The organism is Pseudomonas sp. SWI7 (assembly GCF_006351945.1).
Classification (GTDB): Bacteria; Pseudomonadota; Gammaproteobacteria; order Pseudomonadales; family Pseudomonadaceae; genus Aquipseudomonas; species Aquipseudomonas fulva.
The window spans coordinates 4774439-4830712 of sequence record NZ_CP040930.1 but is presented as its reverse complement, the minus strand read 5'-3'; the positions used below and the strand labels follow the sequence as shown (position 1 = coordinate 4830712).

Annotated in this window: 58 protein-coding genes (2 of these 58 only partly in view); 27 read left to right on the top strand and 31 right to left on the bottom strand. The window is 62.1% G+C overall.

What is annotated here, in order from left to right; translation table 11 throughout:
- A protein-coding gene (gltS, locus tag FH041_RS22160; RefSeq protein ID WP_140175067.1) for a sodium/glutamate symporter crosses the window boundary here: on the top strand, window positions 1–468 show its 3' portion. 732 nt of this gene lie to the left of the window's left edge; the window shows 468 of its 1200 coding nt (coding positions 733–1200); its start codon lies off the left edge, out of view; the stop codon is at window positions 466–468.
- A 78-nt stretch (window positions 469–546) separates the two neighbouring features.
- Here the strand turns inward: gltS and FH041_RS22155 are convergent, their stop codons facing one another.
- On the bottom strand, window positions 547–813 hold the full coding sequence (locus FH041_RS22155) for a bacteriocin immunity protein (protein WP_081783940.1): 267 nt from the start codon (window positions 811–813) through the stop codon (window positions 547–549).
- Between the two features lie 779 nt (window positions 814–1592).
- Between FH041_RS22155 and gcvH the strand changes: the two genes are divergently transcribed.
- The 5 genes from gcvH (at window position 1593) to FH041_RS22130 (ending at window position 7195) form a co-directional block, all read left to right on the top strand.
- Complete coding sequence (gene gcvH, locus FH041_RS22150; protein ID WP_027913767.1) at window positions 1593–1976, top strand: glycine cleavage system protein GcvH; 384 nt, start codon at window positions 1593–1595, stop codon at window positions 1974–1976.
- An 11-nt stretch (window positions 1977–1987) separates the two neighbouring features.
- A complete protein-coding gene (gene gcvP, locus FH041_RS22145; RefSeq protein ID WP_027913766.1) occupies window positions 1988–4843 on the top strand; it encodes an aminomethyl-transferring glycine dehydrogenase in 2856 nt (951 codons plus the stop codon).
- Window positions 4844–4925: 82 nt separating this feature from the next.
- Entirely contained in the window at window positions 4926–6047 is a 1122-nt protein-coding gene (gene gcvT, locus FH041_RS22140) for a glycine cleavage system aminomethyltransferase GcvT (protein WP_088523081.1), read from the top strand.
- 357 nt (window positions 6048–6404) lie between these two features.
- The gene (locus FH041_RS22135) at window positions 6405–6617 is read left to right on the top strand and encodes a cold-shock protein (protein ID WP_027913764.1); all 213 of its coding nucleotides are present in this window, start codon (window positions 6405–6407) and stop codon (window positions 6615–6617) included.
- An 89-nt stretch (window positions 6618–6706) separates the two neighbouring features.
- Window positions 6707–7195 (top strand): RDD family protein, encoded by a 489-nt coding sequence (locus FH041_RS22130; protein WP_027913763.1) that lies wholly within the window; start codon window positions 6707–6709, stop codon window positions 7193–7195.
- A 94-nt stretch (window positions 7196–7289) separates the two neighbouring features.
- Here the strand turns inward: FH041_RS22130 and lptG are convergent, their stop codons facing one another.
- Window positions 7290–8351 (bottom strand): LPS export ABC transporter permease LptG, encoded by a 1062-nt coding sequence (lptG, locus tag FH041_RS22125; protein WP_023533306.1) that lies wholly within the window; start codon window positions 8349–8351, stop codon window positions 7290–7292.
- A complete protein-coding gene (lptF, locus tag FH041_RS22120) occupies window positions 8344–9459 on the bottom strand; it encodes an LPS export ABC transporter permease LptF (protein WP_023533424.1) in 1116 nt (371 codons plus the stop codon). The genes lptG and lptF overlap by 8 nt, the downstream gene beginning before the upstream one ends.
- Before the next feature lie 301 nt (window positions 9460–9760).
- Here lptF and FH041_RS22110 point away from each other — a divergent pair, with 301 nt between their 5' ends.
- From FH041_RS22110 to rlmF, 5 genes are all read left to right on the top strand, one after another.
- Window positions 9761–11254, top strand: coding sequence for a leucyl aminopeptidase (locus FH041_RS22110; protein ID WP_028687060.1), 1494 nt, complete (start codon window positions 9761–9763; stop codon window positions 11252–11254).
- Between the two features lie 48 nt (window positions 11255–11302).
- Entirely contained in the window at window positions 11303–11731 is a 429-nt protein-coding gene (locus tag FH041_RS22105) for a DNA polymerase III subunit chi (protein WP_088523082.1), read from the top strand.
- Between the two features lie 5 nt (window positions 11732–11736).
- Entirely contained in the window at window positions 11737–12084 is a 348-nt protein-coding gene (locus FH041_RS22100) for a hypothetical protein (protein ID WP_027913760.1), read from the top strand.
- A gap of 214 nt (window positions 12085–12298) precedes the next feature.
- The gene (locus tag FH041_RS22095) at window positions 12299–15145 is read left to right on the top strand and encodes a valine--tRNA ligase (RefSeq protein ID WP_023533311.1); all 2847 of its coding nucleotides are present in this window, start codon (window positions 12299–12301) and stop codon (window positions 15143–15145) included.
- Window positions 15146–15273: 128 nt separating this feature from the next.
- On the top strand, window positions 15274–16227 hold the full coding sequence (rlmF, locus tag FH041_RS22090; RefSeq protein ID WP_088523083.1) for a 23S rRNA (adenine(1618)-N(6))-methyltransferase RlmF: 954 nt from the start codon (window positions 15274–15276) through the stop codon (window positions 16225–16227).
- Between the two features lie 50 nt (window positions 16228–16277).
- On the opposite strand, the gene FH041_RS22085 is transcribed toward rlmF, so the two are convergent.
- Window positions 16278–16559, bottom strand: a complete 282-nt coding sequence (locus FH041_RS22085) for an HU family DNA-binding protein (protein WP_003255106.1) — start codon at window positions 16557–16559, stop codon at window positions 16278–16280.
- 372 nt (window positions 16560–16931) lie between these two features.
- Here FH041_RS22085 and yejK point away from each other — a divergent pair, with 372 nt between their 5' ends.
- The gene (gene yejK / locus FH041_RS22080) at window positions 16932–17939 is read left to right on the top strand and encodes a nucleoid-associated protein YejK (protein ID WP_027913758.1); all 1008 of its coding nucleotides are present in this window, start codon (window positions 16932–16934) and stop codon (window positions 17937–17939) included.
- On the opposite strand, the gene FH041_RS22075 is transcribed toward yejK, so the two are convergent.
- Window positions 17920–18237 (bottom strand): GIY-YIG nuclease family protein, encoded by a 318-nt coding sequence (locus FH041_RS22075; protein WP_027913757.1) that lies wholly within the window; start codon window positions 18235–18237, stop codon window positions 17920–17922. The genes yejK and FH041_RS22075 overlap by 20 nt on opposite strands.
- 54 nt (window positions 18238–18291) lie before the next feature.
- Between FH041_RS22075 and FH041_RS22070 the strand changes: the two genes are divergently transcribed.
- Window positions 18292–19164: a hypothetical protein gene (locus FH041_RS22070; RefSeq protein WP_088523084.1), complete on the top strand. Its 873-nt coding sequence runs from the start codon at window positions 18292–18294 to the stop codon at window positions 19162–19164.
- On the opposite strand, the gene FH041_RS22065 is transcribed toward FH041_RS22070, so the two are convergent.
- The 12 genes from FH041_RS22065 to FH041_RS22010 form a co-directional block, all read right to left on the bottom strand.
- Window positions 19143–19628 (bottom strand): nuclear transport factor 2 family protein, encoded by a 486-nt coding sequence (locus FH041_RS22065; RefSeq protein WP_027913755.1) that lies wholly within the window; start codon window positions 19626–19628, stop codon window positions 19143–19145. The two genes, FH041_RS22070 and FH041_RS22065, sit on opposite strands and share 22 nt — an antisense overlap.
- A 75-nt stretch (window positions 19629–19703) precedes the next feature.
- Window positions 19704–20984: an MFS transporter gene (locus tag FH041_RS22060; RefSeq protein ID WP_027913754.1), complete on the bottom strand. Its 1281-nt coding sequence runs from the start codon at window positions 20982–20984 to the stop codon at window positions 19704–19706.
- A 123-nt stretch (window positions 20985–21107) separates the two neighbouring features.
- Window positions 21108–22154: a histidinol-phosphate transaminase gene (gene hisC, locus FH041_RS22055; protein ID WP_088523085.1), complete on the bottom strand. Its 1047-nt coding sequence runs from the start codon at window positions 22152–22154 to the stop codon at window positions 21108–21110.
- Between the two features lie 2 nt (window positions 22155–22156).
- Window positions 22157–23482 (bottom strand): histidinol dehydrogenase, encoded by a 1326-nt coding sequence (hisD, locus tag FH041_RS22050; protein WP_088523086.1) that lies wholly within the window; start codon window positions 23480–23482, stop codon window positions 22157–22159.
- A gap of 126 nt (window positions 23483–23608) precedes the next feature.
- Entirely contained in the window at window positions 23609–24244 is a 636-nt protein-coding gene (hisG, locus tag FH041_RS22045) for an ATP phosphoribosyltransferase (RefSeq protein ID WP_023533364.1), read from the bottom strand.
- A gap of 121 nt (window positions 24245–24365) precedes the next feature.
- Entirely contained in the window at window positions 24366–25631 is a 1266-nt protein-coding gene (murA, locus tag FH041_RS22040) for a UDP-N-acetylglucosamine 1-carboxyvinyltransferase (RefSeq protein WP_027913751.1), read from the bottom strand.
- Between the two features lie 23 nt (window positions 25632–25654).
- Window positions 25655–25894, bottom strand: coding sequence for a BolA family protein (locus FH041_RS22035; RefSeq protein WP_019471361.1), 240 nt, complete (start codon window positions 25892–25894; stop codon window positions 25655–25657).
- A gap of 117 nt (window positions 25895–26011) precedes the next feature.
- Window positions 26012–26317: a lipid asymmetry maintenance protein MlaB gene (locus FH041_RS22030; RefSeq protein WP_027913750.1), complete on the bottom strand. Its 306-nt coding sequence runs from the start codon at window positions 26315–26317 to the stop codon at window positions 26012–26014.
- Window positions 26314–26961, bottom strand: a complete 648-nt coding sequence (locus tag FH041_RS22025) for a phospholipid-binding protein MlaC (protein WP_027913749.1) — start codon at window positions 26959–26961, stop codon at window positions 26314–26316. Before FH041_RS22025 ends, FH041_RS22030 begins: the two co-directional genes overlap by 4 nt.
- A 9-nt stretch (window positions 26962–26970) precedes the next feature.
- On the bottom strand, window positions 26971–27456 hold the full coding sequence (gene mlaD, locus FH041_RS22020) for an outer membrane lipid asymmetry maintenance protein MlaD (protein ID WP_027913748.1): 486 nt from the start codon (window positions 27454–27456) through the stop codon (window positions 26971–26973).
- A complete protein-coding gene (gene mlaE / locus FH041_RS22015; protein WP_023533432.1) occupies window positions 27456–28253 on the bottom strand; it encodes a lipid asymmetry maintenance ABC transporter permease subunit MlaE in 798 nt (265 codons plus the stop codon). The genes mlaD and mlaE overlap by 1 nt, the downstream gene beginning before the upstream one ends.
- The gene (locus tag FH041_RS22010) at window positions 28253–29062 is read right to left on the bottom strand and encodes an ATP-binding cassette domain-containing protein (protein WP_023533446.1); all 810 of its coding nucleotides are present in this window, start codon (window positions 29060–29062) and stop codon (window positions 28253–28255) included. The genes mlaE and FH041_RS22010 overlap by 1 nt, the downstream gene beginning before the upstream one ends.
- A 247-nt stretch (window positions 29063–29309) precedes the next feature.
- Between FH041_RS22010 and FH041_RS22005 the strand changes: the two genes are divergently transcribed.
- The 10 genes from FH041_RS22005 (at window position 29310) to FH041_RS21960 (ending at window position 36323) form a co-directional block, all read left to right on the top strand.
- Complete coding sequence (locus FH041_RS22005; RefSeq protein ID WP_027913746.1) at window positions 29310–30284, top strand: KpsF/GutQ family sugar-phosphate isomerase; 975 nt, start codon at window positions 29310–29312, stop codon at window positions 30282–30284.
- Between the two features lie 11 nt (window positions 30285–30295).
- Window positions 30296–30820: an HAD family hydrolase gene (locus FH041_RS22000; protein WP_027913745.1), complete on the top strand. Its 525-nt coding sequence runs from the start codon at window positions 30296–30298 to the stop codon at window positions 30818–30820.
- Window positions 30821–30828: 8 nt separating this feature from the next.
- Window positions 30829–31401 carry an LPS export ABC transporter periplasmic protein LptC gene (gene lptC / locus FH041_RS21995; RefSeq protein WP_027913744.1) on the top strand — a complete coding sequence of 191 codons (573 nt, stop codon included), beginning with the start codon at window positions 30829–30831 and terminating at the stop codon, window positions 31399–31401.
- Window positions 31388–31912, top strand: a complete 525-nt coding sequence (gene lptA, locus FH041_RS21990) for a lipopolysaccharide transport periplasmic protein LptA (RefSeq protein ID WP_023533341.1) — start codon at window positions 31388–31390, stop codon at window positions 31910–31912. The genes lptC and lptA overlap by 14 nt, the downstream gene beginning before the upstream one ends.
- Window positions 31913–32638: an LPS export ABC transporter ATP-binding protein gene (gene lptB / locus FH041_RS21985; protein ID WP_027913743.1), complete on the top strand. Its 726-nt coding sequence runs from the start codon at window positions 31913–31915 to the stop codon at window positions 32636–32638.
- A gap of 175 nt (window positions 32639–32813) precedes the next feature.
- Window positions 32814–34307: an RNA polymerase factor sigma-54 gene (locus FH041_RS21980; protein ID WP_023533448.1), complete on the top strand. Its 1494-nt coding sequence runs from the start codon at window positions 32814–32816 to the stop codon at window positions 34305–34307.
- Window positions 34308–34388: 81 nt separating this feature from the next.
- Window positions 34389–34697 (top strand): ribosome hibernation-promoting factor, HPF/YfiA family, encoded by a 309-nt coding sequence (hpf, locus tag FH041_RS21975; protein ID WP_003255135.1) that lies wholly within the window; start codon window positions 34389–34391, stop codon window positions 34695–34697.
- Window positions 34698–34709: 12 nt separating this feature from the next.
- Window positions 34710–35174, top strand: a complete 465-nt coding sequence (gene ptsN, locus FH041_RS21970) for a PTS IIA-like nitrogen regulatory protein PtsN (protein ID WP_027913742.1) — start codon at window positions 34710–34712, stop codon at window positions 35172–35174.
- A 2-nt stretch (window positions 35175–35176) separates the two neighbouring features.
- A complete protein-coding gene (gene rapZ / locus FH041_RS21965) occupies window positions 35177–36031 on the top strand; it encodes an RNase adapter RapZ (RefSeq protein ID WP_023533444.1) in 855 nt (284 codons plus the stop codon).
- Window positions 36032–36050: 19 nt separating this feature from the next.
- Window positions 36051–36323: an HPr family phosphocarrier protein gene (locus tag FH041_RS21960; protein ID WP_028687055.1), complete on the top strand. Its 273-nt coding sequence runs from the start codon at window positions 36051–36053 to the stop codon at window positions 36321–36323.
- An 86-nt stretch (window positions 36324–36409) separates the two neighbouring features.
- Here FH041_RS21960 and FH041_RS21955 read toward each other — a convergent pair whose 3' ends face one another.
- The 6 genes from FH041_RS21955 to pmbA form a co-directional block, all read right to left on the bottom strand.
- Window positions 36410–37297, bottom strand: coding sequence for a ZIP family metal transporter (locus FH041_RS21955; protein ID WP_088523087.1), 888 nt, complete (start codon window positions 37295–37297; stop codon window positions 36410–36412).
- 11 nt (window positions 37298–37308) lie between these two features.
- Window positions 37309–37920, bottom strand: coding sequence for a superoxide dismutase (locus FH041_RS21950; RefSeq protein ID WP_088523088.1), 612 nt, complete (start codon window positions 37918–37920; stop codon window positions 37309–37311).
- A 1-nt stretch (window position 37921) separates the two neighbouring features.
- Window positions 37922–38350, bottom strand: a complete 429-nt coding sequence (locus FH041_RS21945; RefSeq protein ID WP_088523089.1) for a hypothetical protein — start codon at window positions 38348–38350, stop codon at window positions 37922–37924.
- A gap of 27 nt (window positions 38351–38377) precedes the next feature.
- Window positions 38378–39754 carry a lyase family protein gene (locus tag FH041_RS21940; RefSeq protein WP_088523090.1) on the bottom strand — a complete coding sequence of 459 codons (1377 nt, stop codon included), beginning with the start codon at window positions 39752–39754 and terminating at the stop codon, window positions 38378–38380.
- Window positions 39729–40148, bottom strand: coding sequence for a hypothetical protein (locus FH041_RS21935; protein ID WP_027913736.1), 420 nt, complete (start codon window positions 40146–40148; stop codon window positions 39729–39731). Before FH041_RS21935 ends, FH041_RS21940 begins: the two co-directional genes overlap by 26 nt.
- 148 nt (window positions 40149–40296) lie before the next feature.
- The gene (gene pmbA, locus FH041_RS21930) at window positions 40297–41643 is read right to left on the bottom strand and encodes a metalloprotease PmbA (RefSeq protein WP_049695486.1); all 1347 of its coding nucleotides are present in this window, start codon (window positions 41641–41643) and stop codon (window positions 40297–40299) included.
- Between the two features lie 109 nt (window positions 41644–41752).
- Between pmbA and yjgA the strand changes: the two genes are divergently transcribed.
- Window positions 41753–42274, top strand: coding sequence for a ribosome biogenesis factor YjgA (gene yjgA, locus FH041_RS21925; RefSeq protein ID WP_023533376.1), 522 nt, complete (start codon window positions 41753–41755; stop codon window positions 42272–42274).
- Between the two features lie 35 nt (window positions 42275–42309).
- Here yjgA and tldD read toward each other — a convergent pair whose 3' ends face one another.
- The 8 genes from tldD to mreB all read right to left on the bottom strand — a co-directional run bounded on the left by tldD (window position 42310) and on the right by mreB (window position 53464).
- The gene (gene tldD / locus FH041_RS21920; RefSeq protein ID WP_088523091.1) at window positions 42310–43749 is read right to left on the bottom strand and encodes a metalloprotease TldD; all 1440 of its coding nucleotides are present in this window, start codon (window positions 43747–43749) and stop codon (window positions 42310–42312) included.
- A gap of 2 nt (window positions 43750–43751) precedes the next feature.
- Window positions 43752–44603 (bottom strand): carbon-nitrogen hydrolase family protein, encoded by an 852-nt coding sequence (locus tag FH041_RS21915; RefSeq protein ID WP_088523092.1) that lies wholly within the window; start codon window positions 44601–44603, stop codon window positions 43752–43754.
- Window positions 44604–44617: 14 nt separating this feature from the next.
- Window positions 44618–48427 (bottom strand): YhdP family protein, encoded by a 3810-nt coding sequence (locus FH041_RS21910; RefSeq protein WP_088523093.1) that lies wholly within the window; start codon window positions 48425–48427, stop codon window positions 44618–44620.
- 82 nt (window positions 48428–48509) lie between these two features.
- Complete coding sequence (gene rng / locus FH041_RS21905) at window positions 48510–49967, bottom strand: ribonuclease G (RefSeq protein WP_027913731.1); 1458 nt, start codon at window positions 49965–49967, stop codon at window positions 48510–48512.
- Window positions 49968–50022: 55 nt separating this feature from the next.
- Window positions 50023–50652 (bottom strand): nucleoside triphosphate pyrophosphatase, encoded by a 630-nt coding sequence (locus tag FH041_RS21900; RefSeq protein WP_027913730.1) that lies wholly within the window; start codon window positions 50650–50652, stop codon window positions 50023–50025.
- A 33-nt stretch (window positions 50653–50685) separates the two neighbouring features.
- Window positions 50686–51174 (bottom strand): rod shape-determining protein MreD, encoded by a 489-nt coding sequence (mreD, locus tag FH041_RS21895; RefSeq protein ID WP_027913729.1) that lies wholly within the window; start codon window positions 51172–51174, stop codon window positions 50686–50688.
- Window positions 51174–52202 (bottom strand): rod shape-determining protein MreC, encoded by a 1029-nt coding sequence (gene mreC, locus FH041_RS21890; protein ID WP_028687046.1) that lies wholly within the window; start codon window positions 52200–52202, stop codon window positions 51174–51176. Before mreC ends, mreD begins: the two co-directional genes overlap by 1 nt.
- Window positions 52203–52426: 224 nt before the next feature.
- Complete coding sequence (mreB, locus tag FH041_RS21885) at window positions 52427–53464, bottom strand: rod shape-determining protein MreB (RefSeq protein ID WP_003255163.1); 1038 nt, start codon at window positions 53462–53464, stop codon at window positions 52427–52429.
- Between the two features lie 206 nt (window positions 53465–53670).
- On the opposite strand from mreB, the gene gatC reads away from it, so the two are divergent.
- The 3 genes in view from gatC to gatB are tightly spaced (at most 15 nt apart) and all read left to right on the top strand, a layout consistent with a single transcriptional unit that may run on beyond the window.
- Window positions 53671–53958, top strand: coding sequence for an Asp-tRNA(Asn)/Glu-tRNA(Gln) amidotransferase subunit GatC (gene gatC, locus FH041_RS21880; RefSeq protein ID WP_027913727.1), 288 nt, complete (start codon window positions 53671–53673; stop codon window positions 53956–53958).
- 15 nt (window positions 53959–53973) lie between these two features.
- The gene (gatA, locus tag FH041_RS21875; RefSeq protein ID WP_027913726.1) at window positions 53974–55425 is read left to right on the top strand and encodes an Asp-tRNA(Asn)/Glu-tRNA(Gln) amidotransferase subunit GatA; all 1452 of its coding nucleotides are present in this window, start codon (window positions 53974–53976) and stop codon (window positions 55423–55425) included.
- An 11-nt stretch (window positions 55426–55436) separates the two neighbouring features.
- Window positions 55437–56274, top strand: partial view of an Asp-tRNA(Asn)/Glu-tRNA(Gln) amidotransferase subunit GatB gene (gatB, locus tag FH041_RS21870; protein ID WP_140175065.1) — the 5' portion only. The gene runs 608 nt beyond the window's last position; only the first 838 of its 1446 coding nucleotides appear in the window; its start codon is at window positions 55437–55439; its stop codon lies off the right edge, out of view.

Below are 56274 nucleotides of genomic sequence, written 5' to 3'. Positions count from 1 at the left end.
CCAAACTTCGTCTGCGTATTGTTCGTGGGCGTGCTGCTGCGCAATGGCCTGTCAGCCTTCGGCTTTTACCAGGTGTTCGAGCGGGAAGTGTCGGTACTGGGCAATGTGAGCCTGTCGTTGTTTTTGGCCATTGCGTTGATGTCGTTGAAACTGTGGGACCTGGCTGCACTGGCACTGCCGTTCTTCGTGCTGCTGGCGGCGCAGACGCTGCTGATGGCACTGTTCGCCATCTTCATCACCTTCCGAGTGATGGGCCGCACCTACGACGCGGCTGTCCTGTCCGCCGGCCATTGCGGCTTCGGGTTGGGGGCAACGCCGACGGCAATCGCCAACATGCAAGCGGTAACCCAGCGGTTCGGGCCTTCGCACGTGGCATTTCTGGTGGTGCCGATGGTGGGGGCGTTCTTCATTGACTTGATCAATGTGGTGGTGATCAAGGTGTATTTGGCATTGCCGTTTTTTCAGTAAGCAGGCCATGATGGCGTTGCTGAACCGCTAAGGTTAAGACTCCCGCATGATGAGCTGCGGGAGTCGTCTGTTCTGGATTCAAGATGGCTTGAACCCTGGAAGTCCGTGCTCAGCCCGCCACCGTTTCACTTCATCAACCACCGCTTGAGGGGAAAATTGAATCCCGACCCTGTGGGGGCGATAAATTAAGTTCCACTTTGCCGGATGCTGTGCCAAGCGATCAAACTCAAGAACGCCGCGCGTGTGCTCTTTGTCATTAGGAAAGTACTGCGGGTCGCCATGATACAGGGCATACACTAATTGAAAAAACTCTTGTTCAGTGTAATCAGTTATTTCTTTAGGCATGTGTCTATTTTCCGTTTGAGCAAGACTTGCCTGTGACCCGCTGTAGCTTGCCTTTCATTCCAGGCATGCTCTGAGGGCCTGTGGATATCATACCGCCTTTAAAGCCACGGTTAATCAGACATCTTTGAAACCCTTTGCGCCACCTTTTTCACAGCATCGACTACGGATTGTGTTCAATCGTTTATCCTTACTGCACTTGAGTGAACTATTAAATTAGATCCTTGTGAATGTTCTCAAATTACCTCAAACTTCATGCCCCCTGTGGGTGCGAAGGACCCCAAGAATAAAGGACCGGATCTGCATGATAGAAACCGCAGACAAATTCTAGATTTTTTGTCAGGCCAGATAGTTTATTTCGCATGACCTACTGCCCCTGATAAATAAAATTCATATTTCAATAAACTTCAGCAGTAGATTATTAATATCTTTGCTTTAGAAACACTGGCTTTATGATGTATTTCCCATCCCTTGTTTGATTCCCCCAATGCAGGGTGGCTTATTCAAAACAGTGGAACACATGTAGCCGTATCGAATTCAATACACCGTATCTGAATCGCTACACCTCCAACTCCAAGGTGGGCCGAGAGATTAACGGCGTCGTGTAGCAAAACCAACGTTTTATCGTATCGATTTCGTTACGCCGCCTTACTCGATCTTCAGCGAGCTGGCACTCCCTCCCTGCATCCACAGGGCCCAGAGCTAGTTGGCCACGTTATTGCTTACTGAAAACCCACCAGAGCGCGAACCTAATCGCGCCACCCGGTCCACGAGGATTTTTCATGAGCGAGTTGCGTTTCACCGACGACCACGAATGGCTGCGTGTAGAAGCTGATGGCAGCGTCACCGTAGGTATCACTGCCTACGCCCAGCATGCACTGGGGGATGTGGTGTTCGTGCAGCTGCCGGAGCTGCAGCACTATGACAAAGGCAGCGAAGCGTCCACCGTAGAGTCGGTCAAGGCTGCTAGCGGGGTGTACATGCCGCTGTCCGGCGAGGTGATCGAGGTCAACGCCCAACTCGAAGAGCGCCCCGAGCTGGTCAACGAGGACCCGCTGGGCGAAGGCTGGTTCTTCCGCATCAAGCCTGCCGACGCCAGCGCTGTGAGCGCCCTGCTCGACCAGGAGGCCTATGACCGCCTGCTCAACGCCAACGACGACGCCTGAGGAATCACGCCATGACCATCAACCTCGGCACTGCCAATGAGTTCATTGCCCGCCACATCGGGCCACGCAGCGAAGACGAGCAGGCCATGCTCGCCACCCTGGGCTTCGACTCGCTGGAGGCCATGACCGACGCCGTCATCCCCGCCAGCATCAAGGGCACCAGCGTGCTGGGCACGGACGATGGGCACAGCGAAGCGGATGCGCTCGCCGCCCTGAAGGCCATCGCCGGCAAGAACCAACTGTTCAAAAGTTACATAGGCCAGGGTTACTACAACACCCACACGCCCGCGCCCATCCTGCGCAATCTGCTGGAGAACCCGGCGTGGTACACCGCGTACACGCCCTACCAGCCAGAAATTTCCCAGGGCCGGCTGGAAGCTCTGCTCAATTTCCAGACCCTAATCAGCGACCTCACAGGGTTACCGATCGCCAATGCGTCGCTGCTCGATGAGGCAACGGCCGCTGCCGAGGCCATGACGTTCTGCAAGCGCCTGTCGAAGAACAAGGCCAGCAACCGCTTCTTTGCCTCAATGCATTGCCACCCCCAGACCCTCGATGTACTGCGTACCCGCGCTGAACCTCTGGGCATCGAAGTCGTGATAGGCGACGAGCAGACGCTCGACGATGCCAGCCCGTTCTTCGGCGCCTTGCTGCAATACCCCGCCAGCACCGGTGGTATCTTCGATTACCGGGAGGTGGTGCAACGGTTCCACCACGCCAATGCGCTGGTGGCCGTGGCGGCGGACCTGTTGGCCTTGACCCTGTTGACCCCGCCTGGCGAGTTCGAGGCCGATGTGGCCATTGGCAGCGCCCAGCGCTTTGGCGTGCCCCTGGGCTTCGGCGGGCCTCATGCGGCCTACTTCGCTACCCGCGATGCCTTCAAGCGCGACATGCCAGGGCGCCTGGTGGGCGTGTCGATAGACCGCTTCGGCAAGACGGCACTGCGCTTGGCCATGCAGACACGTGAGCAGCACATTCGCCGCGAAAAGGCCACCAGCAACATCTGCACCGCCCAGGTGCTGCTTGCCAACATTGCCAGCATGTTCGCCGTCTATCACGGCCCTGAAGGTCTCACGCGCATTGCCCAACGTACCCATAGCCTGACCGCCATCCTGGCCCAGGGCTTGCGTGCAATGGCTGTGACGGTGGTGGGCGACACGGCATTCGACACCCTGACCCTGGCCACTGGCGATGCCACCCTCGGCCTGCACGAAAAAGCCCGTGCACAAGGCATCAACCTGCGTCAGGTCGATGCCGGCCATGTGGGCGTATCGCTGGACGAAACCACCACTCCGGCGGATGTGCAGGCGCTGTGGCAGCTGCTTGGCGATGGTCAAACGCAACCTGACTTCCAGGCGCTGGCCGCCAGCAGCGGTACGCTGCTGCCCGAGGCCTTGCTGCGCCGCTCGACGTTCCTGGAACACCCCGTGTTCAACCGCTATCACAGCGAAACGGAGTTGATGCGTTACCTGCGCAAGCTGGCCGACAAGGACTTGGCCCTGGACCGCAGCATGATCCCGCTGGGCTCGTGCACCATGAAACTCAACGCTGCCAGTGAAATGATCCCGGTCACCTGGGCAGAATTCGGCAACCTGCACCCCTTCGCCCCGGCGCAGCAGAGCCAGGGCTACCTGCAATTGACGTCGGAGTTGGAGGCCATGCTCTGCGCAGCCACGGGCTACGATGCCGTATCGCTGCAACCTAACGCCGGTTCTCAGGGCGAGTACGCGGGCCTGCTGGCGATCCGCGCCTATCACCGCAGCCGCAACGAGGGGCATCGCGACATCTGCCTGATCCCTTCTTCAGCCCACGGCACTAACCCGGCAACGGCCAACATGGCCGGCATGCAGGTGGTGGTCACGGCCTGCGACGCGCGCGGCAACGTCGACGTTGCCGACCTGCGTGCCAAGGCCATCGAGCACCGTGAACGCCTGGCAGCGCTGATGATCACCTACCCGTCCACCCACGGGGTGTTCGAGGAGGCGATCGGCGAGATTTGCGCCATCATCCACGACAACGGCGGCCAGGTTTACATCGACGGTGCCAACATGAACGCCATGGTCGGTCTGTGCGCACCGGGCAAATTCGGGGGCGATGTGTCGCACCTGAACCTGCACAAGACCTTCTGCATTCCCCATGGCGGCGGTGGTCCGGGCGTTGGGCCGATCGGTGTGAAATCGCACCTGGCGCCCTTCCTCCCGGGCCATGCTGCCCTGGGCACTGCCGAAGGCGTGGTATGCGCCGCACCCTTCGGCAGCGCCAGCATCCTGCCGATCACCTGGATGTACATTCGCATGATGGGCGGCGCAGGGCTCAAACGGGCTTCGCAGATGGCCATCCTCAATGCCAACTACATCGCCCGCCGCCTGGAGGAGCACTACCCGGTGCTGTACACCGGCGGCAATGGCCTGGTCGCCCACGAATGCATTCTGGACCTGCGCCCGCTCAAGGACAGCAGTGGCATCAGCGTCGACGACGTGGCCAAGCGGTTGATCGACTACGGCTTCCATGCCCCGACCATGTCGTTCCCGGTGGCAGGCACGCTGATGATTGAGCCGACCGAAAGCGAATCCCGGGAAGAACTGGACAGGTTCTGCGCGGCCATGATCCAGATCCGCGAGGAAATCCGCGCGGTAGAGGACGGCACGCTGGACAAGGATGACAACCCGCTCAAGAACGCGCCGCACACCGCAGCGGAACTGGTGGGCGAATGGGCTCATGGTTACTCCCGCGAGCAAGCGGTCTACCCGCTGCCTGGCCTGGTGGAAAGCAAGTACTGGCCGCCTGTGAGCCGGGTCGACAACGTCTTCGGCGACCGCAACCTGGTCTGTGCCTGCCCCTCGATCGAAAGCTACCAGGACGCCTGACAGCGCCGGATCGTGAGTGTGTCATTCGCCTGGCGGTCAATGTCCCCGGACATTGACCGAAAACCCATGCAAGGAGTCATCGATGTCCGAAACACTGCTCAAAACCCCACTGCATGCCCTGCACCTGGAACTGGGCGCGCGCATGGTGCCCTTCGCGGGCTACGACATGCCGGTGCAGTACCCCCTGGGTGTGCTTAAAGAGCACCTGCACACCCGAGAACAGGCCGGGTTGTTCGACGTCTCGCACATGGGGCAGATACTGCTCAAGGGTAGCGACGCTGCCAGGGCGCTGGAAACGCTGGTGCCGGTCGATATCATCGACCTGCCCGTTGGCATGCAGCGCTACGCCATGTTCACCAACGAACACGGCGGCATCCTCGACGACCTGATGGTCGCCAACCTGGGTGACGACACGCTGCTGCTGGTGGTGAACGCCGCCTGCAAGGATCACGACCTGGCGCACTTGCAGCGGCATATCAGCCAACGTTGCGAGGTCCAGCCACTGTTCGATCAACGTGCTCTGCTCGCCTTGCAAGGGCCGGCAGCGGCCAAGGTCCTGCAGCGTCTGGCGCATGAAGTGGCGGACATGACGTTCATGCAGGTGCGACCTGTCACGTTGCTGGGCCACCTGTGCTGGGTCAGTCGGTCGGGCTACACCGGGGAGGATGGTTATGAAATCTCCGTGCCGGTGGCAGGTGCCGAGACGCTCGCCAGAGCGCTGCTCAAGCAGCCAGAGGTTCAGCCGATCGGGCTGGGGGCCCGTGACTCGTTGCGTCTGGAAGCCGGCCTGTGCCTGTATGGCCATGACATGAACGCCGACACTTCACCCGTGCAGGCGAACTTGTTGTGGGCAATGTCCAAGTCGCGCCGGGCCGATGGTGCGCGTGCTGGGGGCTTTCCGGGCGCACAGGCCATCTTCGATCAGCAACGTGAGGGTGTGAAACGCAAGCGGGTCGGTTTGCTGCCCCAGGAACGCACGCCTGTACGCGAAGGCGCCGAGATTGTCGATGCAGAAGGCACCTCGGTTGGCACCATCTGCAGTGGCGGCTTTGGACCCACACTCAGTGCCCCTGTGGCGATGGGTTATGTGGACACCGAACAGTCCGCACTGGACACGCTTCTATATGCACTCGTGCGTGGAAAGAAGGTGGCCTTGAAAGTCAGTAAAACCCCATTCGTTGCGCCCCGTTACTATCGCGGTTGAGGCAGACTCATCAGCGGCGTGGCAACGTTCGGCATCTTCGTTTGCGAACGTTGCCCGCGCCACTGCGAACATGGCGCCAGGCCAGGCACCATGCACTGTTCGGCGGTTTGGCCGCTGGTTGTAAAACAGTCACTTTCCACCCGCTGGAAGGCTTGTTTTTCGCTCGGCAGTTGGCGTAGAGTCAACGCACTGTGTTTGCATGGGTCGCAACAGTTCGTGACCTGGGCCAGTAGCCGCAATCTGCTACAACCCGTTCGACGTCTCTTACTTTCCTGCAACCCAGCCCAGTACTCTTTTGCTTGTTTGAAAGCGAAAGAAAACTGTCATCCAAACCTAAGTTTCATAGGAAATAAGATTATGTCTACCCGTCAGAACGGTATCGTCAAGTGGTTCAATGACGAAAAAGGCTACGGCTTCATCACCCCAGAAAGCGGTGCTGATCTGTTCGTGCACTTCCGCGCCATCGAAGGCAACGGCTTCAAAAGCCTGAAAGAAGGCCAGAAGGTCACTTTCGAAGCCGTTCAAGGCCAAAAAGGTATGCAAGCTGACAAGGTACAGGTTGCTGAATAAGCCTTGTCACCTTCCAAAAAGCCCCTGCTCAGTGCAGGGGCTTTTTTTTGCCCGTAGAATGGCGCCTTTGCATGATGGAGCTGTTCTGCATGTCCAAGCCTGTGCTGCTTCCCCAAGGTGATTTCCCTCCGGTCGGCCTGGGCAGGCGCCTGGCCGCGGTGTTCTATGACTTTTTACTGTGTACGGCCCTGCTGATCGTCACTGCGGGCCTCTACAAGATGGTCCAGATGGCGATCATCGGCCAACAGCGTATGCGCGAACTTACCGAAGCAGGCGCGCTCGACGGCGACCCTTTGCTGTCCACGGTGCTGCTGTTCGTGCTGTTCGGTTTCTTCGCCAAGTTCTGGACCCATGGCGGGCAGACGCTGGGCATGCAGGTCTGGGGCGTGCGTGTGCAGAACGCCGATGGCTCGCCCATCACTCTCTGGCAGGCGCTGTTGCGGTTTATCGTTTCCATTGCCTCGTGGCTGTGCCTGGGACTGGGTTTTTTCTGGGCCCTGATCGACAAGCGCAAACGCAGCTGGCATGACATCTACTCCGAGAGCCAACTGGTTCGAGTCCCCAAGCCGAAGAAATGAGCGCTCTACTCAAGCGGCAGCGGCCATGAAACACAAGGGGCCGCAATAGCGGCCCCCAGGGTCAAGCACGCAGCCATGGGGCTGCGCAGCAGGCTTATCCAGCGCGGCGCAACAACCACAAGCCTGCCACGGCACAGATGCCGGCTGGCAGCACCACCGCAAGCAACGGCGGGAAGCCGAACACCTGGCTGGATGGGCCCAGCAGGTCCTGAGCGATACGGAACACGAAGCCCACCAGCACGCCGGTGAAGACACGCTGACCAAGCGTCACCGAGCGCAGCGGGCCGAAGATGAACGAAATGGCCATGAGCACCAGGGCTGCCGTGATGGCCGGTTGCAGGACCTTGGTCCAGAACGCCAGCCAGTAGCGGGCATTGTTCAACCCTTGGTCGGACAGGTAGTGGATGTAGTCCCACAGGCCGGTGATCGACAGCGATTCAGGCGCCAGCACCACCGTGTTGAGCAACTGCGGCGTGACCGACACATCCCACTGTTCTTCAGGGTTTTGCACGACTTCGGTACGGTCACCATGGAACAGCGTGGTGCGCACATCGGTCAGCAGCCAGTGATCGTTTTCGTAACGCGCCCGGCGCGCGAAGCTGGAGCTGATGATCTTGCGCTGGTCGTCGAACCGGTAGCGGGTCACACCCAGCAGAAGGCCGTTGGGCTGCACGGAGTTGATGTGCACGAACTCCTCGCCCTGCCGGTGCCACATGCCGCGCTTGGAGCTTTGCGCTTCACCGCCACCCTGGGCGAGGGAGCGATCGGCCTGGGCTTTGTTTTCGGTAACCGGTGCCACGTACTCGCCGATCAGCAGGCCAACCAGCATCAGCACCAGCATTGGTTTCATCACCGCCCAGACGATGCGACCGATCGACACCCCAGCAGCGCGCATGATGGTCAGCTCGCTGCTGCTGGCCAGCGTACCCAGGCCGATCAGGCAGCCGATGAGCGCGGCCATCGGCAGCATGTCGTACAGGCGCCGCGGTGCGGTGAGCAGCACGTACTTGCCTGCTTCGAGCACCGTGTAGGTATCGCTCAGGTCGCCCATTTCGTCGATGAAGGCGAACAGCGAGGCCAGCCCCAGGATGATGCCCAGGACAGCCAGAATAGCCACCAGCACGCTTTGGCCGATATAACGATCGAGCTTAGCCACGGGCCACCTCCGCACGACGGGCTGCGCGCTTGAGGCGAAGAGGTTCCCAGTACATCAGGCCCAGGCCGATGAGCAGGAACAGCCCATGCACCCACCACATGCCAAGGGCGATGGGCAGCTTGCCCTTCTCGAGTGCACCGCGCACGGAAATCAGCATTGTCAGGTACGCCATGTACAGGAGGATGGCTGGCAGCAGCTTGAGGAAACGCCCCTGCCGAGGATTGGCCCGTGACAGCGGCACGGCGAGCAGGGTCACGATGAACACCAGGATCGGCAGTGACAGACGCCATTGCAACTCGGCGCGTTCACGCAGGTCCGTAGCGCCGAATAGTTGGGTAGTGGGAATGGCCTCCCGCTCGGTGACCTCCTCGCTGACTTCAGGCTTGGGCAACAACACGCCATAGGTGTCGTACTTGATGGCGCGGTAGTCGGCCTGGCCTGGGTTGCCGTCGTAGCGGTAGCCGTTTTCGAGCACCAGATAACGGTTGCCATCGGCCTGGATTTCCTGGTGCCCGCGCTCGGCCACCAGCACCGACGGGGCGCGGTCCTTGGTCTTGTCCTGGTTGAAGCGTTTTTCGGAGATGAACACGCCGCCCAGGTTTACCCGGTCATCTGAAAGCTGCTCGGTGTAGGTCACCCGCGAACCATCGCGCAGGGTCTGGAAGCGGCCCGGCACCAGGGTGTCGAATTCGGTCAGGGCATCCTGCTGGCTGATGATCTTCTGCACCTGGGCCACGCCCAGGGGTGCAAGGCTCAGGCTCAGCCAGGCCACCAGCAGGGCCACCAGCGCTGCAGGCGCCATGGTCATGGCCAGCAAGCGCTGCTGGCTCATGCCGGTGGCCGACAGCACGGTCATTTCGCTTTCCAGGTACAGCCGGCCATAGGCCAGCAGAATACCCAGGAACAACCCCAGCGGCAGGATCAGTTGCAGGAAGCCCGGCAGGCGGAACCCCATGATCAGGAACAGTACGCCAGGGTCGAGCACCCCCTGTGCAGCCTGGGCCAGGTATTTGATGAAGCGCCCGCTCATGATGATCACCAGCAGCACGGCGCTGACGGCGCTCAAGGTCACCAGGACCTCGCGGGAAAGATAACGAAAGACGATCAAACCAGACACTCCTGGGTTGTCAGCACGGACTGCCAATCGATGGCACCAGACGATGACTTAGTACATCCAAGGCCAATGCTGGTTCGCCCAAGGCGAACCTCCATATAAAGTGCGCGCATTATCCTGTGATTGACCGCGCCTGTCACTTGGCCGCGCATCGCACAGCACGCCGGGGTTGTCAGCACGCCGGCCGCAGGCTCAAACTGGCAGCTTTTCCACTGGCCTGCCACTGCGCAGCCAGTCGCGTTCCAAGCGCCGGCCAGCACGGCGCCACACGTATCGATCATTCGGGGACCCTGAGATGGAACTGGTTGTAAAAAGCGTAGCCGCTGCATCGCTCAAGACCGCAACGCTGGTCATCCCAGTCGGTGAAAAACGTGCCTTGGGCACCGTGGCCCAGGCCGTGGACCTGGCAAGCGAGGGCGCCATCAGTGCGGCGCTCAAGCGTGGCGACCTGGTGGGCAAGCCTGGCCAGACGCTGCTGCTGCACGCCGTTGCAGGCCTGAAGGCCGAGCGTGTGCTGCTGGTGGGTAGCGGCAAGGACGAGGCACTGGGTGATCGCACCTGGCGCAAGCTGGTGGCCAGCGTTGCCGGCGTGCTCAAGGGCCTCAACGGTGCCGACGCCGTTCTGGCACTCGATGACATTGCGCTGAGCAACCGCGATGCAGGCTATGGCAAATATCGCCTGCTGGCCGAAACCCTGCTCGACGGCGAGTACGTGTTCGATCGTTTCAAAAGCCAGAAAGCCGAGCCTCGTGCGCTGAAAAAAGTCACCCTGCTCACCACCAAGCTCGGCCAGGCCGACGTGGAGCGCGCCGTGCGCCACGCCAATGCCATCGCCACTGGCATGGCCTATACCCGTGACCTGGGCAACCTGCCGCCCAACCTGTGCCATCCAAGCTACCTGGCCGAGCAGGCCAAGGAGCTGGGCAAGGCGCACAAAGGCCTGAAAGTCGACGTGCTGGACGAGAAGAAGATCAAGGACCTGGGCATGGGCGCGTTCTACGCCGTCGGCCAGGGCAGCGATCAACCTCCGCGCCTGATCGTGCTCAACTACCAAGGCGCCAAGAAAGGCGACAAGCCTTTCGTGCTGGTGGGCAAGGGCATCACCTTCGACACTGGCGGCATCAGCCTAAAGCCCGGTGCCGGCATGGACGAGATGAAATACGACATGTGCGGCGCAGCCAGCGTGTTCGGCACCCTGCGTGCGGTGCTGGAACTGCAGCTGCCCATCAATCTGGTGTGCTTGCTCGCCTGTGCCGAGAACATGCCCAGCGGCGGCGCCACTCGCCCCGGTGACATCGTGACCACCATGAGCGGCCAGACCGTTGAGATTCTCAACACCGACGCCGAAGGTCGCCTGGTACTGTGCGATACCCTCACCTACGCCGAGCGCTTCAAACCCCAGGCGGTGATCGATATCGCCACGCTTACCGGCGCCTGCATCGTCGCCCTGGGCAGCCACACCAGCGGTCTGATGGGCAACAACGACGCGCTGGTCAGCCAACTGCTCGAGGCGGGCAAGCGTGCCGATGACCGCGCCTGGCAATTGCCGCTGTTCGACGAATACCAGGAACAACTGGACAGCCCGTTCGCCGACATGGGCAACATCGGCGGCCCGAAAGCCGGCACCATCACCGCCGGTTGCTTCCTGTCGCGATTCGCCAAGGCCTATGACTGGGCGCACCTGGATATCGCCGGTACCGCCTGGATCAGCGGCGGCAAGGACAAGGGTGCCTCCGGTCGCCCGGTGCCCTTGCTGACCCAGTACCTGCTGGACCGCGCTGGCGCCTGACGGCAACCGCCGGCAGTGCCTCGGGCATTGCCGGCTGACGGAACCCACATGAGCAAAGTCGACTTCTACATACTGCCTACCGATTCGCTGGAGGCGCGCCTGGATTTCGCCTGCAAGCTGTGCGACAAAGCCTGGCGGCTCGGCCATCGCGTCTACCTGCACTGCCAGGATGAGGATCAGCGTGCCGCTTTGGACACGCGTTTATGGGCATTCAGGGGCGAAGCCTTCGTGCCCCATGACATGGCCGAAGATCACGCCGATGCGAGCGTGGCGCTTGGCGTCGGTGATCACGCCCAGGGGCACCAGGACTTGTTGATCAACCTGGGCGCCGATGTTCCCGGCTTTGTCAGCCAGTTCGAGCGGGTTGCCGAGATCGTGGTTGAAGAGGCAGCGATCCGCCAATCGGCGCGTGAGCGATTTCGTTTCTACCGTGAACAAGGCTATGCTCTGCAAGACCACCGCTTACAGCGATTTTGATGACGATGGACAAGCACGCTCCCCTGCCCGGCTCTACCCACCTGCTCGACGATCTTGAGTCGATTCGCCAATTGCTTGGCGATGCCGACCTGCAACCGCCTTTGCTCACCGACACGGTGGAGCAGGTGCCTGCACGCGTTGACGCCGCTGCCGATCCGGCTGCCAGCGACACCGCCCAGGACGACCCGCAGGCACGTCGCCAGGACACCCTGCTGCACCTTGAAAGCGAACTGCGCGCTGCAGCGCAGATGATCATGCAGGATGTGATCAACGACTTTACCCCGCACATCGAAAACGAGATCAAGCGTCGCCTCGATGCGCGCATCGAGCGGTTGATCAAGCGTTCGGAGTGAAGGGGCTACCGGGCACCTGCTCTTCACCCGCCTGCAAGCTACTGCTCCTACTGGCGAAGCTGTAACGTTCTGCTGCGGCGCAGGACGCTTGCCGTCACGCGGCTGTCTTTCCCCGCACCGGGCAAACCCGCCCAGCAGCCGCTTGTCGCCTGCGCCCTCCGGCTTGGTTATACTTCCCGGCTTTCCCGAATAAATGCACAGGGTCCCGCCGCGCATGGATAAGACCTACCAGCCGCACGCCATCGAAACTTCCTGGTACAACACCTGGGAAGCCGAAAACTATTTCGCTCCACAAGGTGCAGGCGAGTCCTACACCATCATGATTCCGCCGCCGAACGTGACCGGCAGCCTGCACATGGGCCATGGTTTCAACAACGCGATCATGGATGCCCTGATCCGCTTCCGCCGCATGCAGGGTCGCGACACCCTCTGGCAGCCTGGTACCGACCACGCGGGCATCGCCACGCAGATGCTGGTCGAGCGCCAGCTTGAAGCCAAGGGCCTGAACCGTCATGACCTGGGCCGCGAACAGTTCCTGGAAAAAATCTGGGAGTGGAAAGACCAGTCGGGCGGCAACATCAGCCGGCAGATTCGTCGGCTCGGCTCCTCCGTGGACTGGAGCCGCGAGCGCTTCACCATGGACGATGGCCTGTCCGAAGCGGTCAAGGAAGCGTTCGTGCGCCTGCATGAAGACGGCCTGATCTACCGGGGCAAGCGCCTGGTCAACTGGGATACCAAGCTGCACACCGCCATTTCCGATCTGGAAGTCGAGAGCCACGACGAGAAAGGCCACCTGTGGAACCTGCGCTACCCGCTGGCCGACGGTGCCACCACCGCCGAGGGGCTGGATTACCTTGTGGTCGCCACCACGCGTCCGGAAACCCTGCTGGGTGACGCTGCCGTCGCGGTCAACCCCACCGACGAACGCTACCAGGCCCTGATCGGCAAGTTCGTCGAGTTGCCGCTGGTTGGCCGTCGCATCCCTATCGTTGCCGATGACTACTGCGACCCTGAGTTCGGCACCGGTTGCGTCAAGATCACCCCGGCCCACGACTTCAACGACTATGAAGTCGGCAAGCGTCATAACCTGCCGCTGCTGAACATTTTCGACAAGAATGCCGTGGTGCTGCCAGCAGCCCAGGCATTCAACCTCGATGGTTCGCTCAATGACCAGGTAGACACCGCCCTGCCGTCCCAGTACGCCGGCCTCGATCGCTTCGTTGCACGTAAGCAGATCGTTGCCGACCTGGAGGCTCAGGGCCTGCTGGTCGGCATCGACGACCATGCCTTGAAAGTGCCCAAGGGCGACCGCTCGGGCACCATCATCGAACCGTGGCTGACCGACCAGTGGTACGTTTCCACCAAGCCGCTGGCCGAGCCTGCCATCGCTGCGGTCGAGGATGGCCGTATCCAGTTCGTGCCCAAGCAGTACGAGAACATGTACTTCTCCTGGATGCGCGACATTCAGGATTGGTGCATCAGCCGGCAGCTGTGGTGGGGCCATCGCATCCCGGCCTGGTACGACGAGGCGGGCCGGGTCTATGTCGGGCGCAACGAGGAGGAAGTGCGCAGCAAGCACGGCCTCGGCGCGGACGTGAACCTGCGCCAGGATGACGACGTGCTCGACACCTGGTTCAGCTCGGGCCTGTGGACCTTCTCAACCCTGGGCTGGCCGGAGCAAACCGAGTTCCTCAAGAAATTCCACTCCACCGATGTGCTGGTCACCGGCTTCGACATCATCTTCTTCTGGGTTGCGCGCATGATCATGTTGACCATGCACCTGATCAAGAACGAGGACGGCACGCCCCAGGTTCCGTTCAAGACCGTGTACGTGCACGGCCTGGTGCGTGACGGCCAGGGCCAGAAGATGTCCAAGTCCAAGGGCAACGTGCTGGACCCGCTGGACATCGTCGATGGCATCACCCTCGATGCCCTGCTGGAGAAACGCACCAGCGGCATGATGCAGCCCAAGCTGGCCGAGAAGATCGCCAAGCAGACCAAGGCCGAGTTCCCCGAGGGTATCGCCAGCTACGGTACCGACGCCCTGCGTTTCACGTTCTGCTCCTTGGCCTCGACCGGTCGCGACATCAAGTTCGACATGGGCCGCGTCGAAGGCTATCGCAACTTCTGCAACAAGATCTGGAACGCCGCCCGCTACGTGCTGGACAAGGGTGAGGACTGTGGGCAGAACGGCGAGGCCTACGAGCTGTCGCTGGCCGACCGCTGGATCATCTCGCAGTTGCAGCGCACCGAAGCTGAAGTGACCCGTCAGCTCGAACAGTTCCGCTTCGACCTGGCCAGCCAGGCGTTGTACGAATTCATCTGGAACCAGTACTGCGACTGGTACCTTGAGCTTTCCAAGCCAGTGTTGTGGGATGAGCAGGCCCCTGTGGAACGCGCCCGTGGCACGCGCCGCACCCTGGTTCGCGTGCTGGAGGTGGCACTGCGCCTGGCCCACCCGTTCATGCCGTTCATCACCGAGGAAATCTGGCAGCGCATTGCACCGTTGGCCGGCGTCGAAGGCAAGACCATCATGCTGCAGCCCTGGCCTCAGGCCAATGACGCCCGCATCGACGTGGCCGCCGAAGGCGACATCGAGTGGCTCAAGGAGCTGATGGTCGGCTTGCGCAACATTCGCGCTGAAATGAACATCGGCCCTGGCAAACCCCTGCCGCTGTTCCTGAAGAACGCCAGCGCCGACGACCAGCGCCGCCTGCAGGAAAACGAAGCCTTGCTCAAGAAATTGGCCAAGGTCGAATCGTTCACCGTGCTGGGCGACAACGACGAGGCGCCATTGTCCGCCACGGCGCTGGTGGGTGACCTTCAGGTGCTGGTACCGATGGCCGGGCTGATCGACAAAAATGCCGAACTGGCTCGCCTGAACAAGGAAATCCAGCGCCTGCAAGGCGAAGTGGCGCGCGTGGGCGGCAAGCTGTCCAACGCAGCGTTCGTCGACAAGGCACCGCCTGCCGTCATCGAGAAGGAGCGCGCCAAGCTGGCCGAGTCCGAGCAGGCGTTGGCGAACTTCACCGAGCAGCATGCGCGGATTGCAGCGCTGTAACCTGACCGTGCAGTGCTGACTGACGAGGGCTCAGCCCTCGTTCGCGGCCAGCCCCGGGGCAACCGGGCCGGCCGCGACCGGGCCGTCCAACGGTCTGGGGGCCAGCACCTGCAACACCGGACCCGAGCATGACCCAGAGCAAACCCACCCTGCACCCGCGTAACCGCCATCAAGGGCGCTACGATTTTCCCAGCCTGATCAAGGCACACCCTGATCTGGCGCGCTTCACCCTCACCAACCCCCATGGCAAACCCAGCATCGATTTCGCCAACCCCGAAGCGGTGCGAGTGTTCAACCGTGCCCTGCTCAAGGCCCAGTACGGGATCCAGCATTGGGACATCCCCGCCAACTACCTGTGCCCGCCGATTCCAGGTCGCGCCGACTACCTTCATGTGGCCGCCGACCTGTTGGCTACCGATAACGCAGGCCAGCTCCTCAAAGGCGCTCAGGTGCGCGTGCTCGACATCGGCGTGGGTGCCAACTGCATCTACCCGCTGCTGGGCCATAGCGATTACCGCTGGCGCTTTCTGGGCTCGGACATCGATCCGGTAGCATTGGCGTCGGCCAAGGCGATCATTCAGGCCAATGGCTTGGACAAGGTCATCAACCTGCGCCAGCAGAGCAACCCTGCGCATATCCTCAGCGGCCTGCTCAAGGACGACGAGCGCTTCGACCTGACCCTGTGCAACCCGCCCTTCCATGCCTCACGCGAGGAAGCCACCCGTGGCAGCCAGCGCAAATGGAAGAACCTGGGCAAGCAGGACCCCAAGCGCAAGCTGCCCGTGCTGAACTTCGGTGGCCAGAACAACGAACTGTGGTGCGAAGGCGGTGAAATCCGCTTCGTCACCCAACTGATCAACGAGAGCGCGCAATACGCCAGCCAGACACTGTGGTTCACCAGCCTGGTGTCGAAGGCCAGTAACCTGCCGGCACTGGAGGCAGCCTTGAAAAAGACGGGGGCCGCGGCTGTGCGCGTTGTCGAAATGGGCCAAGGACAGAAACAAAGCCGCATGCTCGCCTGGAGCTTCCATGACGATGCTGCGCGCCAGGCATGGCGCGCCAAGCCCATTTCACAGGCATGAAAAAACCGCGCTCGGGTAACCCGGGCGCGGTCAGGTCACTGCATCGACAATTACTTGTTGATGGCGTCGGTCAGCACTTTGGCCGGTACGAACTTGACGACTTTCTTGGCAGCGATTTCGATGGCAGCGCCAGTCGAAGGGTTGCGGCCGGTACGGGCAGGACGCTCGGAGACTTTCAGCTTGCCGATGCCTGGCAGGGTGATTTCAGCGCCGTTTTCCAGTTGGTCGGCAACGATCTGGCCCAGTTGCTCCAGAGCGTTCTTGGCGGTGGCTTTAGGCGCTGCGATCGATTCGGCGATGTCGGCAATCAGTTGGTCTTTGGTCAATGCCATGGTGGTGTTCCTTCCCTATCAAATTCGATGGTTATGCAGCGAACGACGACGTTATCGGGCCAGCCCCGACGAGATTGGAGGGCCGCGCCAATTGGGTATGTAGATACGCAAATCAGCGTTTGGTTCGACACGCCGAGCGCGTACTGCAGCAATGCGCCACAACAGGGGCGCAAGACGGCGCAAAACTACCACAGCAGCGGATAAATATCCGCTGCCACCCCTGATTTAATGCAGGTTTTCAGGCCTTGATGATGAAAAGACCGCAGATTTGAGTAAAAAACCGCCAACCTGCGATTCTGCTTCGATCCGCCCACTGAATCACCCAGCGTCTGAGGTAAACTTCAGTGCTTTTGTACCTGTCCGAGACTCCCCATGCCAATCCGACATTGCATCGTTCACCTGATCGACAAAAAGCCCGATGGCAGCCCTGCCGTATTGCACGCACGTGACGCCGAGCTGGCGGCCTCGGACGCCATCGAGAACCTGCTAGCCGACCTCAATGACAGCTACAACGCCAAACAAGGCAAGGCTTGGGGGTTCTTCCACAGCGAGTCCGGCGCTTATCCGCTCAGTGGCTGGCTGAAACAGTACCTAGAGCAGGAGCAGGATTTCACCGCCTTCAGCCGGCAGGCTGTGGAGCATCTGCAAAAGCTGATGGAAGAGTCCAATCTGTCCACCGGCGGGCACGTTCTGTTCGCGCATTACCAGCAAGGCATGACCGAATACCTGGCCATCGCATTGCTGCACCACAGCGAAGGCGTTGCCGTGAACGCCGAGCTCGATGTCATGCCTTCGCGGCACCTGGACCTGGGTCAGTTGCACCTGGCAGCACGCATCAATCTTTCGGAATGGAAGAACAACCAGAACTCCAAGCAGTACATCTCGTTCATCAAAGGCAAGAACGGCAAGAAAGTCTCGGATTACTTCCGTGACTTCATCGGTTGCCAGGAAGGTGTGGACGGGCCGGGCGAGACGCGCACGCTGCTCAAGGCGTTCAGTGACTTCGTGGAAAGCGAGGACCTGCCTGAGGCCTCTGCCCGCGAAAAGACCCAGACGCTGGTGGACTACGCCACCACGCAGACCAAGTTGGGCGAACCGGTGACGCTTGAAGAACTGTCCAGCCTGATCGATGAGGATCGGCCCAAGGCGTTTTACGACCATATCCGCAACAAGGACTACGGGTTGTCACCGGAGATTCCTGCCGATAAGCGCACCCTCAACCAGTTCCGTCGCTTCACCGGCCGTGCCGAAGGGCTGTCGATCAGTTTCGAGGCGCACCTGCTGGGCGACAAGGTGGAGTACGACGAAGCTGCTGGCACCTTGATCATCAAAGGTTTGCCCACGACGCTCGTGGATCAGCTCAAGCGTCGCAAAGACTGACCGCACGGCATGCAGGTTCGGCGTTGTAGGAGGACACCAGTGCCTCTTTCGCCGACTTGCGCAGGCGCTTGACCAGCCTTTCCTGGCGCAAGGCTTCGCTTTTGTCTGGCCACCGCTCCATGTAGACCAGGGCCTGGGCTGGGCTGCTTTTGAAAAAGCGTGCCCCCTGGCCTTTGCGGTGCGCCTCGAAGCGCCGCCGCGGGTCATCGCTAATGCCACAGTAGAGCGCGCCATTGGCCGCCCTGACCAGGTACACATACCATGGTTTGATTACCTGATCCGGTACTCTTTCACTCACCACAACGGTTGTATCCATCATTAACTTCATGAGCCCACTCGACGAGGGCTCATCATGCTCCATTTGCAGATTCGTTCACTGCTGGCCACTGCGGTACTCGCTGCAACTGCCAGCGCACAGGCTTCGATTGGCGCCCAGACCGCCGCCCGCATGCAGGAAAACTATAACGCCACCCCCACCCAGTGCGAGGGCAATGCCGTGCCGGCCCATGCCTGCTCCGGCGTCTTGCTGAGGTCCACGGTTCCATCTCCGTACTATCACACCTGGCATCATAGCCAGAACAGCAAGGACAAAGGTGGTGTTTCGTTTTCCTACCTGCGCAGTGACTTGCCGACCACTGGCCTGGCCGCCGATGGTCGCAGTGGCTTCACCTTGTATCCGCTGATACAGCGACCCGCTGGATCCCTGCGCTATGAAATGCTCTGCGCATGGCCCACCGACGGCGACACCTGGGAACGTGACAACCGCGGGTGCGGCGACAATCGACAGACACCCGAACGTGAAACGGCTTGCCATGAGCAAGGCGTGCACACGGCCGAAGACTGGATCGCACGCTTCAGGCTGACCGGCGACTACAAGCGTCAATGCGCCTTCGACATACGCCGGGCGCGCATACCGGAACGCGCGGAGGCCTTCCACCAGACCCTGCGCACGCAACGGTTGTTTGCTGACGAACTGCCCTTTGTCTGGAACGAGATAGTCATCGGCGCTTGGGATGAAGCCCGCGCGGGCGAGCTGCCCATCCAGTCATTCTTTTACATCGACGGGGAGTCCGGTGCCCTCGAGCAGGCCCAGGCAGATCAGAAGGACTGGCACCGCACCCATGGCGGCTTCATACCCGTCATCAAGGTACGGCTACCCTGGCAGGCCGGCGAGCGTGCCACGTTCACCTATCACGACCGTGATCAGGCCGTTGCCGCCCCTTGAGCGTGCTGGTACGCCCGCAAGCCCTTGAATGCCTGGTGGCGTACTTTGGCCTGTAGCCAAGGTGTCCAGCCCAGCAGCAGCCCTGGCGCACCCAGGGCCTGGCGGGACCAGGCCCACAGGTCGAAGTCGTCTTGATGCCGGTGTATCAGCCCATCGCGGATCTCGAAGCGTGCCTGGATGGTGTTGACCACGTCTCGTCCGGTCTGGGCGAAGACGTAAGTGGCAGTCCATTGCGCCGAACCACCGCGCTCATCGGCACACACGTTGTCGTAGCGCAGGGAGAAATCCTTGGCGCGCCGGGTCAGCATTCGCCACATGTCGCCGGCGTCCCTGCCACGCAGCGTGCCGAAGACCGGATCACTGAACACCACGTCATCGCTGTAACAGGCGACCATGGCCTGGGCATCAAGCCGCTGGAAGGCCTGGTAGAAACGGGTTATCAACTCGCGGTTGGCATCGCTCATCAAAGGGCCTTCCCTTGGGTTAAAACCGCACGATAATCCGCGTCGCGGGGTTACGCCAGTACCACCGTGAAACCATCAGACCTTCTCGCTGGTGACCTGCACATGCAACGCGCGCCCTGCCCCCAGGCCAAACACGATGGCCCCTGCACCGAGCACGGCAAACACCCAACCCAAAGCACTCCAGCCTCCGGTCAGGTCATGCACCAGGCCCACGGCGAACGGCCCCATCGACGCCAGCGTATAGCCAACGCCCTGAGCCATGCTGGAGAGGTTTGCCGCCACATGCGCATCCCTTGAGCGCAGCACGATCAAGGTCAGTGCCAGGGCAAACGTGCCACCCTGGCCCAGGCCCAACAGCACTGCCCAGCCCCACAGCCCCGACAAGGGTGCGTAAAGGCAGCCGAACAGTCCGCAAAGGGTCACCAGCATGACCACCACGATCGCCAGGCGCTGATCACGTCCACGGGTGGCCAACCAGGGTGCCGCAAGCGAGCTGAACAGTTGCATGATCACCGACCCCGACAGCACCAGGCCCGCCTGGGTTGGGCTAAGGCCGCGGCCTATCAGGATAGAGGGCAGCCAGCCGAAGACAATGTAGGCGAGCGAGGACTGCAGGCCCATGTACAGTGTGACCTGCCATGCCAGCGGATCACGCCAAAGGCCACGCACGCGATAGGCGACCTTGTGCACGCCATGACCGTTGCGCGCCTGTGGCAGCCATACCAGCATGGCCAGCACGGCTGGTAGCATCCAGAACCCCAGTGCCGGGGCCCAGTTGTCGCCCAAGGCGTGCGCCAGCGGCACGGTCGCCCCCGCCGCCATCGCCGCCCCCAGGCACAGCGCCATGGTATAGACGCCGGTCAGCGTGCCGGCATGCTGTGGAAAGTCGCGCTTGACGATACCCGGTAGCAGTACACCGATGATGCCGATACTGGCACCGGCCAGCAGGCTGCCCAGAAACAGACCCGTCGTGCCCAGGACACTGCGCAGGACGATGCCCACCGCCAAGGTCCCCAGAATGCCCAGCACCACCCGTTCGCTGCCCAGGCGGCGCGCCAGCATGGGCGCGAGCGGCGCGAACAGGCCCAGGCACAGCACCGGCAATGTCGTCAGCAGGCCTGCCTGCGCTGCGCTGAGCCCCAGCCCGTCAGAGACCTGCCCCAGCACCGGCGCCATGCTCGACAACGCAGGGCGCAGGTTCAAGGCCACCAGTATCAGGCCGAGCAACAGCAGCCAGGGTTTGTGTCTGACCGGCGGCTGGCTCTGCACCTGCTCGTCGTCCGCCTCGGCGTCGATGAGCAACGGATCGCTGTCATGATCCACTGCTGGGGTTTTGGGCATTCTGGATTCAGGCATTGGTAACTCGTGTCAGAGGGCGAGCAAGATCAGGTGCGTCGCCTGGGCCGCACCCGTGGTTGGATAACCTCGAAACAAAGACGCACGCCATGAGCCTTGCGGGACATGGCGAACGCAGCGACGTCACGCCAGGGCGTCGAGCAACGCCTGATTCATTTCAGGGGTGCCAATGGTGATGCGCAGGAACTGATCGATACGCGCCTGCTTGAAGTGACGCACGATGACCCCTTGCTCGCGCAACTGCGCCGCGAGGGCGGCGGCATCGTGTCGAGGATGGCGGGCAAAGACGAAGTTGGCTGCCGATGGCAGCACCTCGAAGCCACGCACTTGCAACTCGGCCACCAACGCTTCGCGGCTGTCGATCACTTTCTGGCAGGTCTGCTGGAAATACGCTCGATCGGCGAATGCCGCTGCTGCACCGACGATGGCGGCGCGGTCCAGTGGGTAGGAGTTGAAGCTGTTCTTGATCCGCTCCAGTGCCTCGATCAGGTCCGGATGACCTACGGCCAAGCCCACCCGCAGGCCGGCCAGGGAGCGCGATTTCGACAGGGTCTGGGTTACCAGCAGGTTGTCGTAACGGTCTACCAGGCTGATCGCCGTCTGACCGCCGAAATCGATGTAGGCCTCATCGACGACCACCACCGAATCCGGGTTCTGCTGCAAGAGTTGCTCGATGGCCTGCAACGGCATCAGGCAGCCAGTCGGCGCATTGGGGTTGGGGAAAATGATACCGGCGTTGGGCTTGCGGTAGTCCTCGACACGAATCTGGAACTGCTCGTCCAGGGGCACCTGCTCATAGGCAATGCCGTACAGCCCGCAATACACCGGATAGAAGCTGTAGCTGATGTCTGGAAACAGCAGAGGCGCATCGTGCTGGAACAGGCCATGGAAGATGTGCGCCAGCACCTCGTCCGAGCCGTTGCCGACGAATACCTGGGCAGCGGTGATGCCGTAGTAGTCCGCGACCGCTTGCTTCAGGTGATCGCCATTGGGATCAGGGTACAGGCGCAGGCTCTCGTTGATTTCACCGCGCATGGCTTCGAGCGCCTTGGGCGACGGGCCATAGGGGTTCTCATTGGTGTTCAGCTTGACCAGGCGGGCAAGCTTGGGCTGTTCACCAGGAACATAGGGCACTAGCGCCTTGACGAAAGGGCTCCAGAATCGACTCATGCTCAGTTCCCCTTCTCGGTAGTCAGAATGCGGTATTCGGCACTGCGCGCGTGGGCGGTCAGCGACTCGCCGCGGGCCAGCACGGAGGCCGTGCGCCCCAGTTCGGAAGCGCCCTGCTCCGAACAGAAGATGATCGATGAACGCTTCTGGAAGTCATAGACCCCGAGCGGCGACGAGAAACGTGCAGTGCCAGAGGTGGGCAGTACATGGTTCGGGCCCGCGCAGTAGTCACCCAGTGCCTCGCTGGTGTGACGCCCCATGAAAATGGCGCCAGCGTGACGGATGTGCGGCAACCACGCCTGTGGATCTGCCACTGACAACTCGAGGTGCTCGGGCGCGATATGGTTGGCCACCTCGATGGCCTGCTGCATGTCGCGCACCTGGATCAATGCCCCCCGCCCATTCACCGACTTTTCGATGATGTCGGCCCGCTCCATGGTCGGCAGCAACTTGTCGATGCTTTTCGCGACACGGTCGAGGAATGCAGCGTCCGGGCTCACCAGGATGGCCTGGGCGTCCTCGTCGTGCTCGGCCTGGGAGAACAGGTCCATGGCGATCCAGTCTGGATCGGTCTGGCCGTCACACACCACGAGGATCTCGGAGGGGCCGGCGATCATGTCGATCCCGACCTGCCCGAACACATGGCGCTTGGCCGTGGCGACATAGATGTTGCCCGGGCCGACGATCTTGTCGACCTTGGGCACGCTGGCAGTGCCATAGGCCAGAGCAGCCACGGCCTGGGCGCCACCGACGGTGAACACGCGATCGACACCGGCGATACAGGCCGCGGCCAGCACCAGTTCGTTGACCTCGCCACGCGGTGTAGGCACCACCATGACCACCTCGCCCACACCCGCCACCTTCGCGGGAATGGCGTTCATCAGCACGGATGAGGGGTAGGACGCCTTGCCGCCAGGCACGTACAACCCGGCGCGATCCAGCGGGGTGACCTTCTGACCCAGCACGGTGCCATCGGCTTCGGTGTACTGCCAGGAGTCCTGTTTTTGCCGCTCGTGGTAAAGACGCACGCGCTCGGCGGCTTTTTCAAGGGCCGCACGCTGGGTGTCAGTGATGCGGGTCAGTGCGAGCTCGAGCCGCTGACGATCGAGGATCAAGTCCTGGATCGAGTCGGCTTGCAGGCCATCGAAGCGCTGGGTGAACTCCACCAGGGCGTCGTCGCCGCGCTCGCGCACAGCCTTGATGATGTCGAGCACGCGCTGGTTGACCGCCTCATCGGACACACTCTCCCAGCTCAGCAGATGATCCAGATGTCGGGCGAAGTCCGGGTCAGCAGCGTTGAGACGGGCAATTGCAGTGGACACGGTCATGGCGAGGGCCTCGGTTGATGACGAATGCTCAGGCGCCCTAGGCTACCAGTCCATCCGCGCGGGCACCTGAGAAAAGTGGCTATGACGCGGATAGACGGGCGCGACAGCGAAGGTCGCGCGCAGAAGTCAGCCGCGGTGTCGCGATTCGACCGCTTTACGCAGGGTGTCGATCAGGCTCTGGATGCGGGCGTGCTGCATTTTCATGGAGGCCTTGTTGACCACCAGGCGGGAGCTGATGTCGGCGATCATCTCCTGGGGTTCCAGGCCGTTGGCACGCAAGGTGTTACCGGTATCGACCACGTCGATGATCTTGTCGGCCAGGTTGATCAGCGGCGCCAGCTCCATGGAGCCGTACAGCTTGATGATGTCGACCTGACGGCCTTGCTCGGCATAGTAACGTTTGGCCACGTTGACGAACTTGGTGGCCACCCGCAGACGCCCCTTGGGCTCTGGCGCACCAACCACCCCGGCGGTCATCAGCTTGCAGCGGGCAATCTGCAGGTCCAGCGGTTCGTAGAGACCTTGGCCGCCGTACTCCATCAACACGTCCTTGCCAGCCACGCCCAGGTCGGCGGCGCCATGCTCGACATAGGTCGGCACGTCGGTGGCACGCACGATCAGCAAGCGCACGTCGTCCTGCGTGGTGGGAATGATCAGCTTGCGGCTCTTGTCCGGGTTCTCGGTGGGTACGATACCGGCTTCGGCCAGCAACGGCAGGGTATCGTCGAGAATACGGCCTTTGGAAAGCGCGATGGTCAGCATTGGAACGTCAGTCCTTAAGCGGCTACTGCTGGCCAGGTCAACGACCTGGCGGCATTCAATTCATGAGGCACAGGCAGGGCAAGCGAGGCTGCACGCTTTCCTGCACTGCGCCAACGGGCTCCTAGCCCGGCACGCGACGGATCTTCGCGCCCAGCATCTGCAGTTTTTCCTCGATGCATTCGTAACCACGGTCGATGTGGTAGATGCGGTCGATCAGGGTGTCCCCTTCGGCTACCAGGGCCGACAGTACCAGACTGGCCGAGGCGCGCAAGTCGGTGGCCATGACCGGGGCGCCCTTGAGCGCATTGACGCCAGTGACGATGGCCGTGTTGCCCTCGACCTGGATCTGCGCGCCCATGCGGTGCATTTCATACACGTGCATGAAGCGGTTTTCGAAGATCGTCTCGATGACGGCGCCAGTGCCTTCAGCGATGGCGTTGAGCGAGATGAACTGCGCCTGCATGTCGGTCGGGAAGGCAGGATAGGGCGCGGTGCGCAGGTTGACGGCCTTGGGCCGCTTGCCGTGCATGTCCAGCTCGATCCAGTCGGTACCGGTGCTGATGTCGGCACCGGCTTCCTTGAGTTTTTCCAGCACCGCTTCAAGGATGGTCGGATCGGTGTCCTTGACCTTGACGCGGCCACCGGTCACGGCAGCGGCGACCAGGTAGGTACCGGTCTCGATACGGTCGGGCATGACCCGGTAGTTGGCCGAACCCAAACGCTCCACGCCATCGATGGTGATGGTGTCGGTGCCTGCGCCTTGCACGTTACCGCCCATGGCATTGATGAAGTTGGCCAGGTCGACCACTTCAGGCTCGCGCGCGGCGTTCTGCAACACGCTGCGACCCTTGGCCAGGGCTGCGGCCATCATGATGTTCTCGGTACCGGTCACGCTGACGGTATCGAAGAAGAAGTGCGCGCCGCGCAGCCCGCCTTCGGGCGCCTTGGCCTTGATGTAGCCGGCCTCGACTTCGATCGTTGCGCCCATGGCTTCCAGGCCGCGGATGTGCAGGTCGACCGGGCGTGAGCCAATGGCGCAACCGCCGGGCAACGCCACTTCGGCTTCACCGAAGCGGGCAACCATGGGGCCGAGCACCAGGATGGAGGCACGCATGGTCTTGACCAGCTCATACGGCGCTACCAGGGTCTTGATGCTGCGCGGGTCGATTTCCACCGCCAGCTTTTCGTCGATCACAGGCTCGATGCCCATGCGCCCGAACAGCTCGATCATGGTGGTGATGTCGTGCAGGTGCGGCAGGTTGCCTACGGTGACCGGGCCATCGGCCAGCAAGGTGGCGGCCAGGATTGGCAGGGCGGCGTTTTTCGCACCCGAAATGCGGATCTCGCCGTCAAGACGCGCGCCACCAGTGATAATCAGTTTGTCCATTTGGAATCTCGCCGCCTTGTGGCTCAGGTGCGCTCAGCCCAAGCTGCGCTGCTGAAAAATTTCATGGTTACCGCATGGATGCTGCCATTGGCGATCCATGGATTGAGGTGGGCGTAGATCGCCTGCTGACGCTTGACCGGGCTAAGGCCAGCCAGCTCGTCGCTGATCACGTTCAACTGGAAGTTGCAGCCTTCGCCTTCAACTTCGACCCGGGAACCCGGCAATTTTTCTTCAAGGAAGCTTTTAACTTCTAGGGCCTGCATGCTCAACCTCAATCGGCGCCCGATGCGCACGGGTCGGCCATCATACAAAAAAGCCCCTCGCCTGCGAAGCCCAACGAGGGAGTTCACTGACCGAGGGGCGATTCTACCGCCAGCGTTTCAGCTCGCCAGCACCTCGTCGAGGTCATAAACCTGGGCGATGTCACGCATGTCATCAGGCAGGCCCTGCACCTGGCAACGCTTGCCAGCGGCCTGAGCATCGCGCATGAAAGCCAGCAACAGCGACAGGCCCACGCTTGTGGAATGCTCGACGGCCGTGCAGTCGATGATCAGCTGCGCATCACCGCTGGCCTTGATCAGCGCCTGGCCCTGCTTGCGCAGCGCAGGGCCACTGCGGTAGTCCAGCACGCCAGCCAGGCGCAGTACGCCAGGCTCGTTCATGCTTGCGGTGGCGGCCGGGCTCATTTGACAGCCTTCTCCGGGGAGCTGTCGGCGCTCTGCTTGGCCTTGGCCACTTCGCCGGCCCAGCCGTCGATGGTCTTGTCCAGGTTGTTGCCATTGCGCTGCATGGCATCGGCGAACTGATCACGGAACAGCTTGCCGATGTTGATGCCGTTGACAATCACATTGCGCACCTTCCACTCGCCAGCGATGTTCTCCAACGTGTACTGCACCGGGTACACCGCACCGTTGTTACCGGTGACCTTCATGCCAACACTGGCACGCTTGCCATCATCGGCCTTGGCCGGGTCGACCACGATTCCTTCGTTGTTGTACTCAAGCAGGGCATTGCCGTAGAACTGCAGCAGGCTGCGCTTGAAGTTTTCCTGGAAGCGCTGCATCTGCTCGGGCGTGGCCTTGCGCGAATACTTGACGGTCATGATGCTCCTGGAGATACCGTCGGCATCGACCACCGGGCCGAGAATCCGATTGAGCGACTCGTAGAACGCATTGGGGTTGGCCTTGTACTGCTGCTTGTTGGCCTTCAGGTCACTCAGCAACTCGTTGGTGGTGCTCTGGATCACATCGTGGGGCGATTGTGCCGCCACGGCCAGCAAGGGGAAAGCCGCCAGCAGAACCAGCAGGCCACGTCGCAGAATCGATATCATGGAAACTCCTCAGTTGTCCGGTTGCGCGTCTCTGGGTTCCTTGCCAACGGAGTTGAGCAGGAACTTGCCAATCAGGTCTTCGAGTACCAGCGACGATTGGGTATCGTGAATGGTCGCACCCTCCTTGAGCACCTCTTCCTCACCGCCCACGCTGATGCCAATGTATTTCTCGCCAAGCAGCCCGGCAGTCAGGATCGACGCCGTGGAGTCGGTCGGCAGGTTATCCACCGACTTGTCCAGTTGCAGCGTCACCCGACCGGTGTACGAATCACGGTCCAGGTCGATGGCGGTGACCTTGCCGATGGTGACGCCGGCCATGGTCACCTTCGCTCTGACAGTCAAACCGGCGATATTGTCGAAGTAGGCATAAACTTTGTACGTATCGGTGGCGGGGCTGGCCGACAGGCCACTGACGCGCAGGGCCAGCATCAGCAACGCCAGAATGCCGGCCAGGAGGAACAGGCCGACACCGATTTCCAGGGTGCGGTTTTGCATCAGAAATCTCCAAACATCAAAGCGGTCAGAATAAAGTCCAGACCCAGTACAGCCAGCGAGGCATAGACCACGGTCTTGGTAGTGGCACGGCTGATCCCTTCGGAAGTGGGCTCGCAGTCATACCCTTGGAACACGGCAATCCAGGTGGTGACGAAGGCGAACACCAGGCTCTTGATCAACCCGTTGAGCACATCGTCGGTAAAGGAGACACTGTTCTGCATGTTGGCCCAGAAAGACCCTTCATAGACGCCCAGCCAGTCGACCGCCACCCACGAGCCACCCCAGATCCCCACCACGCTGAAGATCAGCGCCAGCAACGGCAATGAGATGAACCCTGCCCAAAGGCGCGGCGCAACGATGTATTTGAGGGGGTCTACGCCGATCATCTCGAGGCTGGAAAGCTGCTCGGTGGACTTCATGTTGCCGATCTCGGCCGTCAGGGCGGAACCGGCTCGGCCCGCGAACAGCAAGGCGGTCACCACCGGGCCCAGTTCGCGCAGCAGGGTCAGGGCAACCATCTGCCCCACCGCCTGCTCGGAGCCGTACTTGGTGAGGATGCTGTAGCCCTGCAGGGCCAGCACCATGCCGATGAACATGCCCGAGACCACCACGATGGCCAGGGACAGCACACCCACCGAATACAGCTGGCGAGTGAGCAGTTGGAAGCCGCCGCCGATGCCGCCGCGCCCAACCAGGGCATGGAACAGGAACAAGCAGGACCGCCCTAGCACCGCCAGCACGTCAATGGACGAGCGCCCCAGCAGGCGCACACGCTCAAGAATGGATTTCTGACGCATCAGCGCGCCCCCAACAGGTCGGCGCGGTAATCGGGCGCGGGGAAATGGAACGGCACGGGGCCATCGGGATCGCCTTTCATGAACTGGCGAATGCGCGGGTTATCGGAACCCATCAATTCGTCCGGCGTACCTTGCCCCAGCACCTGGCCATCTCCGACTACATAGATGTAGTCGGCGATGCTGGCAGTTTCTGCCAGGTCATGGGACACCACGATGCTGGTAATGCCCAGGGCATCGTTGAGCAGGCGAATCAAGCGCACCAGCACCCCCATGGCGATCGGGTCCTGGCCCACGAAGGGCTCGTCGTACATGAGGATCTGCGGGTCCAGGGCGATGGCCCGGGCCAGGGCCACGCGCCGCTTCATGCCGCCGGACAATTCGTCCGGCATCAGGTCGATGGCGCCGCGCAAGCCCACCGCCTGCAGCTTCATCAGCACGATGTCGCGAATCATCTCGTCCGGCAGTTGTGTGTGCACGCGCAGGGGGAACGCCACGTTTTCGAAGACATCGAGGTCGGTGAAAAGGGCACCACTCTGGAACAGCACGCCCATTTGCTTGCGTGCATCGAACAGGTCACTGCGCGAAAGCGCCGGCAGGTTCTGCCCGGCCACCCACACTTCCCCACTTGCAGGGCGCAGTTGCGCACCCATCAGACGAAGCAATGTGGTCTTGCCGCAACCCGATGGCCCCATGATGCCGGTGACCTTGCCGCGTGGGATACGGATGTCGACATTGTTGAAAATGCTGCGTGAACCGCGTTTGAAGGTAACCCCCTTCAACTCGACCGCGCAGGCGCTATCCACACTCATCTAGACTCCTTGCTAGTGCAGCCCTGTCCTAGTGGACGTCAGCCTTCATCGGGAAGGCACACGCCCCGGGCCAGGCCGAATAGCCGCGAACTATAACACCGCTCTGAACGCCGCCCCAAGGCCGTACCGCCCGCTGTTCAGCTAGTCGACAGCGTTTGGGGATATTGCCTACGACAATCGAAAGCGTGAGGGTTTCAATCATTACCGCTATAATCGCCGCCTTTTTATCAGACACTGCTTTTTCGACATGAGCCAATCCAGCGAGCTGATCCAATCCGCCCAACGCACCCTGCGCCTGGAACTCGAGGCCGTCACGGCCCTGATCGAGCGTATCGGCGACGACTTCGTCAAGGCCTGCGAGCTGATCCTGGCCAGCAAAGGCCGTGTCGTGGTGGTCGGCATGGGCAAGTCCGGGCATATCGGCAACAAGATCGCCGCCACCCTGGCCAGTACCGGCACACCGGCCTTCTTCGTGCACCCGGCCGAAGCCAGCCATGGCGACATGGGCATGATCACCCGCGACGACGTGATTCTCGCGCTGTCGAACTCTGGCAGTACTGCCGAAATCATCACCCTCTTGCCACTGATCAAGCGCCTGGGCATCAAGCTGGTGAGCCTGACCGGCAACCCGGCCTCGTCCCTGGCCCAGGCCGCCGACGTCAATCTCGACGCCAGCGTCGCCCAGGAAGCCTGCCCGTTGAACCTGGCGCCCACATCCTCCACCACCGCCTCCCTGGTGCTGGGGGATGCCCTTGCCATCGCCCTGCTCGAAGCACGCGGGTTCACCGCCGAGGATTTTGCCTTCTCCCACCCCGGCGGTGCGCTGGGGCGCAGGTTGCTGCTCAAGGTCGAGAACGTGATGCACGCCGGCGACGACCTGCCCAAGGTGACGCGCGGCACACTGCTCAAGGACGCCCTGCTTGAAATGTCCCGCAAAGGCCTGGGCATGACCGTGATCATCGAAGACGATGGCACGCTGGCCGGCGTCTTCACCGACGGCGACCTGCGCCGCAGCCTGGACCGCAACATCGATGTGCGCACCGCCTTGATCGAGGAGGTGATGACGGTACACGGCAAGACCGCCCGGGCCGAAATGCTGGCCGCTGAAGCGTTGAAAATCATGGAAGACAACAAGATTGGCGCACTGGTGGTGGTGGACGCCCACGACCGCCCCACCGGCGCCCTGAACATGCACGATCTGCTGCGCGCTGGCGTACTGTGAGGAGCTCCACGATGAATCAGGATCTGATGCAACGCGCCAAGGCCATCAAGCTGGCGGTCTTCGACGTCGATGGTGTACTCACCGACGGGCGTCTCTATTTTCTTGAAGACGGCAGCGAGTTCAAGACCTTCAATACCCTCGACGGGCACGGCATCAAGATGCTGATGGCGTCTGGCGTTACGACCGCGATCATCAGTGGGCGCAAGACACCGGTCGTCGAACGCAGGGCGAAGAACCTCGGCATCGCGCATCTGTATCAGGGGCGCGAAGACAAACTCGTGGTGCTCGACGGCCTGCTCGCCGAGCTGGGCCTGAGCTATGATCAGGTGGCTTACCTTGGCGATGACCTGCCGGACTTGCCGGTCATTCGGCGCGTAGCTCTGGGCATGGCCGTCGCCAACGCGGCGCCGTTCGTGCGCGAGCACGCTCACGGCGTGACCCAGGCCCGCGGCGGCGAAGGCGCCGCACGTGAATTCTGCGAACTCATCATGCAGGCCCAGGGCACCCTGGATGCTGCCAACGCCAACTACCTGTAAGGTTGCCCATGTTCAGCAAGAAAGCCAGAAACATCGTGCTGCTCGGGGCCATTGCGGCCCTGCTGGTGGCCGTCGGCTACTGGAACGTCAGCCCGGAGAGCTTCCTGGAGAAGCCAATCGCCCAGGTCGACGAGAGCGCCATCGACTACTACGCCATCAACGCCCACAGCGTCCAGTTCCTGCCCGACGGCAGGCTCCAGTACGAAATGACCGCCGACAAAGTCGAACATCTCAAGGCCAGCGAGGTCACGATGTTGACCACGCCGGACTTGCACCTGTACCGCGGCACGGCGTTTCCGTGGCATGTACAAAGCACCCGCGCCGAGGTCAACCCCGACGGCAGCGAGGTCGAGTTGATCGACAATGTGCGGGTTGCCCGCACTGACGAACAGAAGCGTGAGACCATCATCACCAGCTCGCGCATGACCGTGTTCCCGCAGAAGCAATATGCGCAGACCGAGCAAGCCGTTAGAATCGACGGCGCCGGTGGAACGACCACGGGCAAAGGAATGAAAGCGTACCTGAAAGAAGGCAGGATGGACCTGCTCTCTAACGTAAGAGGACAGTATGAGGCTCGTTAAAACCCTCCCCCTTTTGCTCAGCCTGAGCGCAGCACTGGGAAGCGCGAGCGCCCTCGCCCTGCCGAACGACCGTGACCAGCCGATTCGCATCCAGGCCGACAATGCGCACCTGGACGACAAGAAAGGCGTGGCCACCTATACCGGTGACGTGATCATCACCCAGGGCTCTATGATGATCAAAGGCAACACCGTAACCATCACTCGCACGAACGGTGGCGACATCGACGTGGTGACCTCGGTGGGCAACCTGGCCTATTTCGAGCAGCAACAAAGCGCGTCCAAGGCGGACAAGATGAAAGGCTGGGGCGTTACCATCCAGTACCAGGCCCAGAAAGACCTGGTGGTGCTCACCGACCGAGCCAAGGTGGAAAACGAAGGCAACACCACCGAAGGCGAGAAAATCGTCTACAACACCCAGACACAAGTAGCCACTGCCGGTCGGGGTGGCAACGTAACCACGCCACGTCAGCGTATCGACATGGTGATCCAGCCCAAGAAGAAGGCCGAGTAAATGGCAACCCTCAAAGCCCAGCACCTGGCCAAGAGCTACAAGGGCCGCCAGGTCGTGCGAGACGTCAGCCTGTCGATCGACAGCGGTCAGATCGTCGGCCTGCTCGGCCCCAATGGCGCCGGCAAGACTACGTGCTTCTACATGATCGTTGGCCTGGTTCAGGCCGATCAGGGGCGCGTGCTGATCGACAGCCTCGATGTCAGCCACCAGCCCATGCACGGTCGCGCCCGGGCCGGTATCGGCTATCTACCGCAGGAAGCGTCGATCTTCCGCAAGCTGTCGGTGGCCGACAACATCAAGGCGATCCTGGAAACCCGCAAGGATCTTGATCGCGAGGGCCAGCGCCAGGAGCTCGAAAGCCTGCTTCAGGAATTCCACATCAGCCACATTCGCGATAACCTGGGCATGAGCCTGTCCGGCGGCGAGCGGCGGCGTGTCGAGATTGCCCGGGCATTGGCAACCTCTCCAAAATTCATCTTGCTCGACGAGCCCTTCGCAGGCGTGGACCCCATTTCGGTCGGTGATATCAAGCAGATCATTCATCACCTCAAAGCCAAGGGCATCGGTGTGCTGATCACGGACCACAACGTGCGTGAAACGCTGGATATCTGTGAAACGGCCTACATCGTCAACGACGGCCGCCTGATCGCCGAGGGCGATGCCCAGACCATCCTGGCCAATGACCTGGTGAAAGAAGTTTACCTGGGGCACGAGTTCAGGCTTTGATCACGACGCGCGCCTTGGGCACGAACAAAGACGCCCCCAAGTCGGGCCAAGTTGTTACAGTGCTCTAGGCAAACGCTACAATTTAAGGCATAAATCTTGCTTGAAATGGCGCCCCGGCGCCCTCGTGTAGTGGAAGGCGCATGTGCGCCGGCGAACAAGGTACAAAGCATCTGCCATGAAACCATCGCTCGTCCTAAAAATGGGCCAGCAACTGACGATGACACCGCAGTTGCAACAGGCCATCCGCCTGCTCCAGCTTTCCACCCTGGACCTTCAGCAGGAAATCCAGGAAGCCCTGGAGTCCAATCCGATGCTCGAGCGCCAGGAAGACGGCGACGACTTCGACAACACCGACCCCATGGCGGACAACGCCGAGAACAAACCGACCAGCGACGTCCAGGACAACAGCTTCCAGGAAACCACTGCCAGCGCCGAAAACCTCGAAGACGGCGAGTGGAACGAACGCATCCCCAACGAGCTTCCTGTCGACACCGCCTGGGAAGACATCTACCAGACCAGTGCCAGCAGCCTGCCAAGCAATGACGACGACGAGTGGGATTTCACCACCCGCACTTCGGCTGGCGAGAGCCTGCAAAGCCATCTGCTGTGGCAGTTGAACCTGGCGCCGATGTCCGACACCGACCGGCTCATTGCAGTCACCTTGATCGACAGCATCAACAATCAGGGCTATCTGGAAGACAGTCTGGAAGAGATTTGTGCAGGGTTCGACCCTGAGCTCGACATCGAGCTGGACGAAGTCGAGGCAGTGCTGCATCGTATCCAGCAATTCGAACCTGCTGGTGTCGGCGCCCGCACGCTGGGCGAATGCCTGTTGCTGCAACTGCGCCAGCTGCCGGCCAGCACCCCGTGGATGACCGAGGCCATGCGCCTGGTCAGCGACTTCATCGACCTGCTGGGAAGCCGCGACTACAGCCAGCTCATGCGCCGCATGAAACTCAAGGAAGATGAGCTGCGCCAGGTCATCGAACTGGTGCAGAGTCTCAACCCTCGCCCAGGGTCGCAGATCGAGTCCAGTGAGCCCGAGTACGTGGTGCCGGATGTGATCGTGCGCAAGGACAGCGAGCGGTGGCTGGTGGAACTGAACCAGGAGGCGGTGCCACGCCTGCGCGTTAACGCGCAATACGCCGGGTTCGTACGCCGCGCCGACACCAGTGCCGACAACACCTTCATGCGCAACCAGTTGCAGGAAGCACGCTGGTTCATCAAGAGCCTGCAAAGCCGCAACGAAACCTTGATGAAGGTGGCTACGCAGATCGTCGAGCATCAGCGCGGTTTCCTGGACCACGGCGACGAGGCGATGAAGCCGCTGGTGCTGCACGACATCGCAGAAGCTGTGGGCATGCACGAGTCGACCATTTCCCGGGTCACCACCCAGAAGTACATGCACACCCCCCGCGGCATCTACGAGCTGAAATACTTTTTCTCGAGCCACGTCAGCACCTCCGAAGGCGGGGAATGCTCGTCCACGGCGATCCGCGCGATCATCAAGAAACTGGTTGCGGCGGAAAATCAGAAAAAGCCATTGAGTGACAGCAAGATCGCTGGTTTACTGGAGGCACAAGGCATCCAGGTCGCCCGTCGCACTGTCGCCAAGTACCGCGAGTCCCTGGGTATCGCACCCTCGAGCGAGCGCAAGCGATTGATGTAGCCCCTGAGATGTGCCACCGCGTTTGTGTGGCAGGTGCAACACCTGCCTCTTTGATGCACGGGCAACAAAAGGAGAAGCTGTATGCAAGTCAATATCAGTGGACAGCATGTAGAAGTCACCCAACCCTTGCGTGATTACGTGCTCGAAAAGCTCGCCCGCGTGGAGAGTCACTTCGACAAGATCACTAACGTGCAGGTCATCATGAAAGTCGAGAAGCTGCAGCAGAAGGTCGAAGCGACCTTGCAGATTCCTGGCGGTGAAGTGGTAGCCAACGCCGAACACGAAGACATGTATGCAGCCATCGACGCCTTGGCCGACAAGCTCGACCGCCAACTGAAAAAACACAAGGAAAAACAGCAAAGCCTGCTGCAAGGTGCAGCAGCCCGCTGATCCCCCTCATCCATGATCCGACTTGAAACCATCCTGACCCCCGGCCGTTCCCTCGTGAACGTGCCGGGCGGCAGCAAGAAGCGCGCCCTGGAAAAGGTCGCCACCCTGATTGCCGATCAAGTACCTGAACTTGAGATGCAAGACGTCTTCGAAAAACTGGTGGCCCGCGAAAAGCTGGGCTCCACTGGTTTCGGCAATGGCATCGCCATCCCCCATTGCCGCCTCGAAGGGTGCTCCTCACCGGTCAGCGCCCTTCTGCACCTTGACGCCCCCATCGATTATGACGCGATCGATGGCGCGCCCGTGGACCTGCTTTTCGTTCTGCTGGTTCCGGTTGCGGCCACCGATGCTCATCTGGAACTGCTGCGCCAGATAGCCAGCATGCTCGATCGCAAGGACGTTCGTGATCGCCTGCGTGCAGCCCAGAGCAGCGAGGCCTTGTTCCAGGTCGTCCTGGACGTACAGAACGAGCATTGAACATGCGCTTGATCATCGTCAGTGGCCGGTCCGGCTCCGGTAAGAGCACGGCCCTCGATGTCCTCGAAGACAACGGTTTCTACTGCATCGACAATTTGCCCGCCGGGCTGCTGCCGCAGTTGGCGGAAAGCGCGCTGCTCAACACCGAATTGCCGCAGCCCAAGGTTGCCGTATCGATTGACGCACGCAACCTGCCAAGCCACTTGTCGCGCTTTCCCGAACTGCTCGAACAAGCGCGTGCTCGTCACATCCAGTGCGACGTGCTGTACCTCGATGCCGACGAAGACACGCTGCTCAAGCGTTTTTCCGAAACCCGCCGACGCCACCCGTTGACCAATGCCGATCGCTCACTGGCCGAGGCGATTCGCGTCGAACGGGATTTGCTGGGGCCGATAGCTGACCTGGCCGATCTCAAGATCGACACCACCCGCCTGAATCTCTATCAGCTGCGTGACTCGATCAAGCTGCGCTTGTTGGACAAGCCAGAACCGGGTACGGCTTTTCTGGTGGAGTCATTCGGCTTCAAGCGGGGCATGCCGGTCGATGCCGATCTGGTGTTCGACGTGCGCTGCCTGCCCAACCCTTACTGGAAGCCAGAACTGCGCGAGCATTCCGGCCTTGAACAACCCGTCATCGACTACCTCGCGGCTCAGCCGGACGTCGAAGAGATGTTCACCGATATTTCCAGCTACCTGCTCAAGTGGCTGCCACGGTTCGCCGCCAGCAACCGTGCCTATGTCACCATCGCCATCGGATGCACTGGCGGCCATCATCGCTCGGTGTACCTCACCGAACGGCTGGGCCAGTTGCTCCAGCAATCTTTGAAAAACGTCCAGGTTCGCCACCGCGACCTCTAGCCCAAGGATCCGCCAGCTCATGCCCGCCCGCGAAATCACCATCATCAACAAACTGGGTCTGCATGCCCGGGCGGCAGCCAAATTCGTCGGGGTTGCCGGTCGCTTTCCCTGCCAGGTCAAGGTAGGTCGTGCCCCGGACAAGCTGGTCGATGGCAAGAGCATCATGGGGGTCATGATGCTGGCGGCGGGCAAAGGCACTCAGGTCTACCTGCACACCGAAGGCGAGCAGGACAGTGAAGCCATGCAGGCACTGGTCGAGTTGATCAACAACTATTTCGACGAGGGGGAGTAAGCCCTCGGCACGACCAGCAGGCGTTTCACATCGGCCGTCGCCAAGCGTGACGCCCTCCTCCTCACGCCCGCAGTCTGGCGGGCGCTTCAGGACATCGCGGTATCCATCACCATCATCAGGCAGAAACCGATGCACAGCCCCAGGCTGGCCAGGCGGTGATTACCGTGGCTGCGTGATTCGGGGATGATTTCCTGGGTCACGACCAGCAGCATCGCCCCTGCAGCGCAGGCGAGGCCCAGGGGCAACAGCAGTTGCGCCACATTCACCAGCCAGGCGCAGATAACGGCTGCCACGGGCTCCACCAGACCGGAGACGGCGCCGATGAGAAAGGCCTTGAAGCGCGACATGCCAGCCCCGGCGAGCACCAGCGCAATGACCAGCCCCTCCGGTACATCCTGCAAGGCGATGCCCATTGCCAGGCTGTCGGCAGCTGCCATGCCCCCGCCTGCAGACACGCCTATGGCCATGCCCTCTGGAATGTTGTGGGCGATGATGGCGAACACGAACAGCCATACGCGCGAAGCGATGACCGGCTCGTCAGGGGTCAGCCCTGAGGACGAGCCTGGCGAGAGTTTCAGGTCCACCAGGTAAAGGCACAACGCGCCTGCCAGCAGGCCCGCGCTGATGAGGCCGCCGGCTCCCCATGCACCAAAACCAATGGCCTGAGCGGCCTCCAACCCAGGCACTATCAGCGAGAAGGCCGTGGCCGCCAACATGACGCCAGCACCAAAGCCCAACAGTGTATCGGCCAATGCCACGGGCATGGTGCGGATAACCAGTACCGGCACCGCACCCAGGGCCGTCCCCAACGCGCACAGCGCGCCGCCCTCAAGTGCGCGCAACATACGTGGGTCCAGGTCGAGCCAGGCAAATGCGCGCGCCACCAGCAGCGCGGTACCCGCCAGCAGCAACAGGGTTCCAAGCGCCAGCCTGAACAGGCGCACGCTGCTGACGGACATGACTTCGGCGCGCATACCTGCCTGGCTCATTTCATGGCATCGAGGTAGCGGCGATTCACTTGCGCCCAGTCGATGACGTTGTAGAAGGCCCCGATGTACTCAGGCCGACGGTTCTGATACTTCAGGTAGTACGCGTGCTCCCAGACGTCCAGGCCGAGGATCGGTGTGTGGCCATGCATCAACGGGCTGTCCTGGTTGCCACTGCTCTCGACCACGAGGGTCCGCTGCGGGGTAACGCTCAGCCAGGCCCAACCACTGCCGAAGCGGGTGAGCGCAGCCTTGGTGAAGGCTTCCTTGAATGCCTCGAAGCCACCCAATTGTGTGTCGATGGTACGGGCAACTTCGCCCTGGGGCTCGCCTCCACCACGGGGGGACATCACCGTCCAGAACAGGCTGTGGTTGGCATGCCCGCCGCCATGGTTGGTCACGGCGCCTCGCAGGTTTTCAGGTAACTGCTCGACCTGTGCCACCAGCTTTTCCACCGGCCAGTCGGCCCATTCACTGTTCTCGACCGCTGCGTTGAGGCCATTGACGTACGTCTGGTGATGCTTGGTGTGATGGATCTCCATGGTCTGCGTGTCGATGTGCGGTTCCAGCGCATCGTAGGCGTAGGGCAGTGCAGGCAATGCATGAGGCATGTCAATGGACTCCGTGGGCAGGTTGAAGTGAACAGGCGCTGTGTCGGTTGAGCAGGTGCTCGGTGCGCGGGTACTGGCCGTGTTCGGCGATGAAACTCAACAACTCGGTGTAGGTACGGGCGCTGTGGCGCAGTGAGGCATCACGCAGCGCCCGTGGCAGGCACACGTCCTGACTGGCCTGCAACAGCCGTTGGTGCACGGCGCACAGGTAATCGGCGCTTTCATGGGGCTGCTGCAGACGCAGGTGCAGGTCGGCCAGGTTGTGATGCGCGATCACCAATGAGGCCACGGCTTGATCGGCATCCTCCCAGCGCGTGAACAGCACTTGGGCCAATGCCAGGGCCTGGAGATAATGTTCGCGAGCATCCACCAGCTCACCTTGCGAGAACAGCTGATTGGCGACTTGCGTGATGCGTTTCCAGTGCTGCATGACGAGCCTCCAGGGCCATTGCGCTGTTCAGATACCGCCAGCGGTCAGCTTTTCCGGATTCAGCAAAGCCTGCAACCGATCACGGGAAAGGTCGGTGTGCTCCAGCGCCACATCGATGATGGGCCGCCCTTGCGCATAAGCGGCCTTGGCGATCTCGGCTGCCTTGAGGTAACCAATGATCGGGTTCAGTGCCGTGACCAGGATTGGGTTACGCGCCAACGCCTCGTTGAGTTTGTTTTCATTGACCTTGAATGTGGCAATGGCTTTGTCTGCCAGCAACCGGCTGACATTGGCCATCAGCTCGATGCTTTCGAGCAGGTTACGGGCGATGACCGGCAACATGACATTGAGCTCGAAGTTGCCGGACTGCCCCGCTACCGCGATCGTTGCGTCATTGCCGATGACCTGAGCGGCGACCATGGCGGTGGCTTCAGGAATCACCGGATTGACCTTTCCAGGCATGATCGACGAGCCAGGTTGCAAGCCCTGCAGCTCGATTTCACCCAAGCCCGCCAAGGGCCCCGAGTTCATCCAGCGCAGGTCGTTGGCGATCTTCATCAACGCCACCGCCGTGGTCTTGAGCTGGCCAGACAGTGCAACGGCAGTGTCCTGGGAGCCGATCAGGGCAAACAGATTCTGAGCAGGGCGAAACGCTACGCCCGTCAACGCGCTGAGGTGACGGGCGAAGCCGGCTGCGAAATCAGGATGGGCGTTGATCCCGGTGCCCACGGCCGTGCCGCCCTGGGCCAGGGCCTGCAGGCTAGGCAAGGTGGCCTCTATGTGCGCCTTGGCACCAGCGACCTGCGCCGCCCAGCCATCGAGCACTTGGCTCATGCGCACAGGCATGGCATCCATCAAGTGCGTACGGCCTGTCTTGATATAGGGACGAACCTGGATCGACTTGGCTTCGATCACCTGCACGAGGTGGCTCAGCGCTGGCAGCAGTTGCTCGTGGAGCGCCAGGGCTGCGCTCACATGAATGGTGGTTGGAATGATGTCATTGCTGCTCTGCCCGCAATTGACGTGGTCATTGGGATTGACCGCTTCGCTCGCGACCCGGCTGGCCAGCGTTGCAATCACTTCGTTGGCGTTCATGTTGGAACTGGTGCCGGAACCGGTCTGGAACACATCGACCGGAAAATGCACGCTGAAGTCTTCTGCCAACAGTTGCTGTACGGCCGTGACGATCGCCTGGCCTTGCTGCTCAGACAACTGCTCCAGTTCGACGTTGGCGTTAGCCGCCGCTGCCTTGGCCAGCAGCAGCGCGCGTATGAACTGGGCAGGCATGCGCTGGCCACTGATGGGGAAATTGTCGACCGCACGCTGGGTCTGCGCGCCGTACAGCGCGTCTGCCGGCACGTGCAACTCGCCCATGCTGTCACGCTCGATGCGGGTATTGATCATCATCGGGTCCTTGCATCAATTCATCGGGGGAAATCGAGGGCAGCAAACGGCAATTGGCCAGTTGCAGGGCATAGGGCTGCCAGCGCTGGTTCTGTTCCTGTCGGTCGAGGTTGCGCAGGATCAACAGTGGCCGCCAGGCCTGATCCAGGCACTGGCAGCGCCAGTGCCAAGGCAGCATGCGGTCGCAGGCGGTATCGAGCAGCAGGCGGAAGGAGGTCAATGCCACCGTCCAGGGTGACGTCTGGGTGCAACACACCAGGTAACGCCCTTCCGCCAGGTAATGTTCGATCAGGCGCGGCTCATCGGGCTCGAGCGCACAGCGGATCCGGCGACTGAGCCAGCGCCAGTTTTCAAGATAGGGCAGTTCGCGAAGGGCGGTCGTCATGAACATCATCATCGTGCAGCTGTGAAATGATATTCATTATTAATTGATAAACAGAATCAATTCAACCGTAGATGGTGTGAAGGGGCCGCCGCTTGATCTTCTGCCGCGAAAAAAAAAGGGGCCGCTGCGCGGCCCCAACGGCTTCACATGAAGAGGATCAACTACCGGCAACCATCATCCGCTCGATCAACACCGAGCCTGTATGAATGTTGCTGCGGGTCTCCAGGTCGCTGCCAATCGCCACGATCTGCTTGAACATGTCCTTCATGTTGCCCGCGATGGTGACTTCCTGGACGGCGTGCTGGATCTCGCCATTCTCGACCCAGAAACCGGCCGCACCACGGGAATAGTCCCCTGTCACCATGTTCAGGCCATGGCCCATCAATTCGGTGACCAGCAGGCCGCGCCCCATGCGTCGGATCAACGCGGCCTGGTCTTCACTGCCATGGGTGACGAACAGGTTGTGCACGCCGCCTGAGTTGGCGGTACTGGGCAGACCCAGTTTGCGCCCCGAGTAGGTACCGAGCAGGTAGGACACCAGCTGGCCCTTATCCACGAACGGTTTGGCGTAGGTTGCCAGGCCATCACCATCGAAGGCTGCGCTGCCCAACGCGCGCGGGATGTGAGGGCGCTCGTCCAAGGTCAGCCAGGCAGGGAACAACTGTTGGCCGAGGGCGCCTTCAAGGAAGGAGGACTTGCGGTACAGGTTCCCACCGGAAACCGCCGACAGGAAGCTGCCGAACAGCCCGCCTGCCAATTCGGCCGAGAACAGTACCGGCACCTCACAGGTCGGCACCGGCCGTGCGCCCAGGCGACTGGCGGCGCGTTGGGCGGCGCGGATACCGATGCTGCGCGGGTCAGCCAGCAGGTTACCTTGGCGATTGACGTCGTACCAGTAGTCACGCTGCATCTGCCCATCGCCCTCGGCGATCATCACGCAGCTCAGGCTGTGACGGGTGGAGGCGTAGCCACCGACAAAGCCGTTGCTGTTGCCATACACCCTGCACCCCTGGTGGGTGTTGAGCGAGGTGCCATCGGCGTTGAGAATTCGAGGATCAGCGTCGAAGGCCGCAGCTTCGCACGCCAAGGCCATTTCAATGGCCTTCTCCGGCTCCAGGTTCCAGTCGTGGTAGAGGTCGAGGTCCGGAACATCGCGGGCCATCAGGGCGGCGTCGGCAAGCCCGGCGCATTCGTCCTCGGAGGTGTGCTTGGCAATGGCCAGCGCAGCTGCGACGGTTTCGCGAATGGCGTCCGAACCACTGGCCGAGGTGCTGGCCGAGCCTTTGCGCTGCCCGACGTACAGGGTGATACCAAAGCCCTGGTCACGGTTGAACTCAACCGTCTCGACCTCGCGCTGGCGGACCGTGGTGGACAGGCCCTGCTCCAGCGACACCGCCACTTCGCAGGCGCTGGCACCCTGGCGGCGGGCCTCGGCAATGATCGCTTCGACCTGCTCTTGCAAGGCTGGCAGATCGTTCGGGCCGATACTCTGGACTGCACTCATGGTTTTCTCCACTCAGAATTCTGCGTTCGGCAAGGGCCATTCAACGGCCGGGCCGGACAAGCGGCCCCCGACTGGTTATCATGGCGGCGATCTTTAGCGGACTGCCACCATGGTTGATTCAAACGACGACGCCTTCGACGGCGAAAAAAGCAAAACCCAGATCAAGCGCGAACTGCATGCGCTGGTCGAACTCGGCGAGCGGCTCACCACCCTCAAGGCCGATACCCTGGCGCGCCTGCCCTTGACCGATGAACTGCGCAAGGCATTGGCCGAAGCCAGCAAGCACACCGCGCATGGGGCTCGCAAACGCCACATGTCGTTCGTCGGCAAGCTGATGCGTGTACAGGACCTGGACGCCATTCACGCCCTGCTGGAACAGATGGACAGCTCCACCCGCCAGTACAACGAGCGTTTTCACGGCCTTGAACGCTGGCGTGATCGGTTGATCGACGGCAACGACGAGGACCTCGAACGGTTCGTCAACGAATACCCGGAGACCGACCGCCAGCAGCTGCGCTCGCTGGTGCGCCATGCCCAGCACGAAAAGGCCAGGAACAAACCCCCTGCCGCTTCGCGCAAGGTGTTCAAGTACATTCGCGATCTGGACGAGCTGCAGCGCGGGCTGCGCTGATCGCGGCGGGGCCGCCTTGCGGCCCCAGCCGACCCTCACGCCCCGGTACCACCCACCGTGATCGCATCGAGTTTCAAGGTCGGTTGGCCTACACCGACCGGCACGGACTGCCCGTCCTTGCCGCATGTCCCTACCCCACTGTCGAGCGACAGGTCGTTGCCGACCATCGACACACGGCTCATCGCCTCCGGGCCATTGCCAATCAAGGTCGCGCCTTTGACCGGGGCGGTGATCTTGCCATCCTCGATCAGGTAGGCCTCGCTGGTCGAAAACACGAACTTGCCGCTGGTGATGTCCACCTGTCCGCCACCCAAATTCGCGCAGTAGATGCCCTTCTTCACCGACGCGATGATCTCCTGCGGGTCGCTTTCACCGGCCCGCATGTAAGTGTTGGTCATGCGCGGCATCGGCAAGTGGGCATAGGATTCCCGTCGGCCGTTACCCGTCACCGCCATGCCCATCAGGCGCGCATTGAGCTTGTCCTGCATGTAGCCCTTGAGCACGCCGTTTTCGATCAGGGTGGTGCACTCGGTCGGCGTACCTTCGTCGTCCACGCTCAAGGAGCCACGTCGGCCTTCCAGGGTGCCATCATCGACGATGGTGCACAGGCTGGACGCGACCTTCTGGCCGATTCGGCCGCTGAATGCCGAACTGCCCTTGCGGTTGAAATCGCCTTCCAGGCCATGGCCAACCGCCTCGTGCAACAGCACGCCGGACCAACCAGGCCCCAGCACCACGGGCAGGGTGCCGGCAGGCGCAGCAACGGCCTCCAGGTTCACCAACGCCTGGCGCAGTGCCTCGCGGGCATAGCCCATCACCCGCTCCTCGGTGAAGAAGCGATAGTCGGTGCGCCCGCCGCCGCCCTGCCCGCCGCGTTCGCGACGGCCGTTCTGCTCGACGATGACGCTGACGTTGAAGCGCACCAGGGGCCGTACGTCGGCCGCCAGGCTGCCATCGGCGGCCGCGACCAGGATCCGCTCCCAGACGCCGGCCATGCTGACGCTGACCTGCTGGATACGCGGGTCCAGTGCACGGGTGGCGGCATCGACACGCTTGAGCAGCTCGACCTTCTCGGCACGGCTGAGCACGTCCAATGGATTATCCCCCGGGTAGAGAGTGGTCACGTCCTGGGCACGGAATGCCTGAACCGTGCCGTTCTGCCCGGCACGGGAAATCGATCGCGCGGCGCGCGCGGCAGAGGTCAAGGCTTCGAGATTGATGGCATTGCTGTAGGCAAAGCCGGTTTTTTCGCCGGCCTGGGCACGGACACCGACCCCCTGATCGAGGTTGAAGCTGCCTTCTTTGACAATCCCATCCTCCAGCGCCCAGGTTTCCGAAATCTGGCCCTGAAAGTACAGGTCGGCGGCGTCGATGCCTGGGCCGGCCAATTCACCCAGCACACTTTGCAGGCTGTCCAGGGTCAAGCCGCCTGGGGCCAGGAGCTGCTCGCTGACGGTGGATAACATCTGGCTCATAGTCACTCCGAGGTGTGCGCAGGCCGCAATGCGCCCTGCGAGAAGAAGCGCCGGTGATCGATCACCGGCATGCGCGCCCGAATGGACGCCTGTTCGTCACTGTCGCGCTCGGCAAGCAGTACCGCTTCGCCTTGCGCCTGTTGCGCCACGATGCGCCCCCATGGGTCGACGATCGCCGCGTGGCCGTGGGTCTGGCGCTGGCCGGGGTGAAGCCCGCCTTGGGCTGCGGCCAGCATGTAGCATTGCGTTTCGATGGCGCGTGCGCGGATCAGCACGTCCCAATGCGCCGCCCCTGTCACCGCCGTGAACGCCGACGGTGCACTGATCAGTTCTGCCCCGGCTGCGCGCAGGTGGCTGTACAACTCGGGAAAGCGCAGGTCGTAGCACACGCTCAGGCCCAACCGCCCCACCGGCGTATCGGCAACCACCACCTGCGCACCGGCGGCGTAATCATCGGATTCACGATAGCGGCCACGATTGTCGGCGACATCCACATCGAACAGGTGCAACTTGTCATACCGCGCGACCTGCTGCCCATGCTCGTCGATCAACAACGAACAGGCATGTGCCTTGGCCTTGGGCTGACCGGTCGGCGGCAGGGCAATGGTGCCTGCGACAATCCATAACCTGAGGTCACGAGCCACGCGTTTCAACCAGGGCAGGATCGGGCCTTCGCCGAGGGCCTCGGCGCGGCCGATCGCCGCGGCGTCTGCACGCCCCATGGCGGCGAAGTTCTCCGGCAGCACGGCCAGCCTGGCGCCACCTGATGCCGCCTGTTCCAGAAGCTTGCTCGCCTGGCGCAGGTTACCCTGCACATCATCCTGGCTAACCATCTGGATCACTGCCGCCTTCATCGACCCTCCTGGCGCTATTTCTGGAATGGTTTCACAAAGGTAATCTTAGGCTCTTTCCACGGCCCTACTACCCGGTAATGCACGCTGGCAAAGCGCGACACCCGATCGCCAATCAGCCGGTCGACCAGAAACAGTGCGCCGCCCACGGCCGGGGCGCCGACGATCAGCGCTGCCAGGGGAAGGTTGTTGGTGACCGGCAGGCTGACCTGCAGGTTGGCAGCGACCCGCTCACGCACCATGTCCAGGGTACCATCGAGTTCGAAATCGCTCGACGGGCCGGTTACCTTGATTGGCGTGCGGGTTACGTATACGCCTTCACTGGCCACCAGCAGCCCCTTGAGCCGGTCGTAGGCCAGGCCCTTTTCGAACAAGTCGGAGAAGTCCAGGCGCAAGCGCCGACCAATGGCGTTGAAGTTCAGCAAGCCGAATACCCGCAACGCTTGTGCGCCACCGTCCACCTCGACGAACTGCCCGCTGTGCAGCACTGCATCGAGGCTCCCGGAGAACCGCTTCAGGCTGATTGCCGCCGGGGAGCCCGGCCACCGCCCGTCCACGTCCATGCGAAAATCCCGGGCGGTTACCGTCGGGGCAAAGCCCCAGGCCGTGAGCACGTCACCCAGTTGCTTGCCTTGCACGCGGCCTTTGTACCAGCTCGTGCCGCCTGCGCCATCCCAACCACCGGCGCCGTCGATGCGCAGCCCCTTGAGGTTCAGATCGATGTCGCTGGCGTTCACACCGGTACGGGTCGGCCGCAGCTTGATCGCAGCGCTGCCGTACAGATCGTCACCGCGGTACAACGTGTCGATGCGCACGTCCAGCGGCGGCACCTTGCGCGGATCGAACGACGCCAGCGGGTCGGCGCCGTCTTCGTCCTGCGCCTGGTCGGCATTGCCTGCCGGCAGGCGCAAGGTTTGCAGCCGCACCACGATAGGGGCGCCCTCGGCGTCGGGCACGCGCGCGTCGCCCACCACCTGCCGACTATCCAGGCGCACGTCCCAGGCCGCCGACCCACGTGCCAGACGCACCCTCGCCTGGTTCAGCTCGGTACCGTAGGCCTTCAGGGCCCCGATGCTCAGGTCAACGCTCTGCAGTGTCTGGCGCGCATTGCCACCTGGATCGTCGCCCCCTAGCTTCTGCGCCTGAGCCTGCCAAGGCTCAAGGTCCAGGGTATCGAGGTGCCCACGGATACGCAGGCCGCGACCGCCAGGAGGCTGCGCTTGACCAGCACCAAGCAGCAGCTCACCAGCGCCCTGGTCCAGGTGCTCGGCTGGCGCCACGTAGGCTAGCCGGGCAAGATCGGTGTAGGCGGCGTCGATGTGCCGTTGCGCGCCTTGCAGGTTCATGCTGAAACGGCTGGCCCGACTGTCGGCAGGCGCTTTGCCAAAGGGCGCCGGCAGGTCGATCGACAGGCCTTTGAGGTCCGAATCGACGTTAATCAGGTTTTCACGTGCGCCAATGCTCAACTGCAGCTGGTACGGCAGCTCGCCAGACGCCGGCAGTGCCTGGTCGAAGTGCAGCCATTGGGTCAGTGCTTGCAGCGAAACCCGGCCGCTGGCGCTGATTCTGGTCTGCATCTGTCCCGGTTCGCCTACAGCGGCAATCTGTGCAGTGACCGGCTTGCCGAATGCCTGCAGCGAAATGCCCTTGCCACTGAGGCCCTTGTCGTAGTCGAAGCTGAAGTCGCCCTTCAGGCGCGTGAGTTCCAGCTCGGGCGATGCAATCTTGAGCCGTGCATCGCGCGTGGCGAAATCCACCTTCACCTTAGGTTGCTGCCCATGGGCCAGCGGGATGTCCAGCTTGACCTTGCCTTTGAGGGGGCCCTCACCTTCCCATCCTGCAAAGATTTCATTGGTGCCAATGGGCGCTTGCTTGAGTATCTTGAGCCCGTCCACCAGGCCACCCTCGAAATTGCCGTCCAAGTGCAAGTGGCTGTCACCCATGCCTTCCACATGTGGAATGTCGACTTTCACGTCGCTGACCTTGGTGTCGAGCAGCACACCGCGTTGCGCCTTGATGCGCACACCGCTGTCCTCGATGAACACGTCACCGTCCACATGCTGTACCTGTGGCCAGCCGGGCTGGAAGTCCAGGGTGGCATCATGAACTTTGAAGAACAGGCTGATGCTGCGAGCTTCGGGCTTGGCACCGTGATTGAGCGAGCCCTGGTACTGGAAGTAACCCTGGTCGACACTGCCTTTGACGATTGCGCTGCGCAGCCATTGGTCCAAGGCCGGGCTCAACACCTCGGGCAAGTACTTGGCGGTGTAGCGGCCATCGCCGTCGGTCAGACCGACACGCAGGTCCATGTAGTCTTCACGCCCTTCCTCGAACAACAGGCGGATGAGGAAGTCGCCTGCAATGTTGCCCTCCTCGCCCACGACCTTCAGGTAAGGAGCGATCAGGGTGAAGCCTTCCTTGTCCAGTGCCCAGGTCAGGCGCGCATTGGCTTTCTGGTAGTGCCAGGGTTTGGCGAAGATCGGATCCAGGTGCAGCATGAAAGCGTCGGTGTCCAGGCGCAGTTCGCCATGCCCAAGGTCGCCGCTGATGCTGCCGCTCACGTTACCGGCAGCCGGGGCGCCGTGATACGCATCGAAACCCACGCGCTCCAGGTTGCTTTCGAACGCCAGCCGGCGATCGCCGTCGGCCTTGGGCCGGGCCGTAAGGTGCACGTTGCGCAGGGCACCTGTGACATTGAGGCCATCGATCACCGCCAGCACTTGCTGGCCCATGGGCGCCAAGGCGTGGATCAGCGGCGTGAGAGGGGTCAGCTCCACACGGTCGGCCTGCACCTGCCAGCTTTCATCGGCCGGGGCCGCACCGTTGCGCTGCATCAACCGCAGCCGCGAGGCCCAATGCGTGTCGCCAATGTCCATCGCCAACGCGTCGACAATGACGTCGAAGCCCTCATCCTGACGCTCGAACCAGGCATTGAGGGCGAGGCTGTCTACCTTGACCGGTTTGCGCGTGTCATAGGCCCCTTGCAGGTGCGGCGCATTCAGGCGTACGGCGCCTTGGTGCAACTGACGGTCGCGCCAGTCGAACCAAGCTTCACCGCCTGCCTGCAGCACCTGGGCATGCCACTGCCCCAACAGCCGGGGCGGCAACCAGCGTGCCCAGTCACTGTGCGGCAGGTTGAGATAGCCCTGTACCTGCGCATCACGCCAGGCTTCGGCCGAAGCGCGGCTGCGCGCGCTCAGCGTCAGGGGTTGGCCATCTGGCAAGGTTGCCCGCAGGTCCAACGATTGCCGCGAGGGCCCCGCCAGCAAGCCTGCGCTGACATAGGTCAGCGTCAGCGGATCACGCTGCCAGGCGTGGAGGGTAACTTGGCTGTCGAACACATCGACCCGCCCAAGCCGGCGCAGGTCCTTGAGCAATTGCTCGGGCTGCAAGGGTGCGTCGTCCTGCTTGGGCAGGCCCTCGAGCTTCCACTTGCCGGCTTCATCCTCTCGGGCGATCAGTTGCAGGCCAGCCAGCTGGATGCGCGCCAGGCGCACTTCACCTGCGACCAGGCTGCCCCAGACATCCGGCACCACGGTGACGTCATCGAGCCGCAAGGCCGTGCCGCCTTCACCGATTTGCAGGTCGCGTACGGTCAGCACCGGCGACAGCCTGCTCCAGCGGCCCTGAAGCGCGCCAATGTGCACCGGCACACCCAGCGCTCCGGCGACCTTGGCCTGCACCGTGCTGCGGTACTCGGCCGCCAGCGGCACCAAGGCCCGGCCAAGGCTGGCGTACAGCGCCACTGCGATGACCAGCAACGCGCAAACCCCCAGCCCCCAACGGGTCAGGACACTCAGAACGCGGCTTAGACGTCCCATGGCCATGGCCCTCCAGGTCGTATATGCATAATGGCCCGTGGTGCCGTTTTCGCCATGCCGATCGAACCGGGTCGGGTTTCAGCAGGCCTCAGAGCAGCACCACGTCATACTGCTCTTGCGAATACATCGACTCGACCTGGAAGCGAATGGTTCGCCCGATGAAGGCCTCGAGTTCAGCCACGTTGCCAGACTCTTCGTCCAACAGGCGATCGACCACCTTCTGATTGGCCAGCACGCGATAGCCTTCCGCCTGGTAGGCGCGGGCTTCACGCAGGATTTCGCGAAAGATCTCGTAACAGATGGTTTCGGGCGTTTTGAGCTTGCCTCGCCCCTGGCAAGCCTGGCACGGTTCGCACAGCACCTGCTCAAGGCTCTCCCGGGTGCGCTTGCGGGTCATCTGCACCAAGCCCAACTCGGTGATGCCGATGATGTTGGTCTTGGCGTGGTCGCGCTCCAGCTGTTTTTCCAGCGTTCGCAGCACCTGACGCTGGTGATCCTCGTCCTCCATGTCGATGAAGTCGATGATGATGATGCCGCCGATGTTGCGCAGCCGCAGTTGCCGGGCAATGGCGGTGGCGGCCTCCAGGTTGGTCTTGAAGATGGTTTCTTCCAGGTTGCGGTGACCCACGAAGGCGCCGGTGTTGACGTCGATGGTGGTCATCGCCTCGGCCGGATCCACCACCAGGTAGCCACCCGACTTCAACGGTACCTTGCGATCCAGGGCGCGCTGGATTTCATCCTCGACACCGTACAGGTCGAAGATGGGCCGTTCGCCTGGGTAGTGTTCCAGACGGTCGGCGATTTCAGGCATCAGCTCTTGCACGAACTGCGTGGTGCGCTGGAAGGTTTCCCGCGAGTCGATGCGGATTTTTTCGATCTTCGGGTTGACCAAGTCGCGCAGGGTACGCAGCGCCAGGCCCAGGTCTTCGTAGATGACCAGGGGTGCGCCACAGGTCTTGATCTGCGCCCCGATCTGCTCCCACAACCGCCGCAGGTAGCGAATATCCTGCAGGATCTCCTCAACCCGCGCGCCTTCGGCGGCGGTGCGCAGAATGAAGCCGCCAGCGCCTTGTATGTTCTCGCTGTCCACGCAATCACTGACCACGCGCTTGAGGCGTTCACGCTCGGCCTCGTCCTCGATCTTGAGCGAAATGCCCACGTGGCTGCTACGCGGCATGTAGACCAGGTAGCGCGACGGGATCGACAACTGGGTGGTCAGCCGCGCGCCTTTGCTGCCGATGGGGTCTTTGGTGACCTGTACCACCAGGGCCTGGCCTTCATGGACCAGGGCGGTGATGTTTTCCACGGCCGAGCCTTCGCGCTGCGAAATCTCCGAGGCATGGATGAACGCTGCCCGTTCCAGCCCGATGTCCACGAACGCCGCCTGCATGCCAGGCAGCACCCTGACCACCTTGCCCTTGTAGATATTGCCGACGATGCCGCGACGCTGGGTGCGCTCGACGTGCACTTCCTGCAGTACCCCGTTTTCCACCACCGCCACGCGTGACTCCATCGGGGTGATGTTGATCAGGATCTCTTCGCTCATGGCAGGTTCTCGTCCAGGGTCTTGTTCTAATGATGGATGGCGCAAACGGTGCTGGCTACTGCGGGCGCGTCACCTCAGGTTCCGAGGCCGCCTGTTGCCAGCAAGCGATGCCGAAGCGCTCGAGCAACTGTGCCGTTTCGCTCAATGGCAGGCCGACCACGGCCGAATAGCTGCCAATCAGCCCGGTGACGAATACCGCGCCCAGCCCTTGAATCGCATAGCCGCCCGCCTTGTCTGCCGGCTCGCCGCTGGCCCAGTAGCGCTGCGCTTCCTGCTGGTGGATGTCGCGAAAGCGGACGGTGCTGCTGACACACAAGCTCTCGACACGCGTGCCGTCATCGAGCGCCACGGCCGTCAATACCTGGTGTTCGCGGCCGGACAACCGGGCCAGCATGCCCAAGGCGTCGTCACGGTGCTCGGGTTTGCCCAGAATATGGCCGTCAAGCACGACGGCCGTGTCAGCGCCCAACACCACAGCGCCCTCGTTCGCGGTCTCGGCCGGTTCGAGACGGGCACGACCCGCTGCAGCCTTGGCTTTGGCCAGGCGCTGCACATACACCTCGGCGCTTTCGCCAGGCAGCGGGGTTTCATCGATGGGCGCGCTGGCAACCCTGAAGCGTACGCCGATCTGCGTCAACAGCTCGCGCCGACGTGGAGAGCCGGAAGCCAGGTATAGCGGGGTCATTCGGACATCTCCCTGTCAGCGGCCACCAAGCCGTCAATTGATGTGCAAGCGTCGGCGAAGGTCGCGCAAGGCAAAGCTGATCCACGGCCAGAGCAGCGCGCTGATCACGGCCGACCAGACCAGCGCCAGGGTAGGCAGGCGATTACCGGTCAAGGCACTGAGCCACAGCTGGAGCAACTGTGCAATGCCGAAGACCACCAGGATGATCAGGCTTTGCTGCCACATGGGGAACATGCGCAGGCGCTGTTGCAGCGACAGCACCAGGAATGTGATCAGGGTGAGGATCAACGCGTTCTGCCCCAACAGGGTGCCGTACAGCACGTCCTCGGCCAGGCCAAGCATGAACGCTGTGGCCATGCCGACCTTGTGCGGCACGTTCAAGGTCCAGAACGACACCAGCAACGCCAGCCACATGGGCCGAAAGACTTCCATGAACTGCGGCATGGGCGAGACGCTGAGCAGCAGGCCAACGGCAAATGTCAGCCAGATGACCCAACCATTGTTGCGGCGCGATGCGGCCATCACTGCCTCCGGGGTTGAGTGGGCGCAGCGGGCGCTGCGGCCGGGCTTGCGGACTGTGCAGCTGGCGCTGTGGCGGGCGTACTGGACTGGGTGGCAGGCGCAGGGGTTACGGCAGGCGCGCCGTTTGCAGGGGTACCGTTTGCGGGAGTGCCGTTTGCAGGCGCACCTTGACCGGTCGTACCAGCACCCTGAGCAGGAGCCCTCTCGCCTTTGCGGTCTGCTTCTTCCTGGGCAATCGCGGCATCGGTGGCGCGCTGCTCGGGCGTACGCCGGTCGCTGAACACCAGCAGCATGTAACGGCTACGGTTGAGCGCCGCGGTGGGGATGGCGCGCACAATGGCGAATGGCTGGCCGGAATCGTGGATCACCTCGTTGACGGTGGCCACGGGATAACCGGCGGGGAAGCGTTGGCCCATGCCGGAGCTGACCAGCAGGTCGCCTTCCTTGATGTCCGCCGTATCGGCCACGTGGCGCAACTCGAGGCGCTCCGGGTTGCCGGTACCGCTGGCAATGGCGCGCAAACCGTTGCGGTTGACCTGCACGGGAATGCTGTGGGTGGTATCGGTGAGCAGCAAGACCCGCGAGGTATAGGGCATCAGTTCGACCACCTGCCCCATCAGGCCGCGAGCGTCGAGCACCGGTTGACCGAGAAACACGCCATCGCGCTCACCCTTGTTGATCAGGATGCGGTGTGTGAAGGGGTTGGGATCGACGCCGATCAATTCGGCAACTTCGACCTTTTCGTCAACCAGCGCCGAGGAATTGAGTAGCTCACGCAGGCGCACGTTCTGCTCGGTCAACGCCGCCAGCTTCTGCAGGCGACCTTGCAGCAGCAGGGCCTCGGTCTTGAGTTTCTCGTTCTCGGCAATCAGCTCGTTGCGGCTGCCGAACTGGCCCGCCACCCCTTGCCAGGCGCGTTGCGGCAAGTCGGTGATCCAGTACGATTCCATGAGCACCAGGCCCATCTGGCTGCGAACGGGCTTGAGCAGGTCAAAGCGCGCGTCGACGACCATCAACGCGACCGACATCACCACCAGGACGAGCAGGCGAACGCCCAGCGACGGGCCCTTGGAGAAAAGCGGTTTAATGGGCCGTTCCTCGTGGACGACTCAGGAAGTCATTGGACATGGGACAAGGCACCAGCCTGGTTACGAATTGACGGATGAGGCGCCCGGACGGGCACCGGCCAGCACATACAGGTAGCACTGTGCGTGCTACCTGTAAACCGGGGCTCACGAGCCGCGAGGACGAATCACTCGCTCGAGAGCAGGTCCATTGCGTGCTTGTCCATCATTTCCAGGGCTCGACCGCCGCCGCGGGCGACACAGGTCAACGGGTCTTCGGCGACGATGACCGGCAGCCCGGTTTCCTGGGCCAGCAGCTTGTCCAGGTCACGCAGCAGTGCGCCGCCGCCGGTCAACACCAGGCCACGTTCGGCGATGTCGGAAGCCAGTTCGGGTGGCGACTGCTCCAGGGCGCTCTTGACCGCCTGAACGATGGTCGCCAGCGACTCCTGCAGCGCTTCGAGCACTTCGTTGGAGTTCAGGGTGAACGCACGCGGTACGCCTTCGGCAAGGTTACGGCCGCGAACGTCGACTTCGCGCACTTCACCGCCCGGGTAGGCAGTACCGATTTCCTGCTTGATGCGCTCGGCGGTGGATTCGCCGATCAGGCTGCCGTAGTTACGGCGCACGTAGGTCACGATGGCTTCGTCGAAGCGGTCACCACCGACACGCACCGATTCGGCATAGACCACCCCGTTGAGCGAGATCAACGCGATTTCGGTGGTACCACCGCCGATGTCGACGACCATGGAGCCACGGGCCTCTTCGACCGGCAGGCCGGCACCGATGGCGGCCGCCATGGGTTCTTCGATCAGGAACACTTCGCGGGCACCTGCTCCCAGGGCCGACTCGCGAATGGCGCGGCGCTCAACCTGGGTGGACTTGCACGGCACGCAGATCAGCACACGAGGGCTGGGCTGCAGGAAGCTGTTCTCATGAACCTTGTTGATAAAGTATTGCAACATTTTTTCGCAGACGCTGAAGTCGGCGATCACGCCGTCCTTCATCGGACGAATGGCTGCGATGTTGCCAGGCGTACGGCCCAGCATGCGTTTGGCTTCGGTACCGACGGCGACGACGCTTTTCTGATTGCCATGGGTACGGATGGCAACAACCGAGGGCTCATTCAGGACGATACCGCGCTCACGCACGTAAATTAGGGTGTTGGCAGTACCCAGGTCGATGGACAGATCGCTGGAAAACATGCCACGCAGTTTCTTGAACATGGGAAAGTGACCCTGGGGAAAGCGTGGGTAAAAAAGTGCGGCAAACTCTAACAATGGCAGGGATTTTGGGCAAGGAGCCAATATGTTAAATTGGCTGTTTTTCCGAGCATGCCAGCCGATGATCGCGGCTATTGGACCGCCAAAAAGCTGACATGTTCCTCATTGCGGACACTGAATCCGTTCTTTCTATCCTTCTGGAGATCCCCATGGCGCTTGAACGCTGCGACGTGGAAAAGATCGCCCATCTGGCCCGACTGGGCCTACATGATGGCGAACTGCCACGCATTACCGACGCCTTGAACAGCATCCTCGGGTTGGTCGACCAGATGCAAGCGGTGGACACCGCCGGCATCGAACCCCTGGCTCACCCCCTTGAGGCCAGCCAGCGCCTGCGCCCCGACCAGGTCACCGAGCACAACCAGCGTGACGCCTATCAGGCCGTCGCCCCACAGACCGAAAACGGTCTGTACCTGGTTCCGAAAGTCATCGAGTAAGGGATAGAGCCTGCCATGCATCAATTGACCCTGGCCGAGATCGCCCGCGGACTCGCCGACAAGTCGTTTTCCTCCGAAGAGCTGACCGGCGCCCTGCTGGCCCGTATCAAGCAGCTCGACCCACAGCTCAACAGCTTCATCACCGTGACCGACGAGCTGGCCCTGGGCCAGGCACGTGCTGCCGATGCCCGCCGCGCCGCTGGCGAAGGCGGGGCGTTGCTGGGCGCGCCCATTGCCCACAAGGACCTGTTCTGCACCCAGGGCGTGCGCACCAGCTGCGCGTCGAAGATGCTCGACACCTTCAAGGCGCCCTATGACGCCACCGTGGTGGCCAAGCTCGCCGAAGCTGGCATGGTCACGCTGGGCAAGACCAACATGGACGAGTTCGCCATGGGCTCGGCCAACGAATCGAGCCACTACGGCGCGGTGAAAAACCCCTGGAACCTCGAGCACGTACCGGGTGGCTCGTCGGGCGGCTCGGCCGCTGCCGTGGCAGCGCGCCTGTTGCCGGTGACCACCGGCACCGACACCGGCGGCTCGATCCGTCAGCCGGCCGCACTGACCAACCTCACCGGCCTCAAGCCTACCTATGGCCGCGTCTCGCGCTGGGGCATGATCGCCTATGCCTCGAGCCTGGACCAGGGCGGCCCCCTGGCCCGCACGGCCGAGGACTGCGCGCTGCTGCTGCAAGGCATGGCCGGCTTCGACGCCAAGGATTCGACCAGCATCGAGGAGCCGGTTCCCGACTACAGCGCCACCCTGGGTGATTCGCTGCAAGGGTTGCGTATCGGTCTGCCGAAAGAGTACTTCGGGGCTGGCCTGGACCCGCGCATCGCCGACCTCGTGCAGGCCAGCGTCAAGGAGCTGGAAAAGCTCGGCGCGGTGGTCAAGGAAATCAGCCTGCCGAACATGCAACACGCCATCCCGGCGTACTACGTGATCGCTCCGGCAGAAGCGTCCTCGAACCTGTCGCGTTTCGACGGTGTTCGCTTCGGTCATCGCTGCGAGGCGCCCAAGGACCTGACCGACCTGTACAAGCGTTCCCGCGGCGAAGGCTTCGGCGCCGAAGTGCAGCGCCGGATCATGGTCGGTACCTACGCCCTGTCGGCGGGCTACTATGACGCGTACTACGTGAAGGCCCAGCAAATTCGCCGCCTGATCAAGAACGACTTCATGGCTGCCTTCAAGGATGTCGACCTGATTCTCGGCCCGACCACGCCCAACCCGGCCTGGAAACTGGGCGCCAAGAGCAGCGATCCGGTCGCCGCCTACCTCGAGGACGTCTACACCATCACGGCCAACCTCGCGGGCCTGCCAGGCCTGTCGATGCCAGCCGGCTTCGTCGATGGCTTGCCGGTAGGCGTGCAGTTGCTGGCGCCTTACTTCCAGGAAGGCCGCCTGCTCAACGTAGCCCATCGCTACCAGCAGGTGACCGACTGGCACACCCGCGCCCCTAACGGCTTCTGAGGAACAGACACATGCAATGGGAAGTTGTGATCGGGCTGGAAATTCACACTCAGCTCGCCACCCAGTCGAAAATCTTTTCCGGTAGTGCCACCACGTTTGGCTCGGAACCCAACACCCAGGCGAGCCTAGTCGACCTGGGCATGCCAGGTGTGCTGCCGGTCCTGAACCAGGAAGCGGTGCGCATGGCGTGCATGTTCGGCCTGGCCATCGATGCCGAGATCGGCAAGCGCAACGTGTTCGCGCGCAAGAACTACTTCTACCCCGACCTGCCCAAGGGCTATCAGATCAGCCAGATGGACCTGCCGATTGTGGGCAAGGGCCACCTGGACATCGCGCTGGAAGACGGCACCATCAAGCGCATCGGCGTGACCCGTGCCCACCTGGAAGAAGATGCGGGCAAGAGCCTGCACGAAGATTTCAGCGGCTCCACCGGCATCGACCTGAACCGTGCCGGCACCCCGCTGCTGGAAATCGTGTCCGAGCCCGACATGCGCAGCGCCAAGGAAGCGGTGGCCTATGTCAAGGCCATCCATGCGCTGGTGCGCTACCTGGGCATCTGCGACGGCAACATGGCCGAAGGATCACTGCGCTGCGACTGCAACGTGTCGATCCGGCCCAAGGGCCAGACCGAGTTCGGCACTCGCTGCGAGATCAAGAACGTCAACTCGTTCCGCTTCATCGAGCGCGCGATCAACAGCGAGATCCAGCGCCAGATCGACTTGATCGAGGACGGCGGCAAGGTGGTTCAGGAAACGCGCCTGTACGATCCGAACAAGGACGAGACCCGCTCCATGCGCAGCAAGGAGGAAGCCAACGACTACCGTTACTTCCCCGACCCGGACCTGCTGC

Bases quoted from the DNA above. Each gene is read 5' to 3' on its own strand.
- rng (WP_027913731.1), bottom strand. From the start codon at position 49,967: ATGAGCGAAGAGATCCTGATCAACATCACCCCGATGGAGTCACGCGTG.
- FH041_RS21915 (WP_088523092.1), bottom strand. From the start codon at position 44,603: ATGAAGGCGGCAGTGATCCAGATGGTTAGCCAGGATGATGTGCAGGGT.
- FH041_RS21945 (WP_088523089.1), bottom strand. From the start codon at position 38,350: ATGCAGCACTGGAAACGCATCACGCAAGTCGCCAATCAGCTGTTCTCG.
- mreD (WP_027913729.1), bottom strand. From the start codon at position 51,174: ATGGCCGCATCGCGCCGCAACAATGGTTGGGTCATCTGGCTGACATTT.
- gatC (WP_027913727.1), top strand. From the start codon at position 53,671: ATGGCGCTTGAACGCTGCGACGTGGAAAAGATCGCCCATCTGGCCCGA.
- FH041_RS22155 (WP_081783940.1), bottom strand. From the start codon at position 813: ATGCCTAAAGAAATAACTGATTACACTGAACAAGAGTTTTTTCAATTA.
- FH041_RS22095 (WP_023533311.1), top strand. From the start codon at position 12,299: ATGGATAAGACCTACCAGCCGCACGCCATCGAAACTTCCTGGTACAAC.
- FH041_RS21910 (WP_088523093.1), bottom strand. From the start codon at position 48,427: ATGGCCATGGGACGTCTAAGCCGCGTTCTGAGTGTCCTGACCCGTTGG.
- FH041_RS21960 (WP_028687055.1), top strand. From the start codon at position 36,051: ATGCCCGCCCGCGAAATCACCATCATCAACAAACTGGGTCTGCATGCC.
- FH041_RS21940 (WP_088523090.1), bottom strand. From the start codon at position 39,754: ATGATCAATACCCGCATCGAGCGTGACAGCATGGGCGAGTTGCACGTG.
- gcvT (WP_088523081.1), top strand. From the start codon at position 4,926: ATGTCCGAAACACTGCTCAAAACCCCACTGCATGCCCTGCACCTGGAA.
- hisG (WP_023533364.1), bottom strand. From the start codon at position 24,244: ATGCTGACCATCGCGCTTTCCAAAGGCCGTATTCTCGACGATACCCTG.
- hisC (WP_088523085.1), bottom strand. From the start codon at position 22,154: ATGAGTCGATTCTGGAGCCCTTTCGTCAAGGCGCTAGTGCCCTATGTT.
- FH041_RS22130 (WP_027913763.1), top strand. From the start codon at position 6,707: ATGTCCAAGCCTGTGCTGCTTCCCCAAGGTGATTTCCCTCCGGTCGGC.
- FH041_RS22035 (WP_019471361.1), bottom strand. From the start codon at position 25,894: ATGCAGGCCCTAGAAGTTAAAAGCTTCCTTGAAGAAAAATTGCCGGGT.
- FH041_RS21900 (WP_027913730.1), bottom strand. From the start codon at position 50,652: ATGACCCCGCTATACCTGGCTTCCGGCTCTCCACGTCGGCGCGAGCTG.
- mreC (WP_028687046.1), bottom strand. From the start codon at position 52,202: ATGTCGGTCGCGTTGATGGTCGTCGACGCGCGCTTTGACCTGCTCAAG.
- mlaD (WP_027913748.1), bottom strand. From the start codon at position 27,456: ATGCAAAACCGCACCCTGGAAATCGGTGTCGGCCTGTTCCTCCTGGCC.
- FH041_RS22100 (WP_027913760.1), top strand. From the start codon at position 11,737: ATGGACAAGCACGCTCCCCTGCCCGGCTCTACCCACCTGCTCGACGAT.
- FH041_RS22070 (WP_088523084.1), top strand. From the start codon at position 18,292: ATGCTCCATTTGCAGATTCGTTCACTGCTGGCCACTGCGGTACTCGCT.
- FH041_RS22135 (WP_027913764.1), top strand. From the start codon at position 6,405: ATGTCTACCCGTCAGAACGGTATCGTCAAGTGGTTCAATGACGAAAAA.
- FH041_RS21935 (WP_027913736.1), bottom strand. From the start codon at position 40,148: ATGATGTTCATGACGACCGCCCTTCGCGAACTGCCCTATCTTGAAAAC.
- FH041_RS21955 (WP_088523087.1), bottom strand. From the start codon at position 37,297: ATGCGCGCCGAAGTCATGTCCGTCAGCAGCGTGCGCCTGTTCAGGCTG.
- gcvP (WP_027913766.1), top strand. From the start codon at position 1,988: ATGACCATCAACCTCGGCACTGCCAATGAGTTCATTGCCCGCCACATC.
- FH041_RS22105 (WP_088523082.1), top strand. From the start codon at position 11,303: ATGAGCAAAGTCGACTTCTACATACTGCCTACCGATTCGCTGGAGGCG.
- yejK (WP_027913758.1), top strand. From the start codon at position 16,932: ATGCCAATCCGACATTGCATCGTTCACCTGATCGACAAAAAGCCCGAT.
- FH041_RS22000 (WP_027913745.1), top strand. From the start codon at position 30,296: ATGAATCAGGATCTGATGCAACGCGCCAAGGCCATCAAGCTGGCGGTC.
- lptB (WP_027913743.1), top strand. From the start codon at position 31,913: ATGGCAACCCTCAAAGCCCAGCACCTGGCCAAGAGCTACAAGGGCCGC.
- FH041_RS22110 (WP_028687060.1), top strand. From the start codon at position 9,761: ATGGAACTGGTTGTAAAAAGCGTAGCCGCTGCATCGCTCAAGACCGCA.
- FH041_RS22005 (WP_027913746.1), top strand. From the start codon at position 29,310: ATGAGCCAATCCAGCGAGCTGATCCAATCCGCCCAACGCACCCTGCGC.
- mlaE (WP_023533432.1), bottom strand. From the start codon at position 28,253: ATGCGTCAGAAATCCATTCTTGAGCGTGTGCGCCTGCTGGGGCGCTCG.
- rlmF (WP_088523083.1), top strand. From the start codon at position 15,274: ATGACCCAGAGCAAACCCACCCTGCACCCGCGTAACCGCCATCAAGGG.
- FH041_RS22010 (WP_023533446.1), bottom strand. From the start codon at position 29,062: ATGAGTGTGGATAGCGCCTGCGCGGTCGAGTTGAAGGGGGTTACCTTC.
- ptsN (WP_027913742.1), top strand. From the start codon at position 34,710: ATGATCCGACTTGAAACCATCCTGACCCCCGGCCGTTCCCTCGTGAAC.
- FH041_RS22060 (WP_027913754.1), bottom strand. From the start codon at position 20,984: ATGCCTGAATCCAGAATGCCCAAAACCCCAGCAGTGGATCATGACAGC.
- yjgA (WP_023533376.1), top strand. From the start codon at position 41,753: ATGGTTGATTCAAACGACGACGCCTTCGACGGCGAAAAAAGCAAAACC.
- hpf (WP_003255135.1), top strand. From the start codon at position 34,389: ATGCAAGTCAATATCAGTGGACAGCATGTAGAAGTCACCCAACCCTTG.
- FH041_RS22030 (WP_027913750.1), bottom strand. From the start codon at position 26,317: ATGAGCCCGGCCGCCACCGCAAGCATGAACGAGCCTGGCGTACTGCGC.
- tldD (WP_088523091.1), bottom strand. From the start codon at position 43,749: ATGAGCCAGATGTTATCCACCGTCAGCGAGCAGCTCCTGGCCCCAGGC.
- FH041_RS22025 (WP_027913749.1), bottom strand. From the start codon at position 26,961: ATGATATCGATTCTGCGACGTGGCCTGCTGGTTCTGCTGGCGGCTTTC.
- gcvH (WP_027913767.1), top strand. From the start codon at position 1,593: ATGAGCGAGTTGCGTTTCACCGACGACCACGAATGGCTGCGTGTAGAA.
- murA (WP_027913751.1), bottom strand. From the start codon at position 25,631: ATGGACAAACTGATTATCACTGGTGGCGCGCGTCTTGACGGCGAGATC.
- FH041_RS22065 (WP_027913755.1), bottom strand. From the start codon at position 19,628: ATGAGCGATGCCAACCGCGAGTTGATAACCCGTTTCTACCAGGCCTTC.
- gatA (WP_027913726.1), top strand. From the start codon at position 53,974: ATGCATCAATTGACCCTGGCCGAGATCGCCCGCGGACTCGCCGACAAG.
- rapZ (WP_023533444.1), top strand. From the start codon at position 35,177: ATGCGCTTGATCATCGTCAGTGGCCGGTCCGGCTCCGGTAAGAGCACG.
- FH041_RS21950 (WP_088523088.1), bottom strand. From the start codon at position 37,920: ATGCCTCATGCATTGCCTGCACTGCCCTACGCCTACGATGCGCTGGAA.
- hisD (WP_088523086.1), bottom strand. From the start codon at position 23,482: ATGACCGTGTCCACTGCAATTGCCCGTCTCAACGCTGCTGACCCGGAC.
- FH041_RS21980 (WP_023533448.1), top strand. From the start codon at position 32,814: ATGAAACCATCGCTCGTCCTAAAAATGGGCCAGCAACTGACGATGACA.
- lptA (WP_023533341.1), top strand. From the start codon at position 31,388: ATGAGGCTCGTTAAAACCCTCCCCCTTTTGCTCAGCCTGAGCGCAGCA.
- lptC (WP_027913744.1), top strand. From the start codon at position 30,829: ATGTTCAGCAAGAAAGCCAGAAACATCGTGCTGCTCGGGGCCATTGCG.
- mreB (WP_003255163.1), bottom strand. From the start codon at position 53,464: ATGTTCAAGAAACTGCGTGGCATGTTTTCCAGCGATCTGTCCATCGAC.
- FH041_RS22085 (WP_003255106.1), bottom strand. From the start codon at position 16,559: ATGGCATTGACCAAAGACCAACTGATTGCCGACATCGCCGAATCGATC.
- pmbA (WP_049695486.1), bottom strand. From the start codon at position 41,643: ATGAGTGCAGTCCAGAGTATCGGCCCGAACGATCTGCCAGCCTTGCAA.